41 protein-coding genes and 1 pseudogene are annotated in these 52,122 nt (G+C 71.2%); 18 read left to right on the top strand and 24 right to left on the bottom strand.

Annotated features, from left to right (window positions below):
* Positions 1-137: 137 nt before the first annotated feature.
* Genes V7E45_RS12745 through ngcE form a run of 3 tightly spaced genes read right to left on the bottom strand, consistent with a single transcriptional unit; the run spans position 138 to position 3,469 of the window.
* Positions 138-1,064 (bottom strand): carbohydrate ABC transporter permease, encoded by a 927-nt coding sequence (locus V7E45_RS12745; protein ID WP_333774233.1) that lies wholly within the window; start codon positions 1,062-1,064, stop codon positions 138-140.
* A 4-nt stretch (positions 1,065-1,068) separates the two neighbouring features.
* On the bottom strand, positions 1,069-1,995 hold the full coding sequence (locus tag V7E45_RS12750; protein WP_333774269.1) for a carbohydrate ABC transporter permease: 927 nt from the start codon (positions 1,993-1,995) through the stop codon (positions 1,069-1,071).
* A gap of 28 nt (positions 1,996-2,023) precedes the next feature.
* A complete protein-coding gene (gene ngcE, locus V7E45_RS12755; RefSeq protein WP_333774234.1) occupies positions 2,024-3,469 on the bottom strand; it encodes an N-acetylglucosamine/diacetylchitobiose ABC transporter substrate-binding protein in 1,446 nt (481 codons plus the stop codon).
* Between the two features lie 342 nt (positions 3,470-3,811).
* Here ngcE and V7E45_RS12760 point away from each other — a divergent pair, with 342 nt between their 5' ends.
* Positions 3,812-7,615, top strand: coding sequence for a GH92 family glycosyl hydrolase (locus tag V7E45_RS12760; protein ID WP_333774235.1), 3,804 nt, complete (start codon positions 3,812-3,814; stop codon positions 7,613-7,615).
* A gap of 68 nt (positions 7,616-7,683) precedes the next feature.
* On the opposite strand, the gene V7E45_RS12765 is transcribed toward V7E45_RS12760, so the two are convergent.
* Positions 7,684-10,980, bottom strand: a complete 3,297-nt coding sequence (locus tag V7E45_RS12765; protein ID WP_333774236.1) for a GH92 family glycosyl hydrolase — start codon at positions 10,978-10,980, stop codon at positions 7,684-7,686.
* A gap of 612 nt (positions 10,981-11,592) precedes the next feature.
* Here V7E45_RS12765 and V7E45_RS12770 point away from each other — a divergent pair.
* On the top strand, positions 11,593-14,274 hold the full coding sequence (locus V7E45_RS12770) for a SpoIIE family protein phosphatase (RefSeq protein WP_333774270.1): 2,682 nt from the start codon (positions 11,593-11,595) through the stop codon (positions 14,272-14,274).
* A 136-nt stretch (positions 14,275-14,410) separates the two neighbouring features.
* Here the strand turns inward: V7E45_RS12770 and acnA are convergent, their stop codons facing one another.
* A complete protein-coding gene (gene acnA, locus V7E45_RS12775) occupies positions 14,411-17,128 on the bottom strand; it encodes an aconitate hydratase AcnA (protein ID WP_333774237.1) in 2,718 nt (905 codons plus the stop codon).
* Positions 17,129-17,492: 364 nt separating this feature from the next.
* Between acnA and V7E45_RS12780 the strand changes: the two genes are divergently transcribed.
* From V7E45_RS12780 to V7E45_RS12810, 7 genes and pseudogenes are all read left to right on the top strand, one after another.
* Entirely contained in the window at positions 17,493-17,690 is a 198-nt protein-coding gene (locus V7E45_RS12780; RefSeq protein WP_333774238.1) for a DUF4236 domain-containing protein, read from the top strand.
* A gap of 64 nt (positions 17,691-17,754) precedes the next feature.
* Positions 17,755-19,284: a helix-turn-helix domain-containing protein gene (locus V7E45_RS12785; RefSeq protein WP_333774239.1), complete on the top strand. Its 1,530-nt coding sequence runs from the start codon at positions 17,755-17,757 to the stop codon at positions 19,282-19,284.
* A gap of 400 nt (positions 19,285-19,684) precedes the next feature.
* Positions 19,685-19,999, top strand: coding sequence for a hypothetical protein (locus V7E45_RS12790; RefSeq protein WP_319145558.1), 315 nt, complete (start codon positions 19,685-19,687; stop codon positions 19,997-19,999).
* Positions 20,000-20,005: 6 nt separating this feature from the next.
* Positions 20,006-21,343 carry a hypothetical protein gene (locus V7E45_RS12795; protein ID WP_333774240.1) on the top strand — a complete coding sequence of 446 codons (1,338 nt, stop codon included), beginning with the start codon at positions 20,006-20,008 and terminating at the stop codon, positions 21,341-21,343.
* Positions 21,340-21,690: a hypothetical protein gene (locus V7E45_RS12800; protein ID WP_333774241.1), complete on the top strand. Its 351-nt coding sequence runs from the start codon at positions 21,340-21,342 to the stop codon at positions 21,688-21,690. The genes V7E45_RS12795 and V7E45_RS12800 overlap by 4 nt, the downstream gene beginning before the upstream one ends.
* Positions 21,691-21,835: 145 nt before the next feature.
* Positions 21,836-21,973 (top strand): annotated as a pseudogene (locus V7E45_RS12805) (phosphorothioated DNA-binding restriction endonuclease); the annotation flags it as partial.
* A gap of 336 nt (positions 21,974-22,309) precedes the next feature.
* A complete protein-coding gene (locus V7E45_RS12810; protein WP_333774242.1) occupies positions 22,310-24,010 on the top strand; it encodes an aminotransferase class V-fold PLP-dependent enzyme in 1,701 nt (566 codons plus the stop codon).
* Positions 24,011-24,035: 25 nt separating this feature from the next.
* On the opposite strand, the gene V7E45_RS12815 is transcribed toward V7E45_RS12810, so the two are convergent.
* Positions 24,036-24,623, bottom strand: a complete 588-nt coding sequence (locus tag V7E45_RS12815) for a rhodanese-like domain-containing protein (protein WP_333774243.1) — start codon at positions 24,621-24,623, stop codon at positions 24,036-24,038.
* 78 nt (positions 24,624-24,701) lie between these two features.
* On the opposite strand from V7E45_RS12815, the gene V7E45_RS12820 reads away from it, so the two are divergent.
* Complete coding sequence (locus tag V7E45_RS12820; protein WP_333774271.1) at positions 24,702-24,989, top strand: metal-sensitive transcriptional regulator; 288 nt, start codon at positions 24,702-24,704, stop codon at positions 24,987-24,989.
* 55 nt (positions 24,990-25,044) lie between these two features.
* Here V7E45_RS12820 and V7E45_RS12825 read toward each other — a convergent pair whose 3' ends face one another.
* The 12 genes from V7E45_RS12825 to V7E45_RS12880 form a co-directional block, all read right to left on the bottom strand.
* Positions 25,045-25,791, bottom strand: a complete 747-nt coding sequence (locus V7E45_RS12825; RefSeq protein WP_333774244.1) for a sulfite exporter TauE/SafE family protein — start codon at positions 25,789-25,791, stop codon at positions 25,045-25,047.
* Positions 25,788-26,198, bottom strand: a complete 411-nt coding sequence (locus V7E45_RS12830; RefSeq protein ID WP_333774245.1) for a rhodanese-like domain-containing protein — start codon at positions 26,196-26,198, stop codon at positions 25,788-25,790. Before V7E45_RS12830 ends, V7E45_RS12825 begins: the two co-directional genes overlap by 4 nt.
* 72 nt (positions 26,199-26,270) lie before the next feature.
* On the bottom strand, positions 26,271-27,638 hold the full coding sequence (locus tag V7E45_RS12835) for an MBL fold metallo-hydrolase (RefSeq protein WP_333774246.1): 1,368 nt from the start codon (positions 27,636-27,638) through the stop codon (positions 26,271-26,273).
* 162 nt (positions 27,639-27,800) lie between these two features.
* Positions 27,801-29,048 (bottom strand): MFS transporter, encoded by a 1,248-nt coding sequence (locus V7E45_RS12840; protein ID WP_333774247.1) that lies wholly within the window; start codon positions 29,046-29,048, stop codon positions 27,801-27,803.
* On the bottom strand, positions 29,048-29,554 hold the full coding sequence (locus tag V7E45_RS12845; RefSeq protein ID WP_333774248.1) for a GNAT family N-acetyltransferase: 507 nt from the start codon (positions 29,552-29,554) through the stop codon (positions 29,048-29,050). Before V7E45_RS12845 ends, V7E45_RS12840 begins: the two co-directional genes overlap by 1 nt.
* A 1-nt stretch (position 29,555) precedes the next feature.
* Entirely contained in the window at positions 29,556-30,752 is a 1,197-nt protein-coding gene (locus tag V7E45_RS12850; RefSeq protein WP_333774249.1) for a type III PLP-dependent enzyme, read from the bottom strand.
* A complete protein-coding gene (locus V7E45_RS12855; protein WP_333774250.1) occupies positions 30,749-32,062 on the bottom strand; it encodes a DUF6271 family protein in 1,314 nt (437 codons plus the stop codon). Before V7E45_RS12855 ends, V7E45_RS12850 begins: the two co-directional genes overlap by 4 nt.
* On the bottom strand, positions 32,059-33,090 hold the full coding sequence (locus V7E45_RS12860; protein ID WP_333774251.1) for a phytanoyl-CoA dioxygenase family protein: 1,032 nt from the start codon (positions 33,088-33,090) through the stop codon (positions 32,059-32,061). Before V7E45_RS12860 ends, V7E45_RS12855 begins: the two co-directional genes overlap by 4 nt.
* 204 nt (positions 33,091-33,294) lie before the next feature.
* Complete coding sequence (locus tag V7E45_RS12865) at positions 33,295-34,806, bottom strand: glycoside hydrolase family 3 protein (protein ID WP_333774252.1); 1,512 nt, start codon at positions 34,804-34,806, stop codon at positions 33,295-33,297.
* 8 nt (positions 34,807-34,814) lie between these two features.
* Positions 34,815-35,645, bottom strand: a complete 831-nt coding sequence (locus V7E45_RS12870) for a carbohydrate ABC transporter permease (RefSeq protein WP_333774253.1) — start codon at positions 35,643-35,645, stop codon at positions 34,815-34,817.
* The gene (locus V7E45_RS12875; RefSeq protein WP_333774254.1) at positions 35,642-36,640 is read right to left on the bottom strand and encodes a carbohydrate ABC transporter permease; all 999 of its coding nucleotides are present in this window, start codon (positions 36,638-36,640) and stop codon (positions 35,642-35,644) included. The genes V7E45_RS12870 and V7E45_RS12875 overlap by 4 nt, the downstream gene beginning before the upstream one ends.
* A 93-nt stretch (positions 36,641-36,733) precedes the next feature.
* Positions 36,734-38,014 (bottom strand): extracellular solute-binding protein, encoded by a 1,281-nt coding sequence (locus V7E45_RS12880; protein ID WP_333774255.1) that lies wholly within the window; start codon positions 38,012-38,014, stop codon positions 36,734-36,736.
* A gap of 317 nt (positions 38,015-38,331) precedes the next feature.
* Between V7E45_RS12880 and V7E45_RS12885 the strand changes: the two genes are divergently transcribed.
* The 8 genes from V7E45_RS12885 (at position 38,332) to V7E45_RS12920 (ending at position 44,878) form a co-directional block, all read left to right on the top strand.
* Positions 38,332-39,129 (top strand): GntR family transcriptional regulator, encoded by a 798-nt coding sequence (locus V7E45_RS12885; RefSeq protein WP_333774256.1) that lies wholly within the window; start codon positions 38,332-38,334, stop codon positions 39,127-39,129.
* Positions 39,126-40,448 (top strand): AAA family ATPase, encoded by a 1,323-nt coding sequence (locus V7E45_RS12890; RefSeq protein ID WP_333774257.1) that lies wholly within the window; start codon positions 39,126-39,128, stop codon positions 40,446-40,448. Before V7E45_RS12885 ends, V7E45_RS12890 begins: the two co-directional genes overlap by 4 nt.
* A 35-nt stretch (positions 40,449-40,483) precedes the next feature.
* On the top strand, positions 40,484-41,032 hold the full coding sequence (locus V7E45_RS12895; RefSeq protein WP_443056026.1) for a hypothetical protein: 549 nt from the start codon (positions 40,484-40,486) through the stop codon (positions 41,030-41,032).
* On the top strand, positions 41,029-41,682 hold the full coding sequence (locus V7E45_RS12900; RefSeq protein WP_333774259.1) for a hypothetical protein: 654 nt from the start codon (positions 41,029-41,031) through the stop codon (positions 41,680-41,682). The genes V7E45_RS12895 and V7E45_RS12900 overlap by 4 nt, the downstream gene beginning before the upstream one ends.
* Positions 41,682-43,373, top strand: a complete 1,692-nt coding sequence (locus tag V7E45_RS12905) for a WXG100 family type VII secretion target (RefSeq protein WP_333774260.1) — start codon at positions 41,682-41,684, stop codon at positions 43,371-43,373. Before V7E45_RS12900 ends, V7E45_RS12905 begins: the two co-directional genes overlap by 1 nt.
* A 10-nt stretch (positions 43,374-43,383) precedes the next feature.
* On the top strand, positions 43,384-43,797 hold the full coding sequence (locus V7E45_RS12910; RefSeq protein ID WP_333774261.1) for a DUF4279 domain-containing protein: 414 nt from the start codon (positions 43,384-43,386) through the stop codon (positions 43,795-43,797).
* Between the two features lie 10 nt (positions 43,798-43,807).
* Positions 43,808-44,257: a hypothetical protein gene (locus tag V7E45_RS12915; RefSeq protein ID WP_333774262.1), complete on the top strand. Its 450-nt coding sequence runs from the start codon at positions 43,808-43,810 to the stop codon at positions 44,255-44,257.
* A gap of 207 nt (positions 44,258-44,464) precedes the next feature.
* Complete coding sequence (locus tag V7E45_RS12920; protein WP_333774263.1) at positions 44,465-44,878, top strand: DUF4279 domain-containing protein; 414 nt, start codon at positions 44,465-44,467, stop codon at positions 44,876-44,878.
* A gap of 137 nt (positions 44,879-45,015) precedes the next feature.
* Here V7E45_RS12920 and V7E45_RS12925 read toward each other — a convergent pair whose 3' ends face one another.
* The 6 genes from V7E45_RS12925 to V7E45_RS12950 all read right to left on the bottom strand — a co-directional run bounded on the left by V7E45_RS12925 (position 45,016) and on the right by V7E45_RS12950 (position 51,883).
* Positions 45,016-46,584: an MmgE/PrpD family protein gene (locus V7E45_RS12925; protein ID WP_333774264.1), complete on the bottom strand. Its 1,569-nt coding sequence runs from the start codon at positions 46,582-46,584 to the stop codon at positions 45,016-45,018.
* A gap of 107 nt (positions 46,585-46,691) precedes the next feature.
* Positions 46,692-47,060 carry a nuclear transport factor 2 family protein gene (locus V7E45_RS12930; RefSeq protein WP_317445935.1) on the bottom strand — a complete coding sequence of 123 codons (369 nt, stop codon included), beginning with the start codon at positions 47,058-47,060 and terminating at the stop codon, positions 46,692-46,694.
* Positions 47,061-47,121: 61 nt separating this feature from the next.
* Positions 47,122-48,072: a diacylglycerol/lipid kinase family protein gene (locus V7E45_RS12935; RefSeq protein WP_333774265.1), complete on the bottom strand. Its 951-nt coding sequence runs from the start codon at positions 48,070-48,072 to the stop codon at positions 47,122-47,124.
* Between the two features lie 197 nt (positions 48,073-48,269).
* Positions 48,270-49,103, bottom strand: coding sequence for an alpha/beta fold hydrolase (locus V7E45_RS12940; RefSeq protein WP_333774266.1), 834 nt, complete (start codon positions 49,101-49,103; stop codon positions 48,270-48,272).
* A 39-nt stretch (positions 49,104-49,142) separates the two neighbouring features.
* Entirely contained in the window at positions 49,143-50,615 is a 1,473-nt protein-coding gene (locus V7E45_RS12945; RefSeq protein WP_333774267.1) for an MFS transporter, read from the bottom strand.
* A gap of 59 nt (positions 50,616-50,674) precedes the next feature.
* Positions 50,675-51,883: a cytochrome P450 gene (locus tag V7E45_RS12950; RefSeq protein ID WP_333774268.1), complete on the bottom strand. Its 1,209-nt coding sequence runs from the start codon at positions 51,881-51,883 to the stop codon at positions 50,675-50,677.
* Positions 51,884-52,122 lie beyond the last annotated feature (239 nt).

Genomic DNA, 52,122 nt, shown 5'->3' on the forward strand with positions numbered 1-52,122 from the left:
GTCGGCAGGTTCTGTTTTGTATAAGAGACAGGCTCAGGGGCTCGGGGCGAACCAGGGGCGCCCCCGGACCCGGGAGGGAACACGAAGAGGCACCCGGAGGCTAGGTGCCCCCGGGTGCCGGCGCCCGGCCTTCCGGGCTACTTCAGCGCGCCCGCGGTGAGGCCCGCCACCACCTGGCGCTGGAAGACGACGTACGCCGCCAGGACCGGCAGCATCGCCATCACCAGGCCCGCGAACAGGCCGGACCAGTCGCCCTTGTAGCCCTGGCTGACCGCGAGCTGGACCAGGCCCTGGGTGAGGACGCGCTTGTCGGGGTCGGTGTTCAGGACCGTGGGCAGCATGTACTGGTTCCACTGGCCCAGGAAGTTGAAGATGCCCACGCTGATCAGTCCGGGCTTGGCCATGGGCAGCATGATCTGGAAGAACGTACGGGTGTGCGAGGCGCCGTCCACGAAGGCCGCCTCCGCCACCGAGGTGGGCAGGGTGCGGAAGAACGCGGTCAGGAAGAAGACCGTGAACGGCAGCGAGTAGGCGATGTAGACCAGGATCAGGCCGTGGATCGTGTTGAGCAGGCCCATGTTGTTCACGACGTAGAACAGCGGGACCAGCGCCAGCATGATCGGGAAGCTCATGCCGCCGACGAACAGGAAGTAGATGAAGCGGTTGCCGGGGAAGTCGAAGCGCGCCAGCACGTAGGCGGCCATGGAGCCGAGGACCAGGGTGCCGATGAGCGAGCCGCCCACCACCAGGATGGTGTTCAGGAAGTAGTCGCTCATGTTGGCCTGGGTCCAGGCCCGCGACCAGTTGTCGAAGTGCAGCTTGTCCGGCAGGGACCAGGGCGAGCCGAAGATGGAGCTGTCGTCCTTGAAGGACGTCATGACCGCCCACAGCAGCGGCATGACCACCATGATCGCCCAGATGATCAGGACGCCGTGGGAGAAGACGTTGAGGACGCCGCCTTCCTTCTTCCGCCCGGAGGGCCGCGCGGCCGGCGCCACGTCGATCTTGGAGACGCTGGCCCCGGACTCGGCCGGCAGCGGTGCGGGGGTCTCGGTCGTCTTCATCGCTTCAGTACTCCAGCCGCTCGCGACGGCCCAGCCGCATCACGATCGCCGCGAAGGCGAGCGTGACTACGAGCAGGGCGACGCCGATGGTGGTGGCGTAGGCGGCCTGACCGTCCCGGAACGCCTTCTGGTACACGTACAGGACCATCACGGTGGTCGAGTAGTCGGGACCGCCCGGCCCGGTCGTCATGATCTGCACGACCGCGAACGACTCGGCGCCGAGCGCGAGGATGCCCATGTAGACCCAGCCGGACTGCACGGTGTCCCACAGCAGCGGCAGGGTGACGCGGAAGAACGTGGTGAAGCGGCTCGCGCCGTCCAGCAGCGCCGCCTCGTACATCTCCGCGGGGATGGACGCCATGCCCGCGGAGAACAGGACCACGAAGAAGCCGACGGTGGACCACACGAGCACCGCCATCACGCACCACAGCGCGAGGCTCGGGTCGCCCAGCCACAGCGGCTGGACGCTGTCGAGGCCGATCCCGCGCAACAGTGAGTTGATCGCGCCGCTGTCCGGGTTGTACGCGAAGGCGAACAGCAGCGACACGATCGCGATGGAGAGGACCTGCGGGAAGAAATAGACGATCTTGTAGAAGGAGGAGCCCCGGACCCCGGAGACCACGGGGCCACCCCTTCTGCGCCGGCCGCCCACATTGATCATGAAGGCGAAGAACAGGGCCAGACTGATCGTCACCAGCGGAAGCACCAGGGCGAACAGCAGACTGTGCTGCAGCGACTTCCAGAAGATGTCGTCGTGGAACATCCTCCGGTAGTTGTCGAAACCGACCATCTTGAATTCGGGGCTCAGGCCGGTCCAGTCCGTGAACGAATAGTAGATGGACTGGATGAACGGCCACACCACGAAGAGCGCGTACAGTCCCAGGGGCAGTGCCAGAAACCCCACGATGAACCGGTACTTGCCGTGCTGCATCGCCACTCCGGTGCGGTAGAGGTGCTGGTTACTGGTGCTTGTAGTGCTTGATCGACGAGTCCTTCGCGGCCTCGTCGGCGAAGCCCTGGATCTTCTTGATGGCCTCCGCCGGGGTGAGCCGGCCGGCCATCATCTCGCCGAGACCGGCCACACCGATCTTCTCCTTCTGCAGCTGCACGTACCAGTCCTGGATACGCGGATTCACCACGTTGGATCCGGCCTTGTCCAGCGCCGCCACGCCCGACTTCAGACCCGGGGTGAGGGTGATCCCGGTGGTACCACCGTTGAAGGCGGTCAGCGACTTCACCTTGGCGGTGAAGTTCTTCGAGGACGCCTCGGAGAGCATGATGCGCAGCTGCTCCATGCCGCCCTCGGTGTTCGCCGCCTTGGCCGGGACGATGAAGGGCTCACCGCCGGAGGCCCAGATGGTGCCGAACGGCATCTTGTCGGAGCTGTCGATGCCGGTGGGCGCGGAGACGGCGAGGTTGAAGTCGGACGGGATGACGTTGGCCGACTCGTTCTCCACCCAGGAGCCGTTCGGGATGAACAGCGCCTTGCCCTTCGCCCAGGCGGTCTGCGACTGGATGTGGTCGAGGCCCGGGGTGCCCTTGAGGATGTAGCCCTTCTTGTAGAGCTCGTAGTAGGCCTCGAAGCAGGCCTTGACCGCCGGGTGCTTCCAGGCGTTCGGCTCCAGGTTGTCGATGGCGTCGAGCACCTCGCGGCCGCCGACCTTGCCGATCATCGGGTACAGCGAGAAGGGGATGTAGTACGGGTACTTGCCCGCGTACGTCCAGCCCGCCATGCCCTTCTTCTTGGCCTTGGCGCAGACCGCGAGCATGTCGTCCCAGGTCTCCGGGTACGTCGCGTCCAGGGAGTCGAGGGCCTTCTGCGAGTACCAGACGCCGTAGACGGTGTAGGCGTAGTACAGGATCCAGACCGGCTTGCCGTCGAACTGGCCCATCTCCACGATGCCGGGGCGCAGCGTGTCGCGGACCTTCTTGCCCGGGTCGTCGTACGACGGCGCGTCGAGCAGCGGCGTGAGGTCGGCCAGCTGGTTCTTGCCGACGAGGACGCCCATGTCCATCTGCTCGGCGCCGGAGTTGTCGATGAGGTCCGGCGGGTTGCCCTGGTTGAAACGGGGCTGAAGGGTGGACTGGATCTTCTGGGTGGCGGAGAACTTCACCGTGGCCTTGGGGAAGTCCTTCTGATAGATCTTCACCGCGTCCTGGGCGTACTCCTTGCCGAAGCCGCCGTCGAAGAGGACGAACTCCATCTTGGCGCTCTCGTTGACGCCGAGCGGGTTCTTGGCGGTCTTCTTGCCCGCCTTCGCCTTGTCCTGCCCGTCGCCGCCGCTGCTCGCGCAGGCGGACAGCAGGCCCATTCCGGGGGCGGCCACCAGACCGAGTGCGGCCGAACGCTTGATCAGATCGCGGCGGCCGACGCCCTCGCCACCGTGGTGCGCAGTGGATCCCATGCTCAAGTCCTCGCCTTCTCCAGGACTCAGGCGGTGAACCGGATCCTCCCCGGCACCGCTGTCGGGTAGTGCAGGGTCATGCGGGAAACGCCGACAGGTATAGTCCACTTCCCGCCGACGGAGCAAGATCGAATGCAAGGTTGGCCATGGGTCTTTTCCGAGTTGAGACCTCTTGGAAATATGAGCCCGCTGCGCGCGTCCCAGCGGAAGAATTCCCGACATAGACCCCTGAATGCCACACCCAACACCCTTGACATCACAGGCCACTTGACGCCCTACTGGTTCCTGCGCCCCGAAGTTGACAACGTTGTCCAGAGCCCGGCGCAGGGAGGGAATCCGTACATGCAGCGGAGAACTCGGCACAGATACGGTCCGGCGGTCGTCCTCACGGCCGCCTTTGTCATGGCGGCCGGCGCACAGGGGGCGGCGGTCGCGCTGCCCACGCGGGCGGCCGCCGCAGACCACGAGTTCGCGTCCTCGTTCGAGGCGGGTGATCCGGCACCCGACTGGCTGAACACGGTCGACACCGGAGCGGACGGCGGCAAGCGCGCCTCGGGCGTGGACGGCGGCTACAGCACCGGTATCCCGGGCAACGTCACCGACCACGTCACCGAGGTCAGGGCGAGCGGCGAGAACACGGGCGCGGGCGAGGTGAAGGAGAACCTCGCAGACGGCGAGCCCGGCACCAAGTGGCTGACCTTCCAGCCCACCGGCTGGGTCGAGTTCGACCTGGACAAGCCGGTCGAACTGGTGACGTACGCCCTCACCTCGGCCAACGACTACGCCGAGCGCGACCCCAGGGACTGGACGCTCCAGGGCTCCACGGACGGCAAGGACTGGAAGACCCTCGACAGCCGCTCGGGCGAGTCCTTCCCGGAGCGGTTCCAGACCAAGTCCTACGACCTCGTCGAACCGGCCGAGTACCAGCACTTCCGGCTGGACGTGACGGGGAACAACGGCGCCGCGGGCATCCTGCAACTCGCCGACGTGCAGTTCTCCACCGGCGGCGGAGGCGGCCCGGTGCCGCAGGACATGCTGTCGCTGGTCGACAAGGGGCCGAGCGGTTCCCCGACGGCCAAGGCGCGGGCCGGATTCACCGGAAAGCGGGCACTGCGCTACGCCGGACGGCACACCGCGGCCGGCCGGGCGTACTCGTCCAACAAGGTCTTCGACGTGAACGTGAAGGTCACGGGCGACACCCGGTTGTCGTACCGCGTCTTCCCGTCGATGGCCGACGGCGACCGCGACTACGACGCCACCAACGTCTCCGTGGACCTGGCCTTCACCGACGGCACCTATCTGAGCGACCTGGGCGCGAGCGACCAGCACGGCTTCCCGCTGTCGCCGCGCGGCCAGGGCGCGTCCAAGGCGCTGTACGTCAACCAGTGGAACGACGTGGCCTCGCGGATCGGCTCGGTGGCGGCGGGCAAGACCGTCGACCGGATCCTGGTGGCGTACGACTCCCCCGACGGCCCGGCGAAGTTCCGGGGCTGGATAGACGACGTCGCGCTGCGCCGGGTGGCCCCGGAGAAGCCGAAGGCACACCTGTCGGACTACGCGCTGACCACCCGCGGCACCAACTCCAGCGGCAGCTTCTCGCGCGGCAACAACTTCCCGGCGGCCGCCCTTCCACACGGCTTCAACTTCTGGACGCCGGTGACCAACGCGTCCTCGCTGAGCTGGCTGTACGAGTACGCACGTGCGAACAACGACGACAACCTGCCCACGATCCAGGCGTTCAGCGCGAGCCACGAGCCCAGCCCCTGGATGGGCGACCGGCAGACCTTCCAGCTCATGCCGTCCGCCGCGTCCGGCACCCCGGACACCGGGCGTGAGGCGCGCGAACTGGCCTTCCGGCACGAGAACGAGACCGCTCGCCCGTACTACTACGGCGTCCGGTTCGAGAACGGCCTGAAGGCGGAGATAGCCCCGACCGACCACGCGGCCGCGCTGCGCTTCACCTACCCGGGTGCGGACGCGAGCGTGGTGTTCGACAACGTCACCGAACAGGCCGGGCTGACCCTGGACAAGGAGCACGGTGTCGTCACCGGCTACTCGGACGTGAAGTCGGGCCTGTCGACGGGCGCCACCCGGCTGTTCGTCTACGGCGTCTTCGACAAGCCGGTGACCGACGGCGGCTCCAGCGGTGTGAAGGGCTACCTGCGGTTCGACGCGGGCGCGGACCACACCGTCGGGCTGCGCCTGGCGACCTCGCTGATCAGCGTCGACCAGGCGAAGGACAACCTGGCCCAGGAGATCCCGGACGGCACCTCCTTCGACACGGTCAGGAGCGCGGCCCGGCACACCTGGGACAAGCTGCTCGGCAAGGTCGAGGTGGAGGGCGCGACCCCGGACCAGCTCACCACGCTGTACTCCAGCATGTACCGGCTGTACCTGTACCCGAACTCCGGCTTCGAGAGGGCCGGCGGCAAGGACCGGTACGCCTCGCCGTTCTCCGCCATGCCGGGCCCGGACACCCCGACGCACACCGGCGCGAAGATCATCGACGGCAAGGTCTACGTCAACAACGGCTTCTGGGACACCTACCGCACCACCTGGCCGGCCTACTCCTTCCTGACCCCCGCTCAGGCCGGTGAGATGGTCGACGGCTTCGTGCAGCAGTACAAGGACGGCGGCTGGACCTCCCGCTGGTCCTCCCCCGGCTACGCCGACCTGATGACCGGCACCTCCTCGGACGTGGCGTTCGCCGACGCCTTCGTCAAGGGTGTGAAGTTCGACGCGAAGGCGGCGTACGAGGCGGCGGTCAAGAACGCCACGGTCGTCCCCCCGGCGTCGGGCGTGGGCCGCAAGGGCATGAGCACCTCGCCGTTCCTCGGCTACACCAGCACCGACACCCACGAGGGCCTGTCGTGGGCGATGGAGGGCTACGTCAACGACTACGGCATCGCCAGGATGGGCCAGGCGCTGTACGAGAAGACGGGCGAGAAGCGCTACCAGGAGGAGTCGAAGTACTTCCTCAACCGCGCCCGCGACTACGTGAACCTCTTCGACGCCAGGGCGGGCTTCTTCCAGGGCCGTGACGCCAAGGGCGACTGGCGCCTGGACTCGGCCGAGTACGACCCGCGCGTGTGGGGCTACGACTACACGGAGACCAACGGCTGGGGCTACGCCTTCACCGCCCCGCAGGACAGCCGCGGCCTGGCCAACCTGTACGGCGGCCGGCAGGGTCTCGCGGACAAGCTCGACACGTACTTCGCCACCCCGGAGACGGCCTCCCCGGACTACGTCGGCTCCTACGGCGGTGTCATCCACGAGATGACGGAGGCCCGGGACGTGCGGATGGGCATGTACGGCCACTCCAACCAGGTCGCGCACCACGTGATCTACATGTACGACGCGGCCGCCCAGCCCTGGAAGGCCCAGCAGCACGTCCGCGAGGCGCTCTCCCGCCTCTACACCGGCAGCGAGATCGGCCAGGGCTACCACGGCGACGAGGACAACGGCGAGCAGTCGGCCTGGTACCTCTTCTCCTCGCTCGGTTTCTACCCGCTGGTCATGGGCAGCGGCGAGTACGCGATCGGCTCCCCGCTGTTCAAGAAGGCGACCGTGCACCTGGAGAACGGCCGGGACCTGGTGATCAAGGCGCCGCGCAACAGCGCGAGGAACATCTACGTACAGGGCGTGACCGTCAACGGCCGACCCTGGACGTCGACCTCGCTCCCCCACTCGCTGCTGGCCAAGGGCGGCGTGCTGCAGTTCTTCATGGGGCCCAAGCCCTCCACCTGGGGCAGCGGCCGGAACGCGGCGCCCGTCTCCATCACCCAGGACGACAAGGTGCCCTCGCCGCGCGCCGACCTGCTCAAGGGTGACGGCGCCCTGTTCGACGACACCTCGGCGACGAGCGCGACCGTGACGTCGGTGGACCTCCCGGTCGCCGGTGCCGGCAAGCCCGTCCAGTACACGCTGACCTCGGCGGCCGACCACACGAAGGCGCCGGCCGGCTGGACCCTGCAGGGCTCGGCGGACGGCACGACCTGGCGCACCCTGGACCACCGCTTCGGGGAGTCGTTCGCCTGGGACCGGCAGACCCGGGCGTTCACGATCGCCAAGCCGGGCTCGTACGCGAAGTACCGGCTGGTCCTCGACTCCGAGTCGACGCTGGCGGAGGTGGAGCTGCTCGGCTGACGCACCCGCCGTACGACACGAGGCCGCCCCCCGGGAGGATCCGGGGGGCGGCCTTCGTGCCGCGCGGGTCAGCCCACCGCGAGGGTGAACACGTGCAGGTCGGTGTCGTCGGGCAGCCGCACGCTCCGGATGGCCTTGCCCGGGGGTGCCTCGAACGGCTCGGTCGCGAAGACGTAGGTCGCCACCGGGTCCTTGTCCGCGCCCGCGACGTTGCGGTACGCGGTCTTGGCGACCACCTCGTTGCCGTACTGGACGGTGCCGCCGCCCCCGCCGACGGTCCAGTCGGTGAAGGCGAGGGCGATGGTGCCGGTGCTGCCGTCGGTGTAGGTCACGGTGGCCGTGGCCTGCTGGTTCCCGTTGACCCCGCTGCCGATGAAGGACAGCTTCGCCGCCGGGGTGGCGAGGTCGACGCTCTGGCCGGCGGCCGAGGCGTTGTCGGGGCGGCCGGCGGGCGAGTCGGGCCAGGTGAAGCCGAGGCCGTCGACGCTGCCGTGGCCCCCGGGGGTCAGGCCCGCCGCCGCGAGGGCCTGGCGGGAGTAGCTCCAGCCGCCGCCGTCGAAGTCGGCCTCGTCGTGGTCGCCGGTGTCGTCCGAGACGCCGGTGCTGTTGTAGGCCGCGAGGAGGGTGCCGGGCGCGGCCACGGTCAGGGCGACCGGCTGCCCGTACGAGACGCCGTCCGAGGTCACCGTGACCTTGACGTCGTAGAAGCCCTGGTGGGCCGCGGCGGCGGCGGTGAGCGTGATCTGCTGCGCGCCGTCGGTCACCGTGCCCTCGGCGGGCGTGGCGGTGACACCGTCCGGGGTCTCGACGCGGAAGCGGACGTCGGGTCCGGTGCCGCCGTTCAGTGCCAGGGCGCGGATGGCGACCTTCGTGGAGGCGCCGGGCGCGAGCGTCGCCGCGGTCGGGCCGACGCCGATCTGGTACGGCTGCTCGCCCGCGCGGAAGGACGGCGGCGGCTCGGTCGCGCCCCAGGCGCGGTCGGGGGTCGTGGAGAGCGTGTAGTCGAGCCGTCCGCCGTCCCGCACGAACGAGGCCGGGAGCCAGGGCCGGTCGCTGCTGCGGCCGTCGACCTTCAGGGACCGGACGTACGGCGCGTCCCAGGCCGCTCCCGGCGCGCGGACGGAGATGTCGTGACCGTGCGGGCGGTGGATCTCGGCGCGCTCGAACAGCGGTGAGGCCAGGACGAGTTCCGCCCGGGAGGGGACCTGGGGATACATGCCGAGCGCGGAGAAGACGTACCAGGCGGACATGGCGCCGAGGTCGTCGTTGCCGGGGATGCCGCCGGGCTCGGCCGACCACAGCCGGCGCATGGCCGCCCGGACCGTCTCCTGGGTCTTGTACGGGGCGCCCGCGTAGTCGTACAGGTAGGGGACGTTGAGCGAGGGTTCGTTGTCCAGTTCGGACTTGGTGCCCCCGCTGCCGGTGAAGGCCCAGCCGCCGTCGGCGTCGTGGAAGAAGTCGTCGAGCCGGGCCAGGGCGTGGCCGGTGCCGCCCATGGCCGCGAACAGCCCGGCCGGGTCGTGCGGGACCATCCAGGTGTACTGGGCCGCCGTGCCCTCCACGAACCCGTTGCCGGTGTCGGGGGTGAAGCCGGTGACCCAGCTGCCGTCGGCCCTGCGGTTGGCGATGTAGCCGCCGCTGTCGTCGGCGTCGCCGGGGACGGCCGCGATGTCGAAGTTGTTCTGCCACCACTGGGCGCGGCGGGCGAAGGCCGCCGCGGTGCCCTTGCGGCCCGCCGCCGTGGCGAGCTGGGAGAGCGAGAAGTCCGCCGTGGACATCTCCAGGGTCTCGGCGGCACCGCCCCAGGCGTTGGAGACGGACGGCATGTAGTGCTTGGCCAGGTACTTGTCGAGCGAGGGCCGCTGGCCGACCGAGAGCACCGGCTTGCCCGCCGCCGACAGGTCCTGCTCGGTGGGCACGGTGGCCGCCCGGACCAGTGAGTCCAGCGCGCCGCGCAGATCGAAGTCGGTGCCGCCGAAGGCCCTGATCCCGGCGAGCGCGGTGGGCGCGGGGTCGCCGTTCATGACGTGGGTGCCGCTCGCGCCGTGCAGCCAGCGGTCCCACACCCCGCCGTTCTGCCGGGCCAGCTCGTACAGCGACTGGGCGACGTCCGAGCCGGTGCGCGGGTCGAGCAGGGTGAGCAGCTGGACCTGGTCGCGGTAGACGTCCCAGCCGGAGAAGGTGCCGTACTGGGCCCGGTGGCCGCGGGCCACCCGGTGCACCTTGTCGTCACTGCCCCGGTAGCGGCCGTCGGCGTCGCTGATCACGTTCGGATGCAGGAGGGAGTGGTAGAGGGCGGTGTAGAAGGTGGTGCGGTCGGTGTCGGTGCCGCCGCCGACCCGGACGGCGCCCAGGCGGTCGCGCCAGGCGGCCCGGGCGGCGTCCCGCACCGCCTCGAAGGAGCGCTTCGGCGGGTTCTCGGCCGCGAGGTTCGCCGCGGCCGCCGCCCGGCTGACATAGGAGATGCCGACCTTGACGTTCACCGGGCCGGTGCCGGGGGCGAACTCGACGTACCCGCCGGCGCCCTTGCCGGCGACCGGCCGCCCGCCGGCGGAGAAGCCACCGGTCCCGCCGGTGGCGGTGGTGGCCCCCGGGTTCAGCGTGCCGTCCTGCCAGGTGCCGTTGGCCTTGAAGGGGCGGTCGAAGCGGGCGGTGAAGTAGAGGGTGTAGTAGGCGCGCCGGCCCTCGGGGTCGAGGTAGCCGCAGAAGTCGCCGGAGGTGACGGAGCCGGAGACGGTGCGGGTGGCGGGGTCGATGGTGACCGCCGAGTCGGTGGAGCCGACCTCGGAGTTGGCGGTGCGCACCAGGAGCGAGGCCGGCCTGTCGGCCGGGAAGGTGAAGCGGGCGGAGCCGGTGCGGGCGGTCGCGGTGAGGTCGGCGGTGACGCCGGAGGCGAGGCTGACCTTGTAGTGGCCGGGTCCGGCGGTCTCGTCGGTGTGGCTGAAGCCGGAGGCGTAGACGGCGTCCTTGGTGTCGCTCGCCGGGGACGAGGTGACCTCGCCGGCGTACGGGAAGAACGGGATGTCGCCGCTGCCGCCGGCGCAGCCCGTGCCGGACATGTGGGTGAGGCTGAAGCCGCGTATGCGGGTGGCGTCGTACTGGTAGCCGCCGGGGGCGGCGGTGCGGGTGGCGTCGCCCCTGGTGTTCTCCGGGCTCCAGGAGAGCATGCCGAAGGGCACGACGGCGCCGGGGAAGACGTCGCCGCCGTTCCTGGTGCCGATCAGCGGGTCGACGTACGGGGTCGGGTCCTTGACGAGGCGGTCCTCGACGGGGCCGGGGGGAGCTGCGGTCGCCGCGAGGGCCGTGGGGGCACCGCTCATCGCGAGCACCCCGGCCAGCAGCAGGGACATGGGACGGAAACGCATGGCGCGGCCCTTCCTCCTGACGGACGGGTCGCGCACCACCGGTCGCACAAGCCGCAGGGACAGTAGCGTGCGCCACCCGTCACACGGAAGACCGCGTACGGCGGCCCGGGCACGCCCCGGGATCACCCGGTCGGGGGGCCTCAAGTAGGTTGACATCGTTGTCGGTTGACGCGGTAAAGTCATGTGCAGACCACAAGACAACGTTGTCGCACCATCGGACGAGGTCCACCGAGGACCTCACGCTCCTCCACAAGCCGGCACCACCCGGGCAGGGACACCCCCCTCACCTGCCCGGCTCGGGGGCCCCGGCGGCCGCCCCCCCCCGGGCGGCCCCCCCCAAAACAAACCCCCCCCCCGGACAATGTTTTNCCCCCCCCCCCCCCCCCCCCCCGCGCCCGCCCCCCCCCCCCCCCCCCCCCCCCCCGAGCAACTCCAACCGCCCCGCGAGACAATGGTGATGCGCTTCGATTTTTGGGAGCGCTCCCGAGGCTCATTCCGGGGCTTGTGTGACGTCCATCGCTTGGACCAGCCGTAGTCACCGGCAAACGCCAGTGTTAGAAATGTCGCATGTCGGACCGAATCGGCCGATTCGGGCACATCTCATGGCGCTCGATGATCGGCAAGAGTCCTCGCAGCGTCGCCGGGCAGGTGTTCGTCCTCCAGGTGGCGCTGGTCGTGGTGCTCGTGGTCTGCGCCGTCTTCGCCCTCGTCCTGCAGTCGGAACGTGACACCAGCACGGAGGCGAAGCGCCGGTCCATCGCGGTCGCGCAGACCTTCGCGCACTCCCCCGGCGTCGTGGAGGCACTGCGTTCGCCCCACCCGTCGCAGGTGCTCCAGCCGATGACCGAGGCGGGACGCAAGAGCGCGGGCGTCGACTTCATCGTCGTCATGGACAAGAAGGGCATCCGCTACACGCACCCCATCCCGAGCAAGATCGGGCAGCGGTTCGTCGGCAAGATCGCGCCGTCGCTGGCCGGCCACGTCTACACCGAGAGCGTCCACGGCCCGCTCGGCCACGAGGTGCAGGCGACGGTGCCGATCAGGGACGACCGGGGCAAGGTGACGGCGCTGGTCTCCGCCGGGCTCAAGGTGAAGAACGTGACCAACGCAGTGGACCGGCAGCTGCCGATCATCCTCGGCGCCGGCGCGGCGGCCCTCGTGGTGTCGACCGGCGGCACGGCACTCGTGGGCCGGCGGCTGCGGCGGCAGACCCACAGTCTGGCCCCGGACGAGATGACCCGCATGTACGAGCACCACGACACGGTGCTGCACTCGGTGCGCGAGGGCGTCCTCATCGTCCAGGACAACGGGCGGCTGCTGCTGGCCAACGACGAGGCCCGGCGGCTGCTGGAGCTGCCCGCGCAGGCCGAGGGGCACACCGTGCGCGAGCTGACGTGCCTGGACGCCGACATGGTGGAGCTGCTCTCCTCGGGACGCGAGGCGACCGACGAGGTGCACTTCGCCGGCGGCCGGCTGCTGGCGGTCAACCAGCGGCCCACGCACCCCGCGGGCGGCCCCAGGGGCACCGTGGTGACGCTCCGCGACTCCACCGAGCTGCAGGCCGTCTCGGGCCGCGCCGAGGTCACCCGGGAGCGGCTGGAGCTGCTCTACGACGCGGGCCTCGGCATCGGCACCAGCCTCGATGTGGTCCGCACGGCCGACGAGCTGGCCCAGCTCGCCGTTCCCCGGTTCGCCGACTTCATCACCGTGGACGTGGCCGACGCCGTCCTGCACGGCGAGGAGCCGGGCCCCACGGCGACGGACATGCGGCGCGTCGCCGTGAGCGGCATCCGGGACGACCACCCGCTCTACGAGCGGGGCCGGCTGATCGACTTCCTGCCCTCCACCCCCCAGGCCGTCGGCTACGACGCCGGCCACACCCAGCTGGTGACCGACCTGTCGTCCGCGTCGGGCTGGCACGCACAGGACCCCGAGCGCGCCCGGCAGATCGTGGACTTCGGCATCCACTCGCTGATCAGCGCCCCCGTCCAGGCCCGCGGGGTGGTGCTGGGCATGGTCAACTTCTGGCGCTCCAAACGTGACCCGTTCGACGAGGAGGAGCTGTCGCTCGCGGAGGAGCTGGTGGCCCGGGCGGCGGTCAGCATCGACAACGCCCGCCGGTACGCCCGCGAGCACGCGCTGGCGGTCACCCTCCAGCGCAGCCTGCTGCCGCGGGCGCTGCCCGAGCAGAGCGCCCTCGACGTCGGCTACCGCTACCTGCCCGCCCAGTCGGGCGTGAGCGGCGACTGGTTCGACGTGATCCCGCTGCCGGGCGGCCGGGTGGCACTGGCCGTCGGGGACGTGGTCGGGCACGGCCTGCACGCCGCCGCGACGATGGGCCGGCTGCGCACCGCCGTGCACAACTTCTCCACCCTCGACCTGCCGCCCGACGAACTGCTCAGCCACCTGGACGACCTGGTCGGCCGCATCGACCAGGACGAGGCCTGCGCGGACACCTCCGGTGAGATCGTGGGCGCCACCTGTCTGTACGCCATCTACGACCCGGTCTCGCGCCGCTGCGTCATCGCGCGCGCGGGACACCTGACGCCGGCCCTGGTGTACCCCGACGGCAGCGCCACCTTCCCCGACGTGCCGGCCGGGCCGCCGCTGGGCCTGGGCGGCATGCCGTTCCGGACGGCCGAACTGGACGTGCCCGAGGGCAGCCAGCTCGTGCTGTACACGGACGGGCTCATCGAGGACCGAAGGCGCGACCTGGACGTGGGTATGGAGCTGCTGCGCCGGGCGCTGGAGGGGCATCCCGACCGGGCGCCGGAGGAGAGCTGCCAGGCGGTCCTGGACGAGCTGCTGCCCGAGCGGCCCGGCGACGACGTGGCGCTGCTGATCGCGCGCACCCGGGCGCTGCCGCCGGAGAACGTCGCCGACTGGGACGTGCCGGGCGACCCGGCCGCCGTGTCGGGGATGCGCGGCGCCGTGTCCGAGAAGCTGGAGGAATGGGGCCTGGCCGAGCTGGGCTTCGGCATGGAGCTGGTGCTGAGCGAGCTGATCACCAACGCCATCCGCTACGCCTCCGAGCCGATCCACGTCCGGCTGATCCGGGACCGCACGCTGATCTGCGAGGTGGCCGACGGCAGCAGCACCTCCCCGCACCTGCGGTACGCGGCGACGACCGACGAGGGCGGCCGGGGCCTGTTCCTGGTGTCGCAGATGACCGAGCGCTGGGGCACCCGGTACACGCCCCAGGGCAAGGTGATCTGGGCCGAGGTGGCGCTGCCGAAGAACGGGGAGTCGCCGGGCGTCCCGGGTATCGAGATCCCGGACATCCCGCTCGAGTGAGCGCACACCGGGGGCCGCGCCCCCGGGCACACGGGCGCACACCGAGGGCCGCACCCCCGGTGCACGGGCGCACGGCGGAGGGCCGCACCCCCGGTGCGGGGGGTGCGGCCCTCGGCCGTCGTACCGCTCGTGCGTGCTACTTGCGGATCAGGCTGCGCAGCACGTACTGCATGATGCCGCCGTTGCGGTAGTAGTCGGCCTCACCGGGGGTGTCGATGCGGACGACCGCGTCGAACTCGACACCGGTGTCGGTGGTGACCTTGACCGTACGCGGCGTGGTGCCGTTGTTCAGCTCCTCGACGCCGGTGAAGGAGAAGGTCTCCTCGCCGGTCAGACCGAGGGACTGGGCGGTGGCGCCCTCCGGGAACTGCAGCGGCAGGACGCCCATGCCGATCAGGTTCGAGCGGTGGATGCGCTCGTAGGACTCGGCGATGACGGCCTTGACGCCGAGCAGCGCGGTGCCCTTGGCCGCCCAGTCGCGGGACGAGCCCGAGCCGTACTCCTTGCCGGCCAGGACGACCAGCGGGATGCCCTGCTCGATGTAGTTGCGCGAGGCGTCGTAGATGAACGACACCGGCGCGTCCGCCTGGGTGAAGTCGCGGGTGTAGCCGCCCTCGGTGCCCGGCGCGATCTGGTTGCGCAGGCGGATGTTGGCGAACGTGCCGCGGATCATGACCTCGTGGTTGCCCCGGCGCGAGCCGTAGGAGTTGAAGTCACGACGCTCCACACCGTGCTCGGTGAGGTACTTGCCCGCCGGGGTGTCGGCCTTGATGGCACCGGCCGGGGAGATGTGGTCGGTGGTGACCGAGTCGCCCAGCTTGGCCAGGACGCGGGCGCCGGTGATGTCGGAGACCGGCTCCGGCTCCATGCCCATGCCCTCGAAGTACGGGGGCTTGCGGACGTAGGTCGACTCGGCGTCCCACTCGAAGGTGTTGCCGGTCGGGACCGGCAGCGCCTGCCACTGGGCGTCGCCGGCGAAGACGTCGCTGTAGGACTTGGAGAACATGTCCTCGCCGATGGCGGCGGCGACCACCTCGTTGACCTCGGCCTCGGACGGCCAGATGTCCTTCAGGAAGACCGGGTTGCCGTCCTGGTCGGTGCCCAGGGCGTCCCGGGTGATGTCCACCTTCATGGAGCCGGCGATGGCGTACGCGACGACCAGCGGCGGGGACGCCAGGTAGTTCATCTTGACGTCGGGGTTGATGCGGCCCTCGAAGTTCCGGTTGCCGGAGAGGACCGAGGTGACGGCGAGGTCGTGGTCGTTGACGGCCTTGGAGACCTCCTCCGGCAGCGGGCCGGAGTTGCCGATGCAGGTGGTGCAGCCGTAGCCGACGAGGTTGAAGCCCAGCTTGTCCAGGTACGGGGTGAGGCCGGCCCGCTCGAAGTAGTCGGTGACGACCTTCGAACCCGGGGCGAGGGTGGACTTGACCCACGGCTTGCGGGTCAGGCCCTTCTCGACCGCCTTCTTGGCGACCAGGGCGGCGCCGATCATGACGTACGGGTTGGACGTGTTGGTGCAGGAGGTGATGGCCGCTACCGTCACCGCACCGTGGTCCAGCTCGTAGGTCGTGCCGTCGGGCGCGGTGACCGGGCACGGGTTGGACGGGAAGCCGTTGGGGTGGACGGCCGGGGCGTCGGAGGCCGGGAAGGACTCCTTGCCCGCCTCGTCGAGGTCGTCGACGTAGTTGCGGACGTCCAGCTTGAACTGCTCGGCGGCGTTCGCGAGGACGATGCGGTCCTGCGGGCGCTTCGGGCCGGCGATGGACGGGACGACCGTGGACAGGTCCAGCTCGAGCTTCTCGGAGAAGTCCGGCTCGGCCTTCGGGTCCAGCCAGAGGCCCTGCTGCTTGGCGTACGCCTCGACGAGCGCGACCTGCTGCTGGGAGCGGCCGGTCAGGCGCAGGTAGTTCAGGGTCTCGTCGTCGATCGGGAAGATCGCGGCGGTGGAGCCGAACTCCGGCGACATATTGCCGATGGTGGCGCGGTTGGCCAGGGAGGTGGCGGCGACGCCCTCGCCGTAGAACTCGACGAACTTGCCGACCACACCGTGCTTGCGGAGCATCTCGGTGATGGTGAGCACGAGGTCGGTGGCGGTGGTGCCGGCGGGCAGCTCACCGGTCAGCTTGAAGCCGACGACGCGCGGGATGAGCATGGAGACCGGCTGGCCGAGCATCGCGGCCTCGGCCTCGATGCCGCCGACGCCCCAGCCGAGGACGCCGAGGCCGTTGACCATGGTGGTGTGCGAGTCGGTGCCGACCAGGGTGTCGGGGTAGGCCTTGCCGTCGCGGACCATGACGACGCGGGCCAGGTGCTCGATGTTCACCTGGTGGACGATGCCGGTGCCCGGCGGGACGACCTTGAACTCGTCGAAGGCGGTCTGGCCCCAGCGCAGGAACTGGTAGCGCTCCTTGTTGCGGCCGTACTCCAGCTCGACGTTCTGCTTGAAGGCGTCGTTGGTGCCGAACTTGTCGGCGATGACGGAGTGGTCGATGACCAGCTCGGCCGGCGCCAGCGGGTTGATCTTGGCGGGGTCGCCGCCGAGCTCCTTCACGGCCTCACGCATGGTCGCGAGGTCCACGACGCAGGGGACGCCGGTGAAGTCCTGCATGATCACGCGGGCCGGCGTGAACTGGATCTCCTGCGACGGCTGGGCCTGGGAGTCCCAGCCGCCGACGGCGCGGATGTGGTCGGCGGTGATGTTCGCGCCGTCCTCCGTGCGGAGCAGGTTCTCCAGCAGGACCTTGAGGCTGTACGGCAGCCGGGCCGAGCCCTCCACCTTGTCCAGCCGGAAGATCTCGTACGACTCGTCGCCCACCTGCAGCGTGCTGCGGGCGTCGAAGCTGTTCGCCGACACGACAGTCTCCTTCATTGATGTGCGCGTACCACCGTCAATCGTGCCGCCACGCCGGCTTGGGCGATCCAGTGAGGTCAGGCTAAGTTAGGTCAGCCTTACTGGAGTGGCGACCACGGTGCGCCTCGGCAGATATCTCGATGTCGAGATAACTCTAGTACATGGGCGTCGGCTGGTCATGCCCGGCCGGGCCCGGCCCCCGCCGTTTTCCGGTGGCGTCGGCCACAGTCGAGCATCCCGCGCGGGGCGGACCGGCGCACACCGGACACCGGCCCACGACCGTCCGCGGCCGCCTGCCATCTCCAAGCGGCTACGGGGTATCCGAGTTGAGCGACGCTCGACCCGAACACCACCGAAGGAGGCGTCCATGGCGCTCACTTTCCGCAAGAGCTTCCGGATCCTGCCCGGGGTGCGGCTGAACATCAACCGCCACTCCTGGTCCCTCACCACCGGCGGCAAGCACGGGCCGCGACACACCCACAGCAGTACCGGACGTCGTACGACATCGGTCGATTTGCCCGGACCTTTCGGCTGGCGTCGCACCCGTACGGCCAGGGAGCGTTGACGGGACATCACCCGAATGGACCCCCCGGCGGGCGCCATCTCATATCTGAGATAACCTCAGCCTCATGGCAGACGACTACCTCGTACGCATCGGCAAGCTCATCCGTGACGCCCGGCAACACCGTGGCTGGACACAGACGCAGCTCGCGGAGGCGCTGGGCACCAGCCAGAGCGCCGTCAATCGCATCGAGCGCGGGAACCAGAACATCAGCCTTGAGATGATCGCCCGTATCGGCGAGGCCCTGGACAGCGAGATCGTGTCGCTCGGCTACGCCGGCCCGATGCATCTGCGGGTGGTCGGCGGCCGCCGGCTGTCCGGTGCCATCGACGTCAAGACGAGCAAGAACGCCTGTGTCGCGCTGCTGTGCGCCTCGCTGCTGAACAGGGGGCGCACGGTGCTGCGCCGGGTGGCCCGGATCGAGGAGGTGTACCGCCTGCTGGAGGTGCTCAACTCCATCGGGGTGCGCACCCGCTGGATCAACGACGGCGTCGACCTGGAACTGGTGCCGCCCGCCGAGCTGGAGATGGCGGCCATCGACGCGGAGGCGGCCGTCCGCACCCGCTCGATCATCATGTTCCTCGGCCCGCTGCTGCACCGCGTGGACCACTTCAAGCTGCCCTACGCCGGCGGCTGCGACCTCGGCACCCGGACCATCGAGCCGCACATGATCGCGCTGCGCCGGTTCGGCCTGGACATCGCGGCCACCGAGGGCCAGTACCACGCCCAGGTCGACCGCACCGTCCGCCCCGACCGCCCGATCGTCCTGACCGAGCGCGGCGACACCGTGACCGAGAACGCGCTGCTCGCGGCCGCCCGCCACGACGGCGTCACGGTCATCCGCAACGCCTCCTCCAACTACATGGTCCAGGACCTGTGCTTCTTCCTGGAGGCGCTCGGCGTCAAGGTCGAGGGCATCGGCACCACCACGCTGACCGTGCACGGCGTGCCGAACATCGACGTCGACGTCGACTACTCCCCCTCCGAGGACCCGGTCGAGGCGATGAGCCTGCTGGCCGCCGCCGTGGTCACCGAGTCGGAACTGACGGTGCGCCGGGTCCCGATCGAGTTCCTGGAGATCGAGCTGGCCGTCCTGGAGGAGATGGGCCTCGACCACGACCGGTCGCCGGAGTACTTCGCCGACAACGGCCGCACCCGCCTGGTCGACCTCACCGTCCGCCCCTCGAAGCTCGAAGCCCCGATCGACAAGATCCACCCCATGCCCTTCCCGGGCCTGAACATCGACAACGTCCCCTTCTTCGCGGCCATCGCGGCGGTGGCGCAGGGCCAGACCCTCATCCACGACTGGGTCTACGACAACCGCGCCATCTACCTGACGGACCTCAACCGCCTGGGCGGCCGCCTCCAGCTCCTCGACCCGCACCGCGTCCTGGTCGAGGGCCCCACCCGCTGGCGCGCCGCCGAGATGATGTGCCCGCCGGCCCTGCGCCCCGCCGTGGTCGTCCTCCTGGCGATGATGGCCGCCGAGGGCACGTCGGTGCTGCGCAACGTCTACGTCATCAACCGCGGTTACGAGGACCTCGCGGAACGGCTGAACTCGATCGGGGCGCAGATCGAGATCTTCCGGGACATCTGAGCAACGGCTGCCGCCGCACCCTGACCGGGCTTCACCGACATGGGCCTGGAGGGGGTGCGGCGGTGTCCGCGGGCGCTTGCTCGCGCACGTCAGGCCGCAGGGTGCACGTCGTAGGGGAAGATTCCTCAGCTCCAGCACATCCGCCGACCGATCGACTTTGATCATCTGTTTGCACTTTCATGGCAAACTTGGCGAACGCATGTACATGTGATGCGACAGTGCGACAGCTGGACGACGGGGGGCTGACATCATGTCGTGGGACGAGGAATGGGCACAGCTCAAAGCAGATGCCCTTGCCAGGCAATCACATTCGGCACACACGCAGTTGAACCAGCTGCCCGCCGACATGGGCGGTGGCGGATCAGCCGCTGGGCCGTCCGGACACGGGGACGGGTTCGCCGTGAACGCTGCCTCCATCAACGGCAGTTCTCATGTCCTGCTCGAGATCGCGGGAGTCCTGTACGAGGGGCGCATGGACGGAGAGAACGCGACGATGTGCCGTGCTCCCCGAGCCCATCCAGACGTAGCCTCGAACGCCGAGACCTTCGCACGGTTCGCCCAGGACCAGTACGACGACGCGGTGGTGCTGCTGGCGGCACTGGCCGGCAAGCTCAGGTCGGCCGACAACACGTACACGAAGTATGACGACGGGGTGCACGCCAAGCTGAACTCCGTCCTGACGTCCGGGCGTTACACCGAACCTGGGAACCGGTGATCCGCAGTGACCCATCGCGAGGACGTCGCGTTCCTGGAGGACGCGAACCCGGCCCTCATAGAGCGCAGTGCTGCGGAGTTCACTCGTTTGCAGAAACTCATCCACACCACCGATGAGGCCTTCCGCAAGGCCGTGAAAGTGGACTGGCAGAGCGAAGCCCGCGACCTGTACGCCAAACGGCTGAAGGAGGCCAAGGAGCTCACCGACACTCTGTCGGAAGCCTTCCGGACGGTGAGTACCGCTCTCACCACGTACTCGGACGCGGTCTCCACCGCCAAGAGTCACTACAAGAGCGGCAAGGTGACCGAGAAGCAGTTGTCCGAAGTGATGTCTCGTGAGGCCAGCGCGGTCACGCCGACTGCGCGGGCTGCCGAGCCCATGCGGCAGTGGGAGGACCTGCGGGCCAGTACCGGGGTGCTGGACTGGCTCGCGGAGGTGACCGTTGACGTCGACGCGATACGCGAGGACGCCGAGCGGTACTACCACCAGACCAGTGACCACTACGGCGACGCCCTGCGCGTGGAATCCGAAGCACGCGAGCAGTGCATTGCCGACATCAAGGCCGCCTACCGCTCTCTTCCTGACTTCCAGAGTCCCGTCGGGGACCCGGGGCAGTTCCTGAAAAGCCTGGGGCCGCTGCTCACCGAGGCACACCAGGCAAGCGACAACCCCTACGCGCAACTGCCGGGGGCAGGACCGAAAGTGGACGCGATCCCGACCATGGGCGACGACGTCGTGGCGAACGAGATCCTGTCGCGGATCGAGACCCGCATCGACGGGCTGCCGAAGGCCCAGGGCAACAACTACTGGATGTGGTCCAACGACGACGACAAGCGTCGCGAGTACATCTCCGCCAACAGTGACCTCATCCGGGCCGCCGCGCACGATTCCGGCCTGCCACCCGAGATGGTCGCCGGCATCGCCTGGCAGGAAGTGGAGGGCGACCCCGGCTGGCTCGACGACGCGGCCTTCGAAGGCCGGAAGATCCTTCCTGGTCAAGAGGACCCGGACGACACATCGATGGGGCCGCTGTCCATTCAGGTGCGCCGCGCCGCCGAGGTGCTCGGCTACGACCCGCACCACCTCACCGACATGCAGCGGGACGTTGTCGTAGGCGCCGTCAAGGACCCGTCGAAGAACATATTCATCGCCTCGGAGTACCTGGCCCAACTCAAGGCGGAGAGTGGTTTCGCCGACGTGCCGCCGGAACAGATGACCCGAGCCCAGATGCAGGAACTGGCCGCCCGCTACAACGGCGGACCGTACTACGAGGACCCGAACGCCCAGGGATACGGTCGGGGCTTCGACCGGAAACTGGACGACGCGAAGGAGGCGCTGCGGTGAGCTCAGGCGCAGGTTCGACCACCGTCGAGCGTGGAGATCGACGACCGGGGATCTCCAGCCGGATCGGCACGGGTGTGTGTGCCGTCGTGCTCGCTCTGGCGGCCCTCGTCACCGGGTACGTCGTGCTCACGTCCTACATGGTCGAGCCGGACGGGTCCTGGGACCGGCAGGCCGTCACCGGTTCTCGTGTCGCGGCCGGGGTCGGCCTGGGTTTCTGTTGCGTGCTGGCGCTGCTGACGTGGGTCTTCGTCAAGGCCGAGTGGCTGCGCCGGTGGTGGTACGCCCTTCCTGCGGCGCTGGCAGTCGCCGCGTTGCTGCGGCTGACCCTGCTTGCGCCGGGTCTTTGAGGGCGATCAATGGTGTATCGGAATGCGCAACAGGGAAAAGTGGCGGGATTCCCCGGCGGGGTTCAGGAAACGTTGAGTGAATAGTTCCGCGAGTGTATGCGGAAGGCGGCCCGGTCATCGACGGAGGCGCCGGGCGCAGCACCGCAGCCGCGACCATGTCACGGCGCTCGCGAACCGTCCGCTGATCGGCCCCCGGCCGGGCGTCCGGCCCGTCGCGGAGGTCCACCGCACCTGGCACGCCGGCCAGGTCTTCCGAGGCGACCCGGTTACCGGTACCGCCTGAGCACCCGCGCCGACACCTCGCAGTCGCGGCATGCAACAGCGCCGCGTGAGCGCCGTGTTCACGTCGACTCTCGGTCATTTCGTGGAGCGACGGTGCTCCGCCGCCGCTCCTGGAAAAATACCCGGTAGGGTATGCGTCGCGACGGCTAGCGCGGCGGCCCGACGGCGCTCGGCGCAGGTCGTCGACCTCTCGATCCACCGTGTCCTCCGTGGCCGGCCGGACGTCGGCCGCGGGCGGCGACGACGCGAAAGGCGCGGTCATGACCGGCACCCGAGCGAGGCCCGACGATCCGGACGTACGGCGGCGACCGCCCGCGCGCACCCTCGGGGCGCGGTCGTGAGCGCCTCGCCGTTATCGGCCGCCGCGCCGCTGCTGGAACGCATACGGCGCGGGCTGATCGGCGACGACGAGGTGCTGGACGGGCCGTACGGGCCCAAGCGGATCGTCTACGCCGACTACACCGCGTCCGGCCGGGCGCTCGACTTCGTCGAGGACTTCGTCCGGGAGCGGGTGCTGCCCGGCTACGGCAACACCCACACCGAGAGTTCCCGCACCGGACTGCAGACGACCCGGCTGCGCGAGGACGCCCGCCGGATCGTGCGGGAGGCGGTCGGCGGGACCGAGGACGACGTCGTGATCTTCTGCGGCTCGGGGGCCACGGCCGCGGTCAACAAGCTGGTCGGCATCCTGGAGTTGCGCCGGCCCGGCCCGCCGCCGCCCCCGGCCGAGCGGCCCGTGGTGTTCGTGGGGCCTTACGAGCACCACTCCAACGAACTGCCCTGGCGGGAGTCCGTCGCCGACGTCGTGGTGATCGACGAGGACGCGGACGGCCACATCGACCTCGGGGCGCTGGAGGCGGGGCTGCGCCGGCACGCGGACCGGCCGCTGCGCATCGGCAGTTTCTCGGCCGCCTCCAACGTCACCGGCATCCTGACCGACACCGACCGCGTCGCCCGGCTGCTGCACGCCTACAACGCCCTGTCGTTCTGGGACTACGCGGCCGCCGCCCCCTACGTGCCGATCCGGGTCGCGGCGAGCGCGCCGGGCGCGGGCGACCACAAGGACGCGGTCTTCCTGTCCCCGCACAAGTTCGTCGGCGGCCCGCAGACGCCGGGGGTGCTCGTGGTACGCCGTGACCTGGTCCGCAACCGGGTGCCCACCGTGCCCGGCGGCGGCACGGTCACCTTCGTCGACCCGCTCGGCCACCGCTACCTGGACGACCCGGTCGCCCGGGAGGAGGGCGGCACCCCGGCGATCGTCGAATCCGTACGCGCGGGGCTGGTGTTCACCCTCAAGCGGGCGGTCGGGACCGACACCATCCAGGCGGCCGAGGAACGCCACTGGCGCCACGCGCTGGCCCACTGGGACGCGAACCCCGGGCTGGAGATCCTGGGGAACCGGCACGCGCGCCGGCTGTCCATCGTCTCCTTCCGCGTCCGCCACGGTGACGGCTCCCACCTGCACCACAACTTCGTGGTGGCGCTGCTCAACGACCTGTTCGGGATCCAGGCGCGCGGCGGCTGCTCCTGCGCGGGGCCGTACGGGCACCGGTTGCTGGCGATCGACTCCGCCACCTCGCACGCCCTGCTCGACGAGGTCGCGCGCGGGTGCGACGGCATCAAGCTCGGCTGGATCCGCCTGAACTTCAACTACTTCATCAGCGACACCGTCCGCGACTACCTGGTGGACGCCGTCGACCTGATCGCCACGTACGGCCACCGGCTGCTGCCCGACTACCGGTTCGACCCGGGCACCGGCCGGTGGCACCACCACGCCGGCACCGGTGACCCGCTGCTGCGGCTGACCGAGGTCGGCTTCACCGCCGACGGGCGGATCACGGCCCCGCCCTCCCGCCGTCGCCGGCTCGGCGAGGAGGCGCTGGCCGCCCAGCTCGACCAGGCCCGCGACCTGCTCACCTCCCGCCCCGGCCGCCTGGACGAGGGCCCCACGGGCCTGCCCCTCGCCTTCGAACGCATGCGCTGGTTCCCCCTGCCGCCGGTCTGCCTGGAGGGTTCCCCCAGAGCCGCCGCGAGCTGACGCGCCTTCCCTGCGGGGGCGCGGCTCAGCGGGCGCGCAGTGCGGTGAGGGTCGCGCCGAGGTCGGCCGGGCGGGGGCGGTTGTGGGGCAGCCTGCCCAGGATCGCCGCCATGCCGCAGGTGTCGGTGAGTGCGGAGAAGACCAGGCCGGCGGCGATGCCGGCCGACAGGATCTGGAAGGCCGGGTGGACGAGGAGGCCGAGGACGATCCCGGCCAGGACCAGCGTTCCGGCGGTCAGGCGTACCTGGCGTTCCATGCTCCACCCGGAACGGGGGTCGCAGGCGGCGGGCCGCTCGAGGTCGTGGCCGGCGGCCGCCCAGGCGGTGGTGCCGCCGGCCAGTGTGGCGGTGTGGACGCCCTGCTCGGCCAGCAGCCGGCCGGCGCGCTCGGAACGGGCCCCGGAGGCGCACACCAGCAGGACGTCACCGCGCTCGGCGGCGTGCCGGATCTCGGGCAGGGCGTGCCTGATCCGGTCCAGCGGGATGTTCAGGGCGCCGGGCAGATGGCCCGAGGCGTATTCGCCGGGCGTGCGCACGTCGATGACGGCCGGCTCGCGCAGCCGGTCGCCGATCTCGTCGACGCGCAGGGTGAGGGGGGTGTGGGGGGCGTTCATGGCGGGGATCCTTCTTGGTCGACGCCGTCCCGGACCGGGACGTACAGTACCCCTAGGGGTATCGGTCGAGGAGCGATGGTGGAACTGGAACTCGCGGGTGCGGAGCTGAAGTCCGTCCTGAACCGTCTGCGCCGCGCGCAGGGCCAGATTTCCGGCGTGATCCGGATGATCGAGGAGGGCCGCGACTGCGAGGACGTGATCACGCAGCTCGCCGCCGCGTCCCGGGCGCTGGACCGCGCGGGCTTCGCGCTCATCGCGACGGGCCTGCAGCAGTGCATGACCGACATGGAGTCCGCTCGCGCGGACGGCGAGAACCCCGAGCAGCTGCGGGCCCGCCTGGAGCGGCTCTTCCTGTCGCTGGCGTGAGGGCCCGCGCGGGGCGGCGGACGGCCCAGCGCCGTGACGGGCGGGCGGCGGTTCATCACACCACCGCGTCGATCAGCATGAACGCGGCCACGGCCAGGAGCACCACCGCGAAGACGCGCTGAAGCGCGGTCCCTGACACCTTCGAGGCCAGCCGTCTGCCGTCCCAGGCGCCGAGGATCGCCGCCCCCGCGAAGGGCGCGACGACGGCCCAGTCCAGCCCGTCGGCCGTGCCGGCCCGCATGGCCAGCGCGGCCAGTGAGTTGACGGTGATGACGAGCAGGCTGGTGCCCACCGCGTCCCGCATCCGCAGGCCGACCACGCTCACCAGCGCGGGCACGGCGAGGAAGCCGCCGCCGACGCCGAGGACACCGGTGACCGCGCCGAGTCCCGCGCCCGCCGCGGCCGCCCGGCCGGGGCGCACCCGCTCGGTGGTGCCGGACGCGGGCCTGGGGCGCAGCATCCGTACCGCGGCCAACGCCGCGACCACGGCGAACCCCGCGGTGAGCGCGGCCCCGGGCAGCCGCGCGGCGAGCGCTCCGCCCAGCACGGCGGGGCCGATGCCCGCGGCGGCGAACAACAGCCCGGTGCGCCAACGGACATGGCCGTCCCGGGCGTGCGCGGACTGCGCGGTGGCGGAGGTGACGCCGACGACGATCAGGCTGGCGGTGGTGGCCGCGACCGGGGTGAAGCCGAGCAGGTAGATCAGGGCGGGGACGGCCAGGACGCTGCCGCCGCCCCCGAGCGCGCCGAGCGCCAGGCCGATGACGGCCCCGGCGGCGAGCGCGAGCAGGAGAGCACTCACGCGACGGTCCCGTCCCCGCCCCGCTCGTCCACGACGGGCAGTCCCGCCGCGGCCCAGTCCCGCATGCCGCCGATCACGTCCACGGCGTCGGCGCCCCGGGCGGCCAGCAGCTCGGCGGCCCGCCGGGAGCGGTTGCCGGAACGGCAGATCACGACGAGCGGCCGGGCCCGTACCGCGGCGGGCAGCCCGGCACCGGCAGTCAGCCCCGACAGCGGCAGGTGCACGGCGCGCGGGGCGTGCCCGGCCCGCCATTCGTCGGGTTCGCGGATGTCCAGCAGTACGGCGTCGGCGGCGTCGGCGAACTTGTCGGCGGCGCGTCCGGCGGTGCCGTCGTGGCCGGTGCGGGCGGCTGCCTGCCGGACGGTCACCCGGCCGGGGGCGCGCGCGTCTCGTCGGAAGATGCTCATCTGGGCTCTGCGCTCCTGTTCCCTCGGTGGGTACGGGTGGTGGTGCACGGACGGCTTCGGCATCCGGCGCGGTCAGCCGAGGCGGAGCGGGAGACCTGCGTCCGCGGCCGCGCCGAAGGCGTCGTCCACGGCGACGACCTCGCGGCCTGCCGCGTCCAGCAGGGAGGCGGCGACGGCGGCGCGCATGCCGCCCGCGCAGTGCACCCACACCTGTCCGCCGGGGACCTCCTCGAGCCGGCGGTGCAGGGTGTGCAGCGGGATGTGGACCGAACCCTCGACGAACCCGCCCGCGCGTTCCAGGTCCCGCCGTACGTCGAGGACGACGACGTCCTGGGCCGGGTACCGGGCGGCGAGGTCGGTGAAGGTGGCCCGGGGGAAGGAGGCCGGGGTGTCGCCGGGGCGGACCCAGTCGCGCGGGTCCCCGGTGGCCGCGGCGGCGGGCCGGTCGATGCCCACGCGCACCAGTTCACGCTGGGCGGCGGCGAGCTGCTCGGCCGACTCGGCGAGCAGGGTGACCGGCCGGCCCCAGGGGATCAGCCAGGCCAGGTAGGTGGCCAGCTGGCCCTCGGCCTCGAAGTTGAAGGAGCCGGAGACGTGCCCGGCGGCGAACGCGACCCGGTTGCGCAGGTCCACCACCCACTCGCCCGCGGCGAGCCGGGCGGCGATCTCGGCCGCGTCGGCCGGGGCGGGCGGGGTGAGGTCGACCGGGGCGGGCCCCGCGGCGTTGGCCGGGGCCATGTGCGTGTAGTAGGCGGGGACGTCGTCCAGGCCGGCGAGCAGGTCGTCGACGAAGGTGTCCACGTCCCGGGTGAGGGCCTCGTTGGCGGCCTTCTCCTTGCCGATGGTGGTGGTCTCCCCGTGCGCCTGGCCGGACGAGCAGAAGCTGCCGAAGCCGTGCGTGGGCAGGACGGTGGTGTCGTCGGGCAGCTCGGTGGCCAGCCGGTGCGCGGAGGCGTGCTGGGCGCGGGCGAGGCGCTCGGTAAGGCGGGGCTCCACGAGGTCGGGCCGGCCGACGGTGCCGATCAGCAGGGAGCCGCCGGTGAACACCGAGACCGGGGTGCCGTCCGCCTCCAGCACGTAGGAGGTGTGGTGCGGCGTGTGCCCGGGGGTCGCCACCGCGCGCAGGGTGAGTCCGGCGGCGGCGTCGACCACCGTGCGGTCGCCGTCGTGGACCGGGGTGCGCGCGAAGGCGACGCGGGCCGCGGCGGGCACGAGGTAGGCGGCGCCGGTGACCCGGGCCAGTTCGGGGCCGCCGGTGACGTAGTCGTTGTGCAGGTGCGTCTCGACGACGTGCGCTATGCGCACCCCGCGCCGTGCCGCCGCCTCGATCATCCGGTCGATGTCGCGTGGCGGGTCGACGGCCACCGCCGTCCGCTCGCCGCCCGCCAGATAGCCGCGGTTGCCGAGTCCCGACACCTCGATCGTGTCGACGAAGAACACGAGGTGGCTCCCTTCCGTCGCTGGACGACCCGGGAGAATTACCCCCGGGGGTATGTCTTCGACGGTAGCACGAGTACCCCCGGGGGTATCCCGGGGGTGTTCGGCGATATGGGGAGCGGGCGGGCGGAGGGACCTTGGCCGCCGGTCCTGCCTGGCCGGGGCCTACCCGGCGGGGGCCGGGACGCGGGACCGCCAGGGGATGCGGGTGGCGGTCAGGGTGACGACCAGGGCCGAGGCCGCGACCGTGGCCATGCCCAGGGTCAGACCGCCGGCGCCCGCCACGAACCCGATCAGCGCGGGGCCGGCGAGCAGCCCCGTCGTCCCCATCGCGGCGACCAGGGACAGCGCGTCCGAGCCGCGGGCGGCGGCGGCCACGTAGACGCACGGGGTGACGGCGGCCGCGCCCAGCCCGACGCAGGCGAACCCGAGCAGGGTGGGCAGCACGCCGCCGGCCGCGAGGGCGAGGGCCAGGCCGACGCCCGCGACGGCGCTGCCGGTGCGCACGACGCGTCCGTCGCCCCAGCGGCCGCGCCAGCGGTCCGCGCGCACCCGGGCCAGCAGCATCATGACCGAGACGACCGCGATGCCCAGCGGCGCGACCGACGCGGGGGCCTTGACGACGTCCTTCATGTAGAGCGTCGACCAGTCGTTCATGGCTCCCTCGGTGATCGTGCCGAACGTCATGGCGCAGCCCATCAGCAGGGTCATGGCGGAGGGCAGGCCGGGCCGCGCCCACCTCGTCCGGGACCGGGGCTCCTCCGGCCGGGGTTCCCCGGGCCGGGCCCCCGCGGAGCGGGGCTCCTCGTGGGTCAGCAGGCCCGTGCGGGCGCGGGCGAGGAGCAGCAGCGACAGCGCGGCGGCGACCGCGAAGTGGGCCGGGACCGACGCGGTGAGGGCGGTGCTCCCGGAGGCCAGCAGGGCGGCGGCGAGCAGGCCCGCGCTGAACGTCGCGTGCAGCTGGGACATGGCGGTGCGGCCGTACGCCTTCTCCAGGGCGGCGCCCTGGGCGTTCATGGCGACGTTCAGGCAGCCCACGGCGACCCCGTCGGCGCAGACGACCAGCAGCGCGAGCGGGTAGTCCGGCACCACGGAGAGGGCCATCAGCAGCGCGGTGAGGCACAGGGCGGAGGCGAGGGACAGGCGCCGGGAACCGAGCCTGCGCATCAGGTGGGCGACGAGCGGGAAGGAGGCCGCCGCGCCCGCCCCGCAGGCCATCAGCAGCAGCCCGAGCTCGCCGGCGCCCAGGTCGAGCCTGGCCTTGAGCGCGGGCAGGCGGCTGGCCCAGGTGGCGTACTGCAGACCCAGGAAGCAGAACAGGCAGGCGATCGCCCACTTGGCGCGGCGGAAGCCCGCGGGGTCGACAGCCGTGGTCCTCGGCTCGCCTCCCGCGGCGTCGGCAGTGGTGGTCATCAGCTCGCCTCCCGCAGGGCCGCGGCCACCCGGGCCGACATGTAGACCGCGTCGGTGCCGTACCCGGCGGGCAGCCGGGCGCCGGGGTGGGCGCGGTAGCCGTTGGCCCGCCAGAAGGGCTCCTTGCCGCCGACGGCGATCAGCGAGATCGTCCGGAAGCCGCGCGCGCCGGCCGCGTGCGTCAGGTGGCGCACCAGCGCGCTGCCCAGTCCCCTGCGCCGCAGCGGCGCGCCGACGACCAGGTCGTGCAGATGGAGGTTGGCCGAGCGGTGGGCGGCCGCCTCCGGGCGGGTCAGGTCCGGGTAGCGGAACATCGGGTACGGCAGGGCCAGTACGTAGCCCGCGACCCGGCCGCCGTGGTCCAGGACGAAGCAGGTGCCCTCCCGGGCCCGGGAGCGCAGCGCGGCCTCGCCCTCGGTCAGGGCGGTGTCGGCGTACGCCCCTGCCTCCAGGGCCGCGACCTGGGGCCAGTCGGCCTCGGTGAGGCCGCGTATGACGTCGGTCATGTCAGCGTTGTCCTTCCGGGCCGCGTGCGCACACGCACGGCAGGGGGCGGATGCCGTTGAAGCCCTGGGTCGTGTAGCTGGTGGCGTAGGCGCCGGCGGACAGGATCCAGACCGGGTCGCCTGAGGCGACGGACGCGGGGACGCGCACCGGGTACCGGCCGCCGCCGTAGGCGTCGTCGCTGTCGCAGGTGGGACCCGCGACGACGGCGGGGACGTACTCCTCGCCGGCGCGTTCCGCCTGGGCGGGGAAGACCAGCCGGTGGGTCAGCTGGTCCATCTCGTACAGGCCGTTGAACCTCCCCACGCTCAGGTACAGCCAGCGGGTGCGCGTCCCGTCCGGCTGGGCCCGCTCGGTGAGCCGGTACACGTGGGCGCGGACGGCGCCGTGGTCGGCGACCAGGTGGCGGCCCGGTTCCACGACGAAGCGGAGCGGGGCCGGGGTGAGGCCGGCCAGGCGCTCCATGCCCTCGCGGATCACGGTGAAGATCTTGTCCAGGGGCGGGTCGAGGGGCTCGCCGTGGCGGTCGAGGCAGCCGAGGGCGGGGAGGCCGCCGCCGAGGTTGACGTGGTCGGGGACGACTCCTCGCGCGGTCAGGGCGTCGAGGACCTCGGCGAGGGTGTCCAGGGCCTGCTGCCATGCCTCGTACGTCATCTGCTGGGATCCGACGTGCACGGACAGACCGGCCGGGACGAGCCCGCGGGCGGCGGCCGTGGTGAGGACCCGGACGGCGTCACCGGGCGAGCAGCCGAACTTGCGGCTCAGGCCCCACAGGGCGCCGTCCCCGCTGGTGGCGAGGCGGCAGAACACCCGGGCGCCGGGCGCGTGTTCGGCGACGGCCGCCATGTCCTGCACGCTGTCGGTGGCGAAGGTGCGCACGCCGAGCCGGTGGGCCTCGGCGATGTCCGCGTCGGACTTGACCGTGTTGCCGTAGTGGATCAGGTCGGCGGGCACACCGGTGCGCAGGGCCTGGACGATCTCCGCCGGGCTCGCCGCGTCGAAGCCCGCGCCGCGGTCCGCGAGCCGAGCGAGCACCTCGTCCACCGGGCAGGCCTTCAGGGCGAAACGGACCTGGACGCCGGGCAGTTCGGACACCAGCCGGTCGTACTGGGCGGCGACGCCGTCGAGGTCGTAGACGATGCGGTCGGCCGGGGCGGCGGCCAGTGCGGCGGCCAGCCGCGTGCTGATCTCCACGGTCACCGTTCCCCGGGCCCGGGTGCGGTGTGCCGCGCGGCGTCGACCAGGGCGGGCCAGGCCTCCGTCAGCAGGGCGAAGTCCGCCATGTCCCGGGGGGCCTCGGCCAGCAACCGGGCCCGCTGCCCGGTCAGCCGCTCGGCGAACTCCGCGTGGCGGCCGCCCAGTTTGCGGTAGGCGGTGTCGAGCCGGTCGAGGCGCCACTCGTTCTCGGCGTGGTCGAGGCCGGTGCTCTCACGCAGCAGCTCCGCGATCCGTCCGGTCCGTACGCGTTGCCGGGCGTCCAGCAGCCGGTCGCCCTCGGCGGCCATCCGGGCGTAGACGTGGTGCAGGTGGAGCATCGAGAGCAGGAACTTCACGTAGCGGGTCTGGTAGGCCGTGAAGCCCGCGTCGGTACGGCGTTCGAGGGTGTGGAAGTTCTCGATGTGCCGGTTGTGCAGGATGCCGGGGAGCCGGGCGTCGTGGACGAGGTGGATGAGGAAGTAGTCGCTGCCGATGGTGTCGGTGGCCGGGGGCAGCGGGACGCGCTCGTACACCTCGTGGTGGAAGGCGATGTTGCACATGTCGACCCGCATGGGGTCGACCAGGGTCAGCGTGGAGCGGTCCTCGGTGAAGGGGGCGGTGCCCGCTCCGGTGAAGGACTCCTCGACCAGCCGCCGTCTGTCCTCGGGTGAGCAGCCGGCGGGTGCCCACAGGCCGACGACCTCGTGGTAGAGGCCCTCGTCGCGGCGCCGTATCTCCCCTACGTCGACGGAGAGTTCGCCGATGAAGGAGGCGCCGGCCAGGGAAACCGGGCGGTGGGCGTGGGCCGGGTCGAGGTCGGTGCGCAGGCCCGCGGCCGACGCCTCGGCGGCGGGCCTGCCCAGCCATGGCAGTTCGTGGTGGACGGGGAAGACCGGTTCGCCGCCGTGGAGTTGGTAGGTGCTGTCGGAGTCCCGGCGGTGCACCGAGTGGCAGCCGAGCGCGGTGGCCAGCAGGAAGGCGCGGTCGGTGCAGGAGCCGTAGGAGACGCCGGCCGGCAGCAGGAGGCGCAGCAGCCGGTCCGGCTCGGGCAGTCCCGACCGGTCGATCACCCGGCGCAGGAAGCTGCGTTGCGGCCCTTCGCCGAGATGGTGCACGGTGACGTCCGCGGCAGGCGGCAGCGCGGCCACGACGGCGGCGTGCCCGGCGCGAGTGCGGTCGTCGCAGGAGTCGAGGATCAGGAGCTGGACGTCGGCGCCGAACCGGCCGGCGGCGTGGACGGCCTCGCGGTGGATCGCGGTGATGGTGGCGGAGCAGGCCCGGTCGGTGGGCAGGGTCAGGCAGATTCGGTTCACTGTGCGCCCTCCCCGCCGGTCCAGGAGTCGAGGCCCAGCAGTCTGCGGCCGAGGCCGGTCAGTTCGGCGGGTCCGTACCGCAGGGCCTCCGGGCGGCGCGCGTCGCCGAGCAGGGTGCCGTTCCAGTCCGGGGTGGCGAGGGTGCGCCAGGAGTCGACGCGTGCGGTCCGCAGCCGGGTGTGCTCCTCAAGGGCGGGCATCATCGACACGTACTGGACGGCCCGGACGGCACTGTCGGAGCGGTTGGGCGCGACACCGTGCGCCAGCAGGCCGTTGAAGATCAGCAGGTCACCGGCCTGGAGGTCGGGCCGGACCACGGGGAACTCGGCGCGGTCGACGGCGGGCCGGATCGGGTCGCGTCCCGGCGGCTGGGCGACGCGCCACTCCTCGAAGCGGCGGAACAGCTCCGGCGCGCACTGGAAGCCGCCGAGTTCGGGCCGGGTGTCGTTGAGGGCGATGATGCCCTGGACCCGCTGCGGCAGCACGGCGAGGGTGGTGTCGACGTCCCAGTGCAGCTCGATGTCGAAGCCCTCGTCGGTGGGCTCGATCAGGGAGCGCGAACGGGTCCGCACATTGGGCGGGTTGAGGTTCAGCCGGTCGAGAGTGACCCACAGCTCCTCGCAGTCCCACACGTCCACGAAGGCGTCGTGGACCCGCCGCGCCTGGCGGCTGTCCCACATCAGCTGGTGGTGGTACGCCTCGACGAAGCCGTAGATGAACAGGTGCTGGTCGAGTTCGGAGCGGAACTCCGGTTCCTCGTACCAGGTGTCGGGGCGGTCGGGGTCGAGGTCCTGGAAGTCCCAGGCGAACTCCAGCAGGCTCTTGGCGTCGCCGGGGGTGATGGCCTCGCGGACGACGACGTAGCCGTACGTCTGCCAGAACGCGAAGTCCTCTTCGGAGAGCACCCGCAGCGGGCGGGACTTCTCCAGGTGGCGCAGGGGTGTCGGGGCGAGGTAGGTCTCGCCGTCCGCGCTGAAGTAGGGGCGGCCGGACGCCGCTCGATGGAGGAAAGGGGAGGGCTGGTGCATGCCGTCGCTCCGTGGTGATCGAACTGTAGCGCCCTCCCAAGCTGGACTAGACCAATTGGGGTGTCAACGATTACCGGCCGGTACCCCCGTCAAAGTGCCGCCCAACTGCCGCCGGAATGCCGCTGGTCGGACAAGCAGAAGCGGCCGGCACCGGAGCCTCGGTGAGGCTCCGGTGCCGGCCGTGGGCGTGGCGGTGCGGGTGGTTCAGCCCGCCACGACGGCTTCCGCCGCCGCCACCCCGCAGACGCGGGCGGCGCCGTGGGTGGCGATGTGCAGGGCGCCGCGCGGCGGGGCCTGCGGTACGCCCATCTCGACCACCACGGTGTCCGGGCGGGCGGCGAGCAGCACGTCCAGGGCCGAGCCCATCCAGTCGTGCCGGTGCTCGTCGCGGACCACGGCGACGACCCGCCGGCCGGCCGCCGCCGCGAGGGCCGCACGGCCCGCTTCGGGTCCGCCGTAGGTGCCGGCCGTGCTGCCCGGCAGCAGCCGGTCCAGCTCGGCGGCGACGCCCCAGGGGGTCTCGTCGCCGACGGCGATGTTCGGGGCCGGGTTGAACCGGGCGACGTGGACCGGCTCCGTGACCGGCGCGAGCGCGCCGGACCGGGTCAGGGTGAGCGCCCGGCGGGCCGCGACCAGGCCGATCTCCGGCTCGGGCGCGACGGCTCCGGCGCCCTCCCGCGCCCCGGCGGTCCACCGCGCCAGCTCCCGCACCCGGGCCGCCGCGTCGGCCAGCCGCTGCTCGGTCAGTTCGCCGGAGCGCACCGCGGACACCAGGGCGTCCCGCAGCTTCAGCACGGTGCCCTCGTCGTTCAGGCCGCCGCCGACGCAGATCGCGTCCGCGCCCGCCGCGATCGCGAGGACCACGCCCTGCTCCAGGCCGTAGGTGCCGGCGATGGCCCGCATCTCCATGCCGTCCGTGACGATCAGGCCCTGGTAGCCGAGTTCGCCGCGCAGCAGGTCGGTCAGGATCCGCCGGGACAGGGTGCCGGGGCGGTCCGGGTCGAGGGCGGGGACGAGGATGTGCGCGCTCATGACGGCCCGGGTGCCGGCCTCGATGGCGGCGCGGAAGGGCGGCAGTTCACGCTCGTACAGCGTCTTGACGTCCACGTCGATGCGCGGGACCGCGTGGTGGGAGTCGACGTTGGTGTCGCCGTGCCCGGGGAAGTGCTTGGTGCAGGCGGCGACGCCGGTGGACTGGAGGCCCTCGACCCAGGCGGCGGTGTGCCGGGCCACCAGGCCGGTGTCCGCGCCGAAGGAGCGCACCCCGATGACCGGGTTGTCGGGGTTGGCGTTGACGTCGGCGGACGGCGCCCAGTCGAAGGTGACACCGCAGGCGGCCAGGCGCCGGCCCAGCTCGCGGGCCACGCCCCGGGTGAGAGCGGGGTCGTCGACGGCCCCGAGGGCGTGGTTGCCGGGGAAGGAGGAGCCGGTGCGCACGTCCAGGCGGGTGACGTCGCCGCTCTCCTCGTCGATGGCGACCAGCAGGTCGTCCCGCTCGGCGCGCAGTTCGGCGGTGAGCGCGGTGACCTGCTCCTCACTGACGACGTTGCGGCCGAACAGGGCGACGGAGGCGAGGCCCTCACCGATGCGGCGGCGCACCCAGTCCGGGGCGGTGGTGCCGTCGAAGCCCGGCTGGAGCACGGCGAGGGCGTCGCGGGTGAGGGTGTCGCCCGCGGCGGAGCCGCTGCCGGAACCGGTGGTGGCGAGTGTGGTCATCGGCCGGGTCATCCCTTCACGGCGCCGTCGGTGAGACCGCTGACAGCCTTGCGTTGCAGGAAGATGAAGAGGATCAGGATGGGCAGCGCGAACAGGGACGAGGCTGCCATGGTGGCGCCCCAGTCGTCACCGAAGGCGGTCTGGAACTGCGACAGCCACAGGGGCAGCGTCTGCTTCTCGATGTCCTTGTTGAGGATCAGGACCAGCGGGAACTCGTTCCAGGCGGTGATGAAGCCGAACAGCGAGGTCGCCATCAGTCCGGGGGCCAGCAGCGGGAAGATCACCCGCACGAACGCCTGGGTCCGGGTGCAGCCGTCGACCATCGCCGACTCCTCCAGCTCCTTCGGCACGGCGGCCACGTAGCCGCGCAGCGTCAGGATGGTCAGCGGCAGCACCATGATCGCGTAGAAGACGGTGAGCGGGACCAGGCTGTCGAGCATGTCGTTGTCGCGGACCAGCATGTAGATCGCGATGACCATGACCTCCCAGGGCGCCATCTGCGCCAGCATGAAGGTCACGATGAAGGCCCGCCGGCCCTTGAACCGCATGCGCGCCAGCGCGAAGGCGGCGAACAGGGCGATGACGAGCGACATCAGCACCGCGCAGACCGTGACGGTCACGGAGTTGGCGACCAGGGTCCAGAAGTGGTCCGCGTCGACCGCCTTCCGGAAGTGGCCGAAGGTGATGTTCGTCGGCAGCCACACCGGGTTCTCGGAGATGATGTCGCCGGTCGGCTTCAGGGCCGTGGCGAACATCCAGTAGACGGGGAACGCGAAGCCGACGAAGAGGATGAGGGCGGTCGCGTTGGGCCAGATACGGCCGAAGACGGAGCGCTTCACAGCTCGTCCTCCTCTTGCTTGAGCACCATGCGCAGGTAGTACGAGGTGATGACGAGCAGCACCACGATGGTCAGGAAGGAGATGGCCGCGCCCACGCCGAAGTGCTGGTTGCCGACGCCCTGGACGAAGGCGTAGATCGGCAGGGTCTCGGTGAGGTGGTCGGGGCCGCCCTCGTTCAGCGCGAAGATCTGCGGGAAGGCCTTGAAGACCCAGATGACCTCGAGGAAGGTCGTGGCGTACAGGAAGGGCCGCATGAAGGGGAAGGTCACCGAGGTGAAGCTCTTCCAGGCGCCGGCGCCGTCGAGCGACGCGGCCTCGTACAGCTCCCTGGGGATCGTGGTGGTGGCCGCGTACAGGTTGATCGCCACGAACGGGATCGACTGCCAGACGATCAGCAGCGTGATCACGGAGAAGGTGGAGAGCTGGGAGCCGAACCAGTTGTAGTCGGCCATGGAGTGCCAGCCGGCCTTGTCAAGCACCCAGTTGACGACACCGAAGCGCTGGGCGAACAGCCACTGGTAGACGGTGGTGGCGGCGATGACCGGCATGGCCCAGGCGAGCACCAGGCCCAGCAGGAGCACGAGCCGCATCTTCTTGCCGAGGCGGGCCAGCAGCAGCCCGACCAGGGTGCCGATCAGCATGATCAGGACGACGTTGGCGGCGGTGAAGACCACCGAGCGTTCGACCACGTGCCAGAAGTCCGAACCGGTCAGGACTTCCTTGTAGTTGTCGACGCCGTTCCACTCGGTGAGGTGCTGGATGAGCTGCCGCGGATTGAGGTTCTGGAACGACAGCATGCCGTTCTTGACCAGGGGCCAGCCGAGCAGGACCAGCGTGGCCAGCAGTGCGGGCAGCAGGAGCAGGTAGGGGGCGGCGCCACCGCGGCGGGACGGGGACCCGGAGCCGCGGTCGGCGTCCCTGGGCGGCCCCGGTGTCCGGGCCTTGTGGACAGCGGGCCCCCCGGCCGTGTCCGTGCCTTCGGTCTGCACTGACATGAGTTGCCATCTCTTCCGTGGCGGTACCGGCCGTACCGGCCGTACGAACGACTGAGCCGGGGGGTGTCCGCCGACACCCCCCGGCGCGGGTCATCAGTTCTGCTGGGCCAGGCGCTTGTTGATCTCGGACTCGACCTGCTTGGCGGCGTCCGCCGGGGCCTTTCCGTTGAGCACCGCGGTCATGTACGACTTGATCGGGTTCGGGGTGTTCTCCACCGCGGCCCACTCGGGGATCAGCGGGGTGGTGCCACCGGCCGCGGCGCCGGGAGCGGCGGCCTCGGCGGCGCCGTTGCCCTTGAGGTTGCTCTGCAGCGACTCCTTGTTCGGGATGACGCCGTTGAGCTTGGCCAGTTCGCCCTCGTACTGGTCGGACAGGGCGATCTTCAGGAACTCCTTGGCCAGGGCCTGCTTCTTGCTGCCCTGGGCGACCGCCAGGTTGGAGCCGCCGAGGAAGACGCCCTCGGGCTTGTCGGCCGTCTCGCCCGGGATGGTGAAGTAGCCGAGGTCCTTCTCGATGGCCTTGTTGGCCTGGATCGCCGTGCCGGCCTCCCAGCCCATGCCGATGAAGGCACCGGTCTTGCCCTTGGCGAAGATCGTCGCCTGCTGCGGGGTGGCCTCGTCCTTGTCCTTGGGGGCCTTGGAGTAGGAGGCGTACTTCTTGTAGACCTCCATGGCCGCGGCGACCTTGGGGTCACCGAGGTTGGAGACGTACTTGCCGCCGTCCTTCTTCACCAGGTCGGCACCCTGGCCGATGGTCAGGCCGTCGAAGAAGTACCAGTTCTGGCCGGGCAGGTAGAGCGGCTCGGCGGAGGTCTTCTTGCCGATCGCGTCCAGGTCCTTGAAGAAGTCCGCGCGGGTCTTCGGGGTGTCCTTGATGCCGGCCTTGGCCCAGATCTTCTTGTTGTAGATCACGACGCGGTTGGCGAAGTACCACGGCGCGGCGTACTGCTTGCCCTCGTACACGGAGGACTGGGAGACCGACGGGGTCCAGTCCGAGCCGATCTGCTGCTTGAGGTCGCCCAGTTCGGCGAGACCGCCGGTGGCCGCGTACGCGGGGGTCTGGGTGTTGCCGACCTCGATGACGTCCGGCGGGTTGGACTCGGAGAGGGCGGTGGTGATCTTCTGCTGGATCCCGTCCCACTTCTGGATCTCGAACTTCAGCTTCGCGCCCGTCTTCTTCTCGAAGGCGGCCTGGACGTCCTTGGACCACTGGGGCGGAGCGGAGCCGTCCATCGTCCAGACCGTCAGGGTCTGGCCCTTGAAGCTGTCCGGTCCCGCGTTCTTGCCCGTGTCCTTGCCGTCGTCGCCGCCGCACGCCGAGACGGAGACCATCATGCCCGCGATCACGATCGCGGCAGCAAGCTTGCGCTTCACGCCACCCTCCTCAGGGATGCCACTTATCCCCCCACGCCCTCGGCGGTGACCTGCGTACGACGCTGTTGCACGTAGGGCTCGGGACCTGGCCACTAATGGTGTAGACCAGTACGCTGGAGCTTGGCCTAGACCTTTTGAGGTGTCAAGGGTGGTTCGGAAGACGATCCGGGCCGTTACGAGAAAGTCACCGGAGCGCGTCCGTCCCCTTTGGTCCGGCGCGCCTGCTGGACTAGACCTGTTGGCTTCAGTTGGACTAGACCATAGGGCAGTTGGTCGCTATAACGGGAGCCCCCACACACTCGGCCGGGAAGGCAGGCATGGCCACCGACGTCAGCAGCGCCCAGCACCCCAGGGGGGCGCCCCGCCGCGCCGCGCGCGTGCCGAAGTACTACCGGATCAAACAGCAGGTCCTGGAGATCACCCAGGCACTCCAGCCGGGCTCGGCGATGCCTGCGGAGCGGCTGCTCGCCGTCCGGTTCGGCACCTCGCGCACCACCATCCGGCAGGCGCTGCAGGAGCTGGTCGGAGAGGGCCGGCTCGACCGCATCCAGGGCAAGGGCACCTTCGTCGCCCAGCCCAAGCTGTACCGGACCCTGCAACTCACCTCGCACACCGAGGACATGCGCGCCCAGGGCCTGGAGCCGGCCTCCCAGGTGCTGGACATCGGCGAGATCGCGGCGGACGCCGGGCTCGCGGACCTGCTCGGCATCGAGGTCGGCGACCGCGTGCTGCGCATCGAGCGGCTGCGGCTGGCCAGCGGCGACCCCATGGCGATCGAGACCACCCACCTGTCCGGGCGCCGCTTCCCCGGGCTGCGCCAGTCGCTGGCCACCTACCCGTCGCTGTACACGGCCCTGGCCGAGGTGTACGGCGTCCATCTCGTGGAGGCGGACGAGACGATCGAGACCTCGCTGTCCACCCCGCGCGAGGCCCATCTGCTCGCCACCGACGTGGGCCTGCCGATGCTGATGCTGTCGCGGCACTCGCGGGACGCCCAGGGCACACCGGTGGAGTGGGTGCGCTCGGTGTACCGGGGCTCCCGCTACAAGTTCGTCGCCGCGCTGCGCCGCCCCATGGCCGGACCGGCCACCGGCCGCGCCCGGGAGAACGGGTGAGCGACCCGCACCCCGCCGGGCCCGAGCCGACGCTCGCCCTCGCGCTGGTGCGGGCCCGGGAGGCGGCCTGCCTCACCCAGGACGAACTCGCGGTGCGCTCGGGGCTGAGCGTGCGGGCCATACGCAATCTGGAGACCGGGCACACCGCCCGGCCCCGCAGGCAGTCCCTCGTCCTGCTGGCCGAGGCGCTGGAGCTGGCGCCCGGCGAGGCGCGACGGTTGTTACGGCTGCCCCGGGGCGAGCAGCCGCCCGCGTGGGCGCCCCGGGCCGGACCTGCCGAACTGCCCGCGGCGCCCCGCCGACGGCTGGTGGGGCGCGAGCGGCTGGTCGAGGCGCTGGCGGCCCGCCTCCCCGGGCCCGGCGGACCCGCCGTGGTCGTCGGGCCCCCGGGCGCCGGGAAGACCGCGCTGGTGCTGCACACCGCCCACGCGGTGCGCGACCGGTTCCCGGACGGACAGGTCTACGTCGACCTGCACCCCGCGTCCTGCCTCCCCTTCACCCCTGACCTGCTGGTCCGCCGCATCCTGCGCTCACTCGGTGACGCCCTCGTCGCGCGGGACGCGGAGGAGGCGCGCGCCCGGCTGCGGGACGCGCTCAGCGGCCGCCGGGTGCTCGTGGTCCTGGACAACGCCGTCTCCGAGGCGCAGGTCCGGCCGCTGCTCGTGGACGGCGGGCGCAGCGCCGTGCTGGTGGCCGCGCGCCGTGAACTGTCGGCGCTGCCCGAGCAGTTCCGCGCCCCGGTCGGCCCGCTGGAGGCGGGTGACGCCTACCGGATGCTGGCCGACCTGGCCGGTGCCCGCCGTACCGGGGCGCAGCGCCCCGCGGCACTGCGCATCGTGCGGTCCTGCGCGGGGCTGCCGCTGGCCCTGCACATCGCGGGCCTGTGGCTCACCGCGCGCCCGCACCGGAGCCTGGCCGACCTCGCGGACCGGCTGGCCGACGAGGGCGACCGGCTGGGTTCGCTGCGGGTCGGGGACCTGTCCCTGGAGGCGAGCGTGGCCGCCTACTACCGCCCGCTGCCTCCGGGTTTACGCGCCGCGCTTCATCAACTGGTACCGACTGAAGTGGAGTTCGGCATCGAGGACATGGTCGCCCAGGTGACCTCGTCCCGGCGGCAGGCCATGGACCTGGTGGAGGACCTGCTGCACCGGCAGTTGATCCGGGCGGGCGAGCCGGACCGGGCCGGACGGGTCCGCTACCGGCTGCACGACGCCGTCCGGCTGTACGTGGCGTACGGTGCCGTCCCGGCCGGGCCCTGCCGGCCGGGACGCCGGGCGCGGGACGCCGGCGGGCACGGGCGGGCAACCGAGGCCTCCTAGCTTCGCGTTGTCCCTGCCGACGCGCCGGTGTGATGATGGCGAGCGTGTCCGAGAACGGGGAAGAAGACAGCACGGCGAACACGCGGCGACCGAGGTCCCGCCTGTACGACTACGTGGACATGGACGTCCCGGCACCGGCCGAGGAGGTCCCCGAGCCGACCGAGGAGGTCCCGGAGCCGGCTCCCGAGGACCCCGAAGTGGCCGCGGCCAGAGCGTGGTTCGCTCAGTTGCTGGCGGAGTTCCGGCGGACGCCGGTGCTGGTGCCGCTCGGTGACGGTCCGGGGCCGGTGGAGGAGCGGGGGATGCTGACCGCCGATTGGAACGGGGTGCGGTTCATCCTGGCGTTCTCGGACGAGCAGGCGCTCGCCCGTTACGCCCGGGAGCGGGGCGCCTTCGCGCGGGAGTGGACGTATCAGACGGTGCTCGGGGCGCGGCTGCTGGATGTGTCGGTGCCGGCCGCCGGGGTGCCCTGTGGGGTGGCTCTCGACTGCGCGGACGGGCCGGACGGGATGGTGTTCCCGCCGGTGCGGGGCATCGTGCCCGACGAGGCGGCGCTGGACTTCGAGACGGGGGGCGCGGCATGAGCGACGGTGGCAAGGATCTGAAGGCGGACGGGCTGGCGCTGGTCGCGAAGGGGCTGACCGAGGCGCTGGGTGAGTTGAAGGAGCTGGGCATGGTGGGCGAGGCGGGGGCCGGGCGCGGCTTCTCCGGCATCGCGCTGTCCGGTCTGGAACTCGGCCACGAGGGGCTGACGGGTGAGTTCAAGTCGTTCTGCGAGCGCTGGGAGTGGGGCGTGCGGTCGCTGGTCGACGAGGGGAACGGGTTCGCCCTGAAGACGGGTCTGTCGGCGGGCACCTATTACGAGACGGAGCACTACGTCGAGGGCAGCTTCAAGGTGGTCGCCAACTCGGCCATCGGCAATCCGTACGCCTCGGAGGAGGACGTGGAGAAGATGGGCTGGGGCGACATCGCCACGTCCGGGGTGTACGGCGGGAACGTGGACTACAGCAAGGAGTCCTTCGACCAGGCGATGGCCAACAGCGGGCAGGCGTGGAAGGACGCGGGCCGGGACGTGATGACCTCCCACACCCTCGGCCCGATGGGTGCCAACCCGGAGAACCTGCACAGCGCGTTCGGTGTCTCGGACCAGGAGTACGACCAGTACCTCGACGACACCTTCGGGCCCTCTCCCGAGGCCCGCGCCAAGGCCGCCGGGCAGGGCGGGGAGGGCTGATGGGGCTCGGAGACCTCACCAACTCGCTCCTGGGCGAGGGCGAGCACCTCTGGGACGCGGGCAAGAAGAAGCTCGGCGAGGGCGTCGACTGGACCACGGACAAGCTCGGCGAGGGCCTGGACTACGTCGGTGCGCACGACTGGGCCGACAGTGTGGAGGACTGGGGCGACGAGGTCGCCTCCGACCTGGGCGCCACCCCGGGCGAGCAGCAGCTCGGCCAGACCGAGGAGGCCGACGAGCTGGTCCACGGCCACCCGGACAAGATCCGCGAGAGTGCCAAGCACCTGAGGGACTTCCACGGTGCCTTCGACAAGGTGAGTTCGGGGCTGAAGAAGGTCGACTCCTCCGGCTGGCAGGGCCAGGGCGGCGACGCGTTCCGGGAGAAGTTCGGCGTGCACCCCACCAAGTGGGCGCAGGCGGCCGAGGCCTGTGACACGGCCGCGGGGGCGCTGGAGGCGTACGCGGACACCGTGAAGTGGGCGCAAGCGCAGGCCAAGGAGGCCGTCGAGCTCTACAAGAAGGGCGTGAAGGCGTCCAAAGACGCGGCCGACGCGTACAACAAGAAGGTCGACGCCTACAACGCCAAGATCAAGGCGAACGAGGACCCCGGCCCCAAGCCGGAGCCGTTCCACGACCCCGGCAAGGCCGACATCAAGGCGGCCGCCGAGAAGCTCGCCGAGGCCCGCAAGCAGCGCAACACCGCCGCCTCCGAAGCCCAGGGCAAGGTCAAGGCGGCCCTCGCCCACGCCCCCGCCGAGCCCCCGCCGCTCCAGCGCCTGGGCAACGACCTCACGGACGGCTACCAGGCCGTCAACACCGAGCTGACCCACGTGGTCGGCGGCGCGCTCAAGGGCACGGCCGGACTGCTCAACTTCGTCCGCGGCCTGAACCCCACCGACCCGTACAACCTCACCCACCCGGCCGCCTACGTGCAGAACGTCAACATGACGCTGGCCGGCCTGGTCTCCACCGCCTCCCACCCCGAACGGGTCGTCCAGGCGGCCGTCGACGGCTTCAAGAGGGACCCCTCGGAGTTCGTCGGCCGCCTCATCCCCGAACTCGTCGGCACCAAGGGCGCGGGCCTCGCCCGCGGCGGACTGCGACTCGGGCTGCGGACGGCGGCGAAAGAGGGCCTTGAGGGCGGCGTCGAGAACGCGGCCCGCAGGTCCGTGCGGGACGGCCTCGAAGGACCCCGGGGGGCCGGGGACCCCATGCCCGAGCGCGCCGACGTCATGCAGGCGCTGCGCGACTCGAACCCGCAGATCGTGAACAAGAAGTGGCCGGACACCGACGGCCGCTACTACGCGGACCGGGTGCTCGCCGGTGGCCGTGCCGACGGGGAGAAAGTCTTCGCCGGTCACGGTTACATCGAATCCGGAGCCGGTGAGACGGTGGTTCCGGAGGGGACCCACATATCCTTCTACGTGGAGCACGGGGAGACGCTGCCCGGCCTCAACGGCCTGACCGTCGAACGGGGCGTGTATCCGGCGAACGGTTACGTGGAGACGTTCGGGCCGGGCGAAACGATTCCGAACTACACTCTGGCGCCACCCGCCTCGTCGGGCGCCGGCGGTTTCAGTGTGTTCGAGGATTCCACGACCGTTGGCCAAAGAACGCAGCTGGCAGAGCTGCTGAAACCCGGCATGGGAAAGGTTCACTGGGCAGCCTGTCGTGAGATCATTGAACCGTGAGGAGCCGGACATGGATGTAGCAGAAAAGCGCCACTGGGTATTGACGGAGGTGTCGCTCGTCATCAAGGGAAGAGATCTCCGACCTGAAGAGATCACGCCCTTCCTTGACGTTGAGCCCACTGGTGTACGCAACCCGGGACCCAGTAAATGGGACCGCCCGGGCGAGATCGACGGGCAGTGGAGGATCAGCTGCAATGAGCGCACCAGTCGGGACTTTCACGAACAGCTGGACAGCATCCTCTCTATCGCCGAACGGAAGCGGGTAGAACTCAGGCAACTGGCTGAACAGGGGCATGAGGTGACCGTCAGCCTGTTCGGATTCTCCGGAAATGATTCGACTCTTGCTCTTCAGTCGGAAGAGATCAAGCGAATCGCGCACCTCGGATTCCCACTCAGAGTCACAGCCAGCATGAGTGAACGCTAAGAGAGCAATCATGGAAATGAAACCTGTGGTTAAATTGAAACCTTGGGCCGGCCTGACCACGTCACTGGTGGCATCAGGTCAGGGAATGGATTCGACTTCGCTGCTCAGCGAGTTCCGACTCGCCGACAATGAAAAGTTTCCTTCAAGTGAAGGCGTGGGAATTTATTCCGGCCCCGGCTGGGCCACGCTCACTGTTGACGAGCGACACTCGAAAAGCGCCGACGAACAGGCCGCGGAGCTGATCCGGTTCCTCGGCCCCCGCAAGCCGGCGCTCGACGCGCTGAAGAAGGCGGGGAAATCAGTGAAGGTCGACGTGTCAGGCGTTGCCGAGTCCGGATCGGGACTCTGTGTCTCGCCAGAGGTTCTTACAGGTCTTGCAGAGCTGGAAATCCCTCTCACCTTCACAACGGTCCGGGCCTCCGGTGAGGACGAGGAGGACCCGCTCGCCTGGCTCGGCTGACCCCTCGGCAGCCCAACTGCGGCGGCGCGAACGCACCTCGGGTGGCAGCTGGTGGCAGCTGCCACCTGGTGTTCTGGCCGGCCTGACCCACGCCCTACCGGCGCTTCCGCTCTCATAGCGGCCCGCGCCGCCGACACCCGGGCAAGCTCGATGCCGACAAGGGCTACGACTGCGACCGCCCGCGCCGATGGCTGTGAGGAGCCGTACTTGGATGCAGCAGAAAAGCGCGACTGGGTGCTGACGGACGTGTCGCTCGTCGTCAAGGGAGCCGATATCCGGCCTGCGGAGATCACGTCCTTCCTCGGTATCGAGCCCACCGGTGTGCGCGAGCCGGGACCCAGCAGGTGGGGCCGCCCGGACGAGGTCGACGGGGAGTGGGGCATCAACTGCGACTCCAACGTCAGCCGTGACTTCCATGAACAGTTGGACACCATCCTCTCCACGACGGAGAGCAAGCGGGCCGAGCTCGTGCAACTCACCGAGCGGGGCTACGAGGTGATCGTCGACGTCTACGGGTTCGCCGGGAACGACTGCAACCTCACCCTCCGCCCGGAGGAACTCAGGCGCATCGCGCTTCTGGGTTTCCCGCTCCGGGTCGCGGCCAATATGAACGAGCGCTGAATCATGCCGAAGAATATTGATGGAACGTGAAGCGAAGTTGAAGCCGTGGGGCAACTCGAGTGCCTCTCTCGGCGAGCGCCGACGAACAGGCCGCGGAACTCGTCGGGCTCCTGCCGACCCCCCACTCCCCCGTCGGCCTAGTCCAGGAAAGCCGTCTCGATCCAGCGGCGGACCGCCCGCGGTCGCATCCGGTGCAGCCGGCCGACGGTGTCGGCCACCTGCTGCGAGCCGCCGACCGACAGGAACTTCTCCCGTACCAGATCGGAGTGGGCCGCCCGGGTCTCCGGACCGGCGGCGCCCACCGGGATCAGCCGGGTACGGGAGACCGTACGGCCGTCCGTCAGCCGTACGGTGACCCGCGCGCCGGTGGCCTTCGTGGACCGGGAGAAGTCCCGGTCGTCGGCCCGCGCGGCGCCCACCAGGTCCACCAGCTCGTCCCCGCCGAAGCCGCGCAGCCAGGGCACGGCCAGCTCCCCCGCCTCGCGCACCGCCTCGCCGAACGGCGCGTCGGAAAGGAAGAGTTCGCGGGTCATGTCGGTGTCGTGCTCCAGCCGTATCCGCTTGGCCAGCGCCCAGCGGTCGGGGTCGTCCAGCTGCGGTGAGGAGAAGTCGTCCACCGAGAACTCGCCGGTGAGCAGGGTGGTGGCGACCGGGTAGGGCACGTCGAGCACCAGCGCGCCCAGCGGGGAGCCGGGGCCGGTCACGTACTGGGCGGCCCGCTCCCCCGCGAACAGCGTGTACAGGGACGCCTCCACGACCACTTCGGCCACGTCCGCGGGCCGTAGGGCGCCAAGTTCCCGGTGGATCTCGGCGGCGCAGTCCACGGCCGCGTCGATGCCGGGGCCGCCGGGGTGCATCTTGAAGGACAGGGTGTCGGTGTGCCAGCGGCGGCCCAGCCCCTTCGCCACCGCCTGCGGCAGCGGCACGGTCGCGAACCGGGCCAGGAAGCCGTCGCTGTGCTCCATGATGTCCGGCGCGCCACGCAGCCCGGCGTGGGCCGCGTCGCAGGCGTCCATCGCGGTGCGCACCGGCGTGAACGTGTTGAACAGCCGGGCGTCGCTGGCCAGGAAGGCGCGCATCAGCGGCCAGTTGGGCATGGCGAAGGCCAGCCCGAAGGCGTTCTCGAAGAGGGAGGCGGAGGCCCGGTCGCAGTGCAGGCGGCCCGCGACGGCGCCGGCCAGGTGGGTGTGCACGGCGCTCTGGCCGCGCAGCGGTCCCAGGGTCGCGGAGGCGGTGATGCGGGCGGCGCACTCGTTGGCCGCGACCACGGCGGTGAGCAGCGAGAGTCCGTCGAGCTGCCGGGCGTAGGCGAACGCGAGCGGGACGGCGACCGTGGAGTTGGACAGGTGCCCGGCGTACGCGGTGTCGTCCAGGTTGAGCCAGGAGCCGAGCGCGGCGAAGACGCCCGCGGCCTGCCGCGGGTCGCGCTGCATGGGGTGCCCGAAGGCGGCGACCAGCTTCCTGCCGAGGGGGTGCTGGAGACCGGCCCGGATGGAGGCGATCTGCGACAGCACCTGGCTCGCCGCGAGCTTCAGCACCCGGCACGGGATGTGCTGGGGGCGCAGGGTGGCAGCCCAGTGCGAGAGTTCGCGCAGCGGGGTGTCGGCGGGGGCGCGGCCGCGGCCTGCCCGGGACAGGGCGGGTGCCTGCCCGGCCCAGTCGTCGCACAGGGCCCGGGCGACGCTCTCCCCGAGGACAGCGGTCATGAGGCGGGTACCTTCCTTGCCGTGCGTGCGTCGCGGTCGGGGGTACGGCTGCGGAACACGACGGCGGGAGCACCGGCGAGCCGGTGCTCCCGCGGTCACTCACGTGTTCAGGCGGCCGGGACCTTGTCCAGGAAGCCGTAGACGGCCTTGATCTTGCCCTCGGCGTCGGTGACGAGGACGTCGAAGCCGATGGCGATCGGCTCGGCGCCCGGCTCGGTCACCAGGCCCCACTGGAAGCGTGCCTGGTCGTGGTGGGCGTCGACGGTGCCGTGCAGTTCGAAGCTCAGGCCCTTGAACTGGTCGCGGGCGCCGGCCACCACGGCCCCGAAGCCCTCGTGGCCCTCGACCGCCGCGAGCGGGTCGATGTACGGGGCGTCGGCGGTGAACAGCTCGGCGATGGCCGCGGCGCGCTTGTCGGCGTCCGCCTCGTTCCAGATGTCGAGGTAGCGGGAGACGGTGGTGGTCAGGTCGCTCATGCGGGCGTTCTCCTCTGTGGCGTGCTTGCTGGTTCTTCGGACAGGTGGCTCGGTTCGGGCTTCAGGGGGTGGCCGGCGCCCAGACCGGCAGGGCACCGGGCAGCACCTCGAAGGTGGCCGACGCGCCGATGCCGTGCTGGTACTCGCCGTCGTGCTCCAGCGGCAGCCGCCGGCCGTCGGTCCGCTCGACGGTGATGCTCCGGCCGCGCGCGTACACGGTCGCCCGGTGGTCCATGTGCGCGGCGTTCAGGGTGAGTCCGGGTACGTCGGCCGCGGCGATGCCGTCACCGATGACGCAGACGTCGAGCAGTCCGTCGTCGAGCAGCGAGTCGGGCAGCACCTGGAACCGGCCGCCGCGGTAGCGGCCGCCGCCGACGTTGGCGAGGACCGTGGGGCCCTCGTGCACGACCCTGCCGTCCACCGTGACCCGGCCCGGGTAGGGCGCGTAGTCGGCGGCGGTGTCGGCGAAGGCGCGGGCGTAGCGCTCGCGTCCGGACAGCGGCAGGTCACGGGCGGTGATCAGCGCGTCGGCGATCACTCCCGAACAGGCGCCGAGGTAGACGTAGTTGCGGGTCTCCGTCAGACGGGCCAGGTCGAGGCGGCGCAGGCGGGCGCTGCCGCCGATGCCGCTGTCGGTCAGGACCGCCTTCAGGGACTCGCTCCAGGGGCGCTCGCCCCACAGCATCTTGTAGCCCGAGTTGCCGGTGCCGCCGGGCACCACCGCGAGGGCGGCGTTCCCGGTGACGGGCACGAGGCCCTGGACGGCTTCCCGGACGGTCCCGTCGCCGCCGATGACGACGACGAGGTCGGGTGCCCCGGCCGGCCGCTGCAGGGCCCGGCGCACGGCGACGGTGGCGTCGCCCGGACCTGTGGTGAGGTGCACCTCGGCGCGCTCCAGGTAGGAGGCGCACAGCTGGCGTACCTCTTCGACCAGTTCGGGCGAGTGGCTGCCGGATGCGGGGTTTCCGAGGACGAGTGCCCGGGTGGGAGCCGGGGCTGCGGTGTCTGCCATGTCGGGCGTACTCCTTCGTCGGACGGCACCGGTGGACCGGGCGGGTTCCGTGCTCCGGCGTCGCGGCGGTCTCCACTGTGCCGGGGGGCGCTGTCACGGGCCTGACGTGCGGCTGACGCGGCCGGTGGGAGGCGTACGCACGGACGTCCGGCCCCGGGGGGAAGGGGGCCGGACGTCCGTGGGCCGGTGGGTGTCCGTCACTCCTTGACGAACGCCAGCAGGTCGGCGTTGAGCCGCTCCGCGTGGGTGGCGAACAGCCCGTGGGCGGCTCCCTCGTAGGTGCGGAAGGTGCTGCCGGGTATGAGTGCGGCGGTCCGTGGTCCGCACAGCGGGTACGGCGCCGCCAGGTCGGCGGTTCCGTGGATCACCAGGGTGGGCACGGTGACCGCGGCCGTCTCGGCGCGCTGGTCGGTGGTGAACAGGGTGCGGTAGATCTCCGTTCCGGCCCGGGGCGAGGTGTTGCGGCACATGCCGATGAGCCAGTCGGCGAGTTCCGGTGAGATCGGCAGGTCGTCCGGGTCGGGGTCCGGGCGGCCGGTGAAGAACGGCCAGGTGAGGGCGGCGAGCCAGGCGGCCCGGTCGGCGCGGATCGCCTGCTCGACCTGGTCGAACAGCTCGGGCTCCAGTCCGTCGGGATGGTCCGGGGCGCGCATCAGGAACGGGGTGGTCGAGGCGACCAGGGCCAGCTTGGCCACTCGGCCGGTGCCGTAGCGGGACAGGTAGCGGACGCACTCGCCGCCGCCCACCGCGTAGCCGACCAGCACCGCGTCCCTCAGGTCGAGGTGGTCGAGCAGGTCGGCGAGATCACCGGCGAGGGTGTCGTAGTCGTAGCCGTTCCAGGGGATGTCCGAGCGGCCGCTGCCGCGCCGGTCGTAGGTGACGCAGCGCAGACCGTTGCCGGCGAGGAACGGCGCCTGGAACTCCCACATGCGTGAGTCGGCCATGGCCGCGCCGAGGAGCACCACGGGCCGTCCGTCGCCCCAGTCGCTGTAGTGCAGCCGGGTCCCGTCCCGGGTGGTGAGGTGGGGCATGCCTGCTTGCCTCCTTCGCGAGGGTCGAGGTGCCCGGGCTCACTTCCGGGCGGTACGGCCGGGGGCGGCCAGCACCAGCAGGGAGGCGAGGACGCCCAGGCAGACGAGCGGGATCAGGGTGACGGCGAACGCGTGCGGGTAGGCGTCGGCCCGGCCGCCGTGGTCCGCGAGCACGGGGAAGAAGACCGTGCCGGCTACGGCGACACCAACGGCGGCCCCGCCCTCCTGGGCGGTGTTCAGCAGCCCGGAGGCGGCCGCCGCGTGCTCGGGGACCGCGCCGCCCAGCACCAGGTTGGTCAGCGGTCCCGTGGTCAGGCCCATGCCGAGCCCGGCGACCAGGAGGGCCGGCAGCAGCCACAGCACGTGGCCGCTCATGCCCAGGTCCTGCGCGGTCAGGGCGATCGCGGTGTAGCCGACGGCGAGGGTGAGCGGACCGGCGGCCACCCGGCGGGCGTTGACCGAGGCGGCGAACCGCGCGGAGACGACGGAGGCCCCGAAGTAGCCCGCGCCGAGCGCCAGGAAGACCAGGCCGGACTCCAGCGGGCTCAGGCCCCGGCCGAGCTGGAGGTAGAGGGCGAGGGTGAAGAAGAACGAGCCCATGGCGAGGAAGTAGACGACCGTGGCGACCAGGCCCACCGAGAACATCCGGGAGCGGAACATGCCCGGCTCGATCAGTGGGCCGCGTCCGGCGGCCGCCTTGCGGCGCAGGTGCCACACGGTCACCGCCAGCAGGACGGCCGCGCCGGCCAGCGACTCCCACACCCACACGGGCCAGTGGCGCTCCTGCCCTTCGAGCAGCGCGAAGACCACCAGGCCCAGGGTGACGGTGATCAGCAGGGCGCCGGCCAGGTCGAGCCGGGTGCCGCCCTGGCCGCGGGACTCGGGGATGGTCCGGCGGGTGCAGGCGAGGGAGAGCAGGCACAGCGGGACGTTGATCAGGAAGATCGTGCGCCAGCTGAGGCCGGCCACGTCGACGGAGATCAGCGCCCCGCCGATGAACTGGCCGAAGACGCCCGCGAGTCCGATGACCAGGCCGTAGATGTTGAAGGCGCGGTCGCGGGCCTCGCCCGTGTAGACGGTGCCGATGATCCCCAGCACCTGGGGCACCATCAGGGCCGCCGCGGCGCCCTGGGCGATGCGGGCCACGACGAGGACGGTCACCGTCGGCGCGAAGCTGCACGCGGCCGAGGCCACCATGAACAGCGCCATGCCGAGGGCGAACATCCGCCTGCGGCCGTAGAGGTCGCCGAGCCGGCCGCCGGTGATCAGGCCGGAGGTGAAGGCGACGCCGTAGCCGACGACGATCATCTGGGCCTGGGCGGCGGTGGCGTGCAGGTCGGCCTTGATGGCGGGGACGGCCACGTTGGCGATGAAGAAGTCCAGCACCGTGATGAACGTCCCGACGAGCACCACCAGCAGGGCTCCGGCCGAGGGGGCGGCGGCCGGGGCACCGGCCGGAACGGTCCGCTCGCGCCCCTCCACCGCGACGTCCGGGCTTGCTTCAGAAGTCATGACGACTCCGTTTCCTTGTTCTTTCGCTGTCGGTTGTCCGGTGCATCGGATTCCTCCGGTCACCAGGTCACGGGAAGACTGGTCACCCCGTGGAAGACGGTCCCGCGCCGGAACAGCGCGCGGGGGTCTGCCGCGAGGCGGAGGTTCGGGAAGCGGCGCAGGAGGGAGCGCAGGGCCAGCTCCATCTCCAGCCGGGCCAGCGGTGCGCCCTGGCAGTAGTGCGGGCCGAAGCCCCACTGCAGGTGGCCGCTGGTGTCGCGGTGCGGGTCGAGGCGGTGGGGGCAGGCGAAGACGGACTCGTCGTGGTTGCCGGCCGGGACCGAGATGACGACGGCGTCGCCCTTCTCGATGGTCACGCCGCCCAGTTCGACGTCCTCGACGGCGAGGCGGACCATGGCGTCCTGGGAGATCGACCAGTAGCGCATGGACTCCTCGATGAACGCGGGGATCAGCGCGCCGTCGTCGGCGGCGACCCGGTCGCGCAGTTCGTCGTCGCGCAGCAGGGCGAGGACGTTGAGGGCGATCTGGTTGGTGGTGGTCTCATGGCCCGCGACCAGGACCAGGCGGGCGATGCCGACGAGTTCGTCGAGGCTGAGGGCGCCGGTGGCGTGGTGGTTGACGGCGAGCCGGCTGATCAGGTCGTCGCCGGGGTCGGTGAGCTTGCGCAGTGCCAGCTTGGCCAGGTACTCCGACATCTCGACGAAGGCGGCCTGGGAGACGGCCGGGTCCTCCTGGGAGATGGTGACGCGGGTCTTCTCGATGAAGAAGGGTGAGTCCTCCTCGGGGACGCCCAGTAATCGCGCGATGACGAGGGTGGGCAGCGCCCGGGAGAAGACGGCGTGCAGGTCGGCCGGCTGGGGCTGGGCGGCCAGTTCGTCCAGCAGCTCGTCCACCAGCCGCTGGACCGGCTCGCGCAGCCGCTTGACGCGGCGGGCGGTGAACTCGGTCTGGATCATGCCGCGCAGTCGCGCGTGCTCGGGGTCGTCCAGGCGGAGGAACGAGCTGGGGTTGCCCCCGGGCGGCACCTGGATGCGCACGGGGGCGCCGGGTAAGGTCTCGTCGGCGCTCAGGCGGGGGTCCGCCAGCGCCTGCCGTACGTCGGCGTAGCGGGTGACCAGCCAGGCCAGGCGGGATTCCGCGGCGCCCGCCGGGAGGCGTACCGCGCAGGGGGGCGCCTTGCGCAGCTCGGCCAGGAGGGGCGGTGGGGCGCCGTCCTCGGTCCGGGCGAAGGGCCAGTCCAGGATGTCGGTGTGGTCTGCGAGTGACATGTTCGTCCTCCGTGTTCGGGGGGCAAAGGTGTTCCTCGGCACCGACTCTCTTTCTGCGTGGGGCACGGTGAGGGGGCCCGGGCGGGCCGCGAAGAGGAATGACTCCCTCCGGGGCACGCGCGGACGTCGAACGCCACTGTCGCGCAGCTCCCTGACACCGCGCTGACGCAGCGCTGACACGGGTCCCCGGCGGGCCCGTGCGAGTCGGTGGGGGGAGGCTGTCAGCGGGTGGCGAGGGC

It is taken from the genome of Streptomyces sp. IBSBF 3136 (assembly GCF_036815105.1).
GTDB lineage: Bacteria > Actinomycetota > Actinomycetes > Streptomycetales > Streptomycetaceae > Streptomyces.

Excerpts from the sequence above, each read along its gene's own strand:
- V7E45_RS12900 (WP_333774259.1), top strand. The coding sequence starts at position 41,029 with ATGAGCGACGGTGGCAAGGATCTGAAGGCGGACGGGCTGGCGCTGGTC.
- V7E45_RS12785 (WP_333774239.1), top strand. The coding sequence starts at position 17,755 with ATGGCAGACGACTACCTCGTACGCATCGGCAAGCTCATCCGTGACGCC.
- V7E45_RS12950 (WP_333774268.1), bottom strand. The coding sequence starts at position 51,883 with ATGTCACTCGCAGACCACACCGACATCCTGGACTGGCCCTTCGCCCGG.
- V7E45_RS12750 (WP_333774269.1), bottom strand. The coding sequence starts at position 1,995 with ATGCAGCACGGCAAGTACCGGTTCATCGTGGGGTTTCTGGCACTGCCC.
- V7E45_RS12930 (WP_317445935.1), bottom strand. The coding sequence starts at position 47,060 with ATGAGCGACCTGACCACCACCGTCTCCCGCTACCTCGACATCTGGAAC.
- V7E45_RS12780 (WP_333774238.1), top strand. The coding sequence starts at position 17,493 with ATGGCGCTCACTTTCCGCAAGAGCTTCCGGATCCTGCCCGGGGTGCGG.
- V7E45_RS12745 (WP_333774233.1), bottom strand. The coding sequence starts at position 1,064 with ATGAAGACGACCGAGACCCCCGCACCGCTGCCGGCCGAGTCCGGGGCC.
- V7E45_RS12845 (WP_333774248.1), bottom strand. The coding sequence starts at position 29,554 with ATGACCGACGTCATACGCGGCCTCACCGAGGCCGACTGGCCCCAGGTC.
- V7E45_RS12770 (WP_333774270.1), top strand. The coding sequence starts at position 11,593 with ATGATCGGCAAGAGTCCTCGCAGCGTCGCCGGGCAGGTGTTCGTCCTC.
- V7E45_RS12945 (WP_333774267.1), bottom strand. The coding sequence starts at position 50,615 with ATGACTTCTGAAGCAAGCCCGGACGTCGCGGTGGAGGGGCGCGAGCGG.
- V7E45_RS12865 (WP_333774252.1), bottom strand. The coding sequence starts at position 34,806 with ATGACCACACTCGCCACCACCGGTTCCGGCAGCGGCTCCGCCGCGGGC.
- V7E45_RS12875 (WP_333774254.1), bottom strand. The coding sequence starts at position 36,640 with ATGTCAGTGCAGACCGAAGGCACGGACACGGCCGGGGGGCCCGCTGTC.
- V7E45_RS12905 (WP_333774260.1), top strand. The coding sequence starts at position 41,682 with ATGGGGCTCGGAGACCTCACCAACTCGCTCCTGGGCGAGGGCGAGCAC.
- V7E45_RS12915 (WP_333774262.1), top strand. The coding sequence starts at position 43,808 with ATGGAAATGAAACCTGTGGTTAAATTGAAACCTTGGGCCGGCCTGACC.
- V7E45_RS12830 (WP_333774245.1), bottom strand. The coding sequence starts at position 26,198 with ATGAGCATCTTCCGACGAGACGCGCGCGCCCCCGGCCGGGTGACCGTC.
- V7E45_RS12840 (WP_333774247.1), bottom strand. The coding sequence starts at position 29,048 with ATGACCACCACTGCCGACGCCGCGGGAGGCGAGCCGAGGACCACGGCT.
- V7E45_RS12760 (WP_333774235.1), top strand. The coding sequence starts at position 3,812 with ATGCAGCGGAGAACTCGGCACAGATACGGTCCGGCGGTCGTCCTCACG.
- V7E45_RS12765 (WP_333774236.1), bottom strand. The coding sequence starts at position 10,980 with ATGCGTTTCCGTCCCATGTCCCTGCTGCTGGCCGGGGTGCTCGCGATG.
- V7E45_RS12940 (WP_333774266.1), bottom strand. The coding sequence starts at position 49,103 with ATGCCCCACCTCACCACCCGGGACGGGACCCGGCTGCACTACAGCGAC.
- V7E45_RS12925 (WP_333774264.1), bottom strand. The coding sequence starts at position 46,584 with ATGACCGCTGTCCTCGGGGAGAGCGTCGCCCGGGCCCTGTGCGACGAC.
- V7E45_RS12910 (WP_333774261.1), top strand. The coding sequence starts at position 43,384 with ATGGATGTAGCAGAAAAGCGCCACTGGGTATTGACGGAGGTGTCGCTC.
- V7E45_RS12860 (WP_333774251.1), bottom strand. The coding sequence starts at position 33,090 with ATGCACCAGCCCTCCCCTTTCCTCCATCGAGCGGCGTCCGGCCGCCCC.
- V7E45_RS12935 (WP_333774265.1), bottom strand. The coding sequence starts at position 48,072 with ATGGCAGACACCGCAGCCCCGGCTCCCACCCGGGCACTCGTCCTCGGA.
- ngcE (WP_333774234.1), bottom strand. The coding sequence starts at position 3,469 with ATGGGATCCACTGCGCACCACGGTGGCGAGGGCGTCGGCCGCCGCGAT.
- V7E45_RS12885 (WP_333774256.1), top strand. The coding sequence starts at position 38,332 with ATGGCCACCGACGTCAGCAGCGCCCAGCACCCCAGGGGGGCGCCCCGC.
- V7E45_RS12895 (WP_443056026.1), top strand. The coding sequence starts at position 40,484 with ATGGCGAGCGTGTCCGAGAACGGGGAAGAAGACAGCACGGCGAACACG.
- V7E45_RS12815 (WP_333774243.1), bottom strand. The coding sequence starts at position 24,623 with ATGAACGCCCCCCACACCCCCCTCACCCTGCGCGTCGACGAGATCGGC.